Consider the following 55,942-nt stretch of genomic DNA (forward strand, 5'->3'; position numbering starts at 1 on the left):
GACGCCAACACCAACCAGGCGAAGGCGCTGATCGCCGCGTTCGAGGAGGCGAACCCCGACATCACGGTCAAGCTCGAGACGCAGCCCGGCGGCACCGAGGGCGACAACCTGATGAAGACGAAGCTCTCGACGGATTCGATGAACGACGTCTTCCACTACAACTCGGGTTCGCTCATGCAGGCGCTGAACCCCGACCAGACGATGGTCGACCTGAGCGACGAGGACTGGGTCAGCGATCTGACCGACGACTTCAAGGCGGTCGTCTCGACCGACAACGGCCTGTACGGAGCCCCGTGGGGAACGTCGTTCGCCGGGGCTGTGCTCTACAACAAGAAGGTCTACGAGCAGCTGGGTCTCGAGATCCCGACGACCTGGGATGAGTTCATCGCCAACAGCGAGAAGATCAAGGCGGAGGGCGGCGGTGTCGCCCCGATCCTGCAGTCGTTCGGCGACACGTGGACGAGCCAGCTGTTCGTGCTCGGAGACTTCGCGAACGTCTCGGCGGTCAACCCCGACTGGGCCGAGGAGTACACCGCCAATGACCCGAACGCGAAGTACGTCGAGGAGCCGGCCCTGGCAGGCTTCACGCACGGCGCGGAGGTGTTCGAGAAGGGTCTGCTCAACGAGGACTTCGCGTCGATGACCAACGCGCAGGCGATGGGCGCACTCGCGACCGGTGCCGGCGCGCAGTACCCGATGCTGTCGGCGACGATCTCGGCGGTTCAGCAGGACTACCCCGACAACGTCAACGACATCGGTGTGTTCGCTCTGCCGGCAGCCGACGCGGCCGACACCGCGATCACGATGTGGCAGCCGAACGCGATCTACATCGCGAAGACCACCGAGGGCGACAAGCTCGAGGCCGCCAAGAAGTTCGTGGCGTTCGCCAACTCCGAAGAGGGCTGCCAGGTGCAGAACGAGGGCGGCTCCATCGCCGGCCCGTACGTCACCAGCGCCTGCACGCTGCCCGACGATGTTCCCGACCTGGTCAACGACATCCAGGCGTACTTCGACTCCGGTGCGACCGGATCTGCGCTCGAGTTCCTCTCGCCGATCAAGGGACCGAACCTCGAGAACATCACCGTGGCCGTGGGCTCGGGCATCACCGGCCCCGAGGAGGGCGCGGCCCAGTACGACGAGGACGTGAAGAAGCAGGCCCAGCAGCTGGGTCTCGAGGGCTGGTGATCGAGCAGCCGTTCCACTGAAATCAGAGTTAGATCGGGGCCGGTGGCCACGCCGCCGGCCCCGCTTCACAAAGGAGTGAACATGACGACCGCAGTCGCGCCGACCGGAGCGGCCCCACCCGCCACGGCACGCACCCCGGCGCCGAAGAAGCGCAAGGGAATTCGCAGCCCGTACCCCAGTTGGTTCTACATCCCCGCCGCGGTGCTGTTCATCGTGTTCTTCGCGGTGCCCACATTCGCGTCGTTCTACTTCTCGCTGACGCGCTGGACCCTTTTCGACGTCCAGTTCATCGGCTTCGACAACTTCGTGCAGTTCTTCCAGGAGCCCCAGCTGGTCCAGGGCTTCGTCAATACCTTCATCTACGGGTTCGTCACCTCGGCCGCGAAGGTCGTTCTCGGCCTGGCGCTCGCGCTGCTGCTGACGGGTCCGACCCTCGGTCGCGGCTACCTGCGTGCCGTGGTGTTCTTCCCGGTGCTGGTCTCGACGATCGGCGTCGGCCTCACCTTCAAGGCGCTGCTCGACCCCTTCCACGGCGTGGTGAACAACGTGCTGGGCTTCTTCAACCTGCCCGAGCCCGGCTGGTACACCGACCCGAACCTCGCGCTGCTGACCGTCGCGGGCGTGGACATCTGGAAGGGCGTCGGCATCGCGACCCTGATCTTCATGGCCGGCATCGTCGCGATCCCGCACGAGTACTTCGAGGCGGCGCGCATGGACGGCGCCGGTTCATGGTCGGTGTTCCGCAACATCACCCTGCCGCTTGTCCGCCCGGCGACCGCGACCGTCATCATCCTGTCCCTGATCGGCGGCCTCCGCTCATTCGACCTGATCTGGGCGATGACCAAGGGGGGGCCGGGCTTCACCAGCGACGTGATCGCCTCGGTCATCTACAAGCAGTACCAGGCCGGCTTCTTCGGGCTGTCCACCGCAGGCAACGTGATCCTGTTCCTCGTGGTGATCGCTGTCATGGTTCCGGTGTCCTGGTTCCTGAACAGAAGGGAGGCGGAGCTGTGACCGTCACAGAGACCCTCACGACCGCCGATGCCCGCAAGCTCCGCGGCGGTCGTCGCCCCAAGGAGGATCGCCGTCCGATGACGGTGCGGCGATGGATGCGGAAGTATCTCGTCGGGATCATTGCGATCATCGCCTCCGTCGTGATCTTCCTGCTGCCCTTCGTCTTCGTGTTCCTGCAGTCCGCGAAGAGCCCCCAAGAAGCCGGGCTCGTCGAGTTCAGCCTTCCCAGCGAGTGGCTGTTCTGGCAGAACCTCGTCGAAGTGCTCGAGAAGAACGACTACCAGGTGCTGTGGGCGTTCCTGTGGACGACCGTCATCACCGTTTTCGCGTGCGCGATCATGGTCGTGCTCGCCGCGATGGTCGGCTACGTGCTGCAGCGCAAGCGCACCAAGCTCAACGCGTACATCAACTTCATGGTGCTGGCGGCCCTCATCGTGCCACCGGCCGTCGTGCCGACCATCTGGGTGCTGCAAGGTGTCGGGCTTTTCAAGACCATCCCCGGGATGATCCTGATCCAGGCGACCTTCGGACTCGCGTTCTGCGTCCTGCTGTTCCGCGCGTTCGTGGCCACGATCCCGAAGGAGCTGGACGAGGCCGCCATCATCGACGGCGCCGGACCCATGCGCCTGTTCTTCACGGTCGTCCTGCCGCTGCTCAAGCCCGTCATCGTCACCGTCATCGTGGTCCAGGCCGTCTTCGTCTACGGAGACTTCCAGGGCCCGCTGTACTTCCTGCCCGGCAACGACTACCCGACGGTCCAGCTCGGCCTGTACAACTTCCAGAGCCAGACCGTGAGTCAGTTCAACCTGCTCTTCATGTACGTCCTGCTCACGACGATCCCGCCGCTGATCATGTACATCTTCTTCAACCGGCAGATCGTCGCGGGCATGACCAGCGGAGCGGTCAAGGGGTGATCGGCGGTGGCTTCACCAGAACTCCGCGGGCACGGTCCCGCGGAGCCAGGCGAGTTCGTTGTCGCGGATGAACGTCGACAGCGCCTCGTCAGGGGTGAGGCCGTCCCCGACCCACTCGTCGAGGATGCGCATCAGCTCGCCGGCCGACTCGATGCCGGGTTCATCGACGACCTGACTCCACGCCGCGACGAAGCCGTCGGGCGTCGGAACCGCGTGCACCAGCTTCGAGACGTACTTGGGGCCGGGGAGCATCACGCGATTCGCCGCCAGGGCAGCACGCGCGGCAGCCAGCGCGAGATGGAGTCCGGCGTGGCGGCGGAGGAATCCGTCGCCACGCTCGACCGCCTGGCGCAGGAAGTACCCGCCGTAGAGGTGCGCCTGCGCGACGAACGAGCGCACACGGTCGTCCCACGCCTCGTCCGGACGCTCGACGATGCGAGCGATCGTCTCGTCGAGACCCGCGAGCACGCTCCACGCGACCCGGGCGCCGAGGAAGGAGGCCCGCGTCGGGTCGTCGGCCCTGTCGACGGCCGTGGCGAGGTACGACGGGCTCACGAGCTTGATGTCGATGTACGAGCCGGGGTAGTCCAGGTCCCGTCGTTCGACCCAGGCGAAGCGGCCCTGCGTGGTCTCCGCGGCGAAGCGCTCCTCGTCGACGACGAGATACACGTCGACATCGGAGTCCTCGCGCTCCCTGCCCTGGGCGACCGATCCCACGAGCACCACTCCCAGCACTCCGGGCTGGTCGCGCACCGAATCCACATAGGCGGCGAGCGCCCGCTCCTGATGCTCCATCCGTGCTCCCTCGCGTCGAATCGGCTCTCACGCTATCGACACACCGCCGCCCACGGCGCACCGTTCTACGGAAAGCGTTCTCCCACTTGCGGAAAGCGTATTCGACCTCTATTGTTGAAACGATTCATTATCCGGTGATGTCGTAGCCGACATCACCGCCCACCCGAGAGGCGTCCGACTCATGACCAGCACGACCGCGACGAAGCGCGTCTGCTTCCAGCTGACGGTGAGGCCCGAACTGCTGGACGAGTACATCGCCCGCCACACCCCGGTGTGGCCCGAGATGCTCGCCGAGATCGCCGCCTCCGGCCGGCGCAACTACTCGCTCTTCCTGGGTGACGGCGGGCGCCTCATCGGCTACTACGAGACGGACGACGACGAGGCTGCCCAGACCTACCTCGCGAACTCCGAGGTCGCCGCCCGATGGGAGGCCGAGATGGGCCGATTCTTCGTCGGCCTCGAGGGGCGCCCTGACCAGGCGGCCACCCCCCTCACCGAAGTCTTCAACCTCCACGACCAACTCGCCGCCGCCCGTGGCACGGCGACCGACACCACCGAAGAAGGCAACGCATCATGACGACGCTGTCACCCGACATCCAGTCCGCACTCGAAGGCCAGGGCATCGAGCTGCCCAGCTGGGCGTTCGGCAACTCCGGCACGCGCTTCCGCGTGTTCACCACGCCCGGCACGCCGCGCGACCCGTACGAGAAGATCGCGGATGCCGCGCAGGTCAACGCGTACACGAAGCTCGCGCCGAGCGTCGCCCTGCACATCCCGTGGGACAAGGTCGACGACTACTCCGACCTGCGCCGTCACGCGGAGGACCTCGGGGTGAGCCTGGGCACCATCAACTCGAACACGTTCCAGGACGAGGACTACAAGTTCGGGGCACTCACGCACCACGACGACCGCATCCGCAACAAGGCGATCGACCACCACCTCGAGTGCATCGACATCATGGATGCGACCGGCTCGCGCGACCTCAAGATCTGGCTCGCCGAGGGCTCGAACTACCCGGGCCAGGGCGACATGCGCGCCCGGCAGGACCGCCTGCAGGAGTCGCTCCAGAGGATCTACGACCGCCTGAGCGACGAGCAGCGGCTCGTGCTCGAGTACAAGTTCTTCGAGCCGGCGTTCTACCACACCGACGTTCCGGACTGGGGCACGTCCTACGCCCAGGTCGCGTCGCTCGGCGACAAGGCGATGGTGTGCCTCGACACCGGTCACCACGCCCCGGGCACGAACATCGAGTTCATCGTCATGCAGCTGCTGCGTCTCGGAAAGCTCGGCTCGTTCGACTTCAACTCGCGGTTCTACGCCGACGACGACCTCATCGTGGGCGCGGCCGACCCGTTCCAGCTGTTCCGCATCATCTTCGAGGTCGTGCGCGGCGGCGGCCTGAACAACCCGGACGTGGCGTTCATGCTCGACCAGTGCCACAACGTCGAGGACAAGATCCCGGGCCAGATCCGCTCGGTGCTCAACGTTCAGGAGATGACCGCCCGCGCGCTCCTCGTCGACCGCGACGCCCTCGCCGCCGCGCAGGCCGCGAACGACGTGCTCGGCGCGAACGCGGTCTTCATGGACGCGTTCTACACCGACGTGCGCCCGGCGCTCGCCGAATGGCGCGAGTCGCGCGGACTCGCCGCCGACCCGATGGCCGCGTACGCGGCATCCGGCTACCAGCAGAAGATCGCCGCGGACCGCGTCGGCGGCACGCAGGCCGGCTGGGGCGCGTAAGCCCCCCAGCTCCCTCTGGGGCTTCGCCCCAGACCCCCAGCCGCTGACGCGGACCAGACCCACCGGGGGCGCGGGATGCCGATCCCCGCGCTCCCGGTGCAACACCAGACCGGCAGCTCCGCAGTCAGAGACTGCGAGTAGCACGAAACCGAACCCGCAGAAAGCTACTGCGGAGCATCCACCGAAGGATCCGAATGAGCGAGCCGTACTCCGCAGCCGACGGACTCGTCCGCGTCTATCCGGCACGCGAGCCGAACGGCACCGGACTCGTCTGGGCGCACGGCGGCGCGTTCGCATTCGGCGACCTCGACATGCCCGAGTCCGACTGGGTCGCCTCCCAGCTCGCCGCGCGGGGCACGACGGTCGTGTCGGTCGACTACCGCCTCGCCCCTGTTCCGGCGGGATGGGATGCTGCGGGCCGCCGCTCCGGCGGACACCACTACCCCGCCGCCTCCGACGACATGCTCGCCGCGTGGTCGTGGGTCACAGGCAACGCCGGCCGCCTCCGCATCGACGCCGGCCGCATCGCCATGGGCGGGACGAGTGCCGGAGGCAACCTCGCCGCGGGTGCGACACTGCGCCTGATCGAGCGCCGCGCGACGCTTCCCGCCCTCGTGCTCCTCGCCTATCCGACACTGCTCGCCGTGCAGCCGGCGCCCGATGCCGCCCTGCGGGCCGCGCTCGACGCGCAGCCCGAGGCCGATCGCTTCGGCCCCGACATGGTGCGCGCCATGTACGAGAACTATCTCGGTGGTCCGGTCGATCGTGCCCCGCTCGGCGCGATACCGGGGCTCGCGCGACCCGTCGACCTCGTGGAGTTCCCGCCGACGCTCATGGTGAACGGCGACGTCGACGAGCTCCGCGTCTCCGGCGAGGCGTTCGCCGCGTCTCTCATCGCCGCAGGACGCTCGGTCGAGGTGGTCGCCGAGCTCGGCACCGAGCACGGCCATCTGAACCGCCCACACGAGGCCGCAGCATCCGTCACCATCGACCGCTTCGCAACCCGCCTCGCCGCCCTGTCGTCCTCGCCTCCCAACCCGTCGACCCCCTCCTCCCCTGCTCCCCCGTCAGGACGTGCCGGCGCACCCGGCAGATCGTGACAGGCGAGCCGAAAGCACTCCGCTCCCCTGTCGCAAGGGACCGCCGCGACCGGCACATCGTGACAGGTGAACAAACCGAACGAAGGAACGCAATCATGACCAATCCGGCCGTCACCGACCTGATCACGCGGTCGAACCGCCTCGGCGCCGACCCGAAGAACACCAACTACGCCGGCGGCAACACCTCGGCCAAGGGCACCGAGACCGACCCGGTCACCGGCGAGCCCGTCGAGCTGCTGTGGGTCAAGGGCTCGGGCGGCGACCTGGGCACGCTGACGGAGTCGGGTCTCGCGGTGCTGCGCCTGGACCGCATGCGCGCCCTCGTCGACGTCTACCCGGGCGTCGACCGCGAGGACGAGATGGTCGCCGCGTTCGACTACTGCCTGCACGGCAAGGGCGGCGCGGCGCCGTCGATCGACACCGCGATGCACGGCCTCGTCGACGCGGCGCACGTGGACCACCTGCACCCCGACTCGGGCATCGCGATCGCGACCGCCGCGGACGGCGAGGAGCTGACCGCGAAGATCTTCGGCGACAAGGTCGTGTGGGTGCCGTGGCGTCGTCCCGGCTTCCAGCTGGGCCTCGACATCGCGGCGATCAAGGAGAAGAACCCGCAGGCGTTGGGCACGATCCTCGGCGGGCACGGCATCACGGCCTGGGGCGACACGTCCGAGGAGGCCGAGGAGAACTCGCTCTGGATCATCGAGACCGCCCAGGCCTACATCGACGCCAACGGCAAAGCCGACCCGTTCGGCGGCGTGCGCGCCGGCTTCGAGGCCCTCCCCGAGACCGAGCGCCGCGCCAAGGCCGCCGCACTCGCCGCGACCATCCGCGGTCTCGCGTCGACCGACAAGCCGATGGTGGGCCACTTCACCGACGCCGCGGTCGTCACCGACTTCCTCGCGTCCGAGCGCGCCCCCGAACTGGCTGCGCTCGGCACCAGCTGCCCCGACCACTTCCTGCGCACCAAGGTCAAGCCGCTCATCCTCGACCTCCCCGCCGACGCCTCGGTCGAGGACTCCCTCGCGCGCCTGAAGGAACTGCACGAGGAGTACCGCGCCGGCTACCAGGCGTACTACGACGCGCACGCCACCGCCGAGTCCCCCGCGATCCGCGGCGCCGACCCGCTCATCGTCCTCATCCCCGGCGTCGGCATGTTCTCGTACGGCGCGAACAAGCAGACCGCGCGCGTCGCCGGCGAGTTCTACGTCAACGCGATCAACGTGATGCGCGGCGCCGAGGCGCTGTCGACCTACACGCCGATCTCCGACGCCGAGAAGTTCCGCATCGAGTACTGGGCCCTCGAAGAGGCCAAGCTGCAGCGGATGCCCAAGCCCAAGACGCACCAGGGCCGCATCGCACTCGTCACGGGTGCGGCATCCGGAATCGGCAAGGCCATCGCGACCCGTCTCGCCGCCGAGGGCGCGTGCGTCGTCGTCGCCGACCTCGACCTCGAGAAGGCGCAGGCGGCCGCGGCCGAGCTCGGCAACACCGATGTCGCCATCGGCGTGGCCGCGAACGTCGCCGACGCCGACGCGATCCAGGCCGCGTTCGACGCCGCGGTGCTCGCGTTCGGCGGGGTCGACCTCGTCGTCAACAACGCCGGCCTTTCGCTGTCGAAGCCGCTGCTGGAGACCACAGAGAAGGACTGGGACCTGCAGCACGACGTCATGGCCAAGGGCTCGTTCCTCGTCTCGAAGGCCGCCGCGAAGATCCTCATCGACCAGAAGCTCGGCGGCGACGTCATCTACATCTCGTCGAAGAACTCCGTCTTCGCCGGCCCGAACAACATCGCGTACTCGGCGACGAAGGCCGACCAGGCCCACCAGGTGCGTCTGCTCGCGGTCGAGCTCGGCGAGCACGGCGTGCGCGTGAACGGCATCAACCCCGACGGCGTCGTCCGCGGCTCGGGCATCTTCGCCGCCGGCTGGGGCGCCAACCGCGCCGCGACCTACGGTGTCAAGGAAGAGGACCTCGGCCAGTTCTACGCCAACCGCACCATCCTCAAGCGCGAGGTCGTGCCCGAAAACGTCGCCGACGCGGTCTACGTCCTGACCGGCCCCGAGCTCTCGCGCACCACGGGCCTGCACATCCCCGTCGACTCCGGCGTCGCCGCCGCGTTCCTGCGATGACAGACGCTTCGACAGGCTCAGCGACCGGGGCGGCGAACGCCCCGTCGCGGAGCGGCGGCGTCGTCGCGGCGGTCGACCTCGGCGCGACCAGCGGGCGCGTCATGCTCGGCTACGTGGACGACGGGATGCTGCGCCTCGAGCAGGTGTCGCGATTCCCGAACGGTCCCGTACCCGGCGCCGACGGCGAGCTGCACTGGGATTTCACCGCGCTGTACCGGCACATCGTGGAAGGCCTCACCGAGGCGCTCCGGCGGGAGCCGGGCATCGCGAGCATCGGGATCGACTCGTGGGCGGTCGACTACGGCCTGGTGAACGGCGAGGAGCTGCTCGGCGAGCCGTTCCACTACCGCGACGAGCGCACCGCCCGCGGCGTCGAGATGGTGCACGGTCGCGTGCCGTTCGACGAGCTCTACCGTCGCAACGGACTGCAGTTCCTGCCGTTCAACACGCTCTACCAGTACGTCGTGGAGGCGGCGCTGCAGGACGCGAGCTCCGCGCTGCTCGTCCCCGATCTCGTCGCGTTCCTGCTGACCGGCGCACGGGTCGCCGAGCGCACCAACGCGTCGACGACGGGCCTGGTCGACGTGACCACCGGCGAGTGGGACCTCGACCTCGCGGCGAGGCTGGGGATCCCGGCATCCGTCCTCCCTGTCCTCGTCGACGCGGGTGCCCGCCTCGGCACACTGCGCGGCGAGGCGCGCGAACGCGTGGGCGCTGCGCTCGAGGTGATCGCGGTCGGCTCGCACGACACGGCGTCGGCCGTCGTCGCGGTGCCGCTCAGCACGCCCGACGCGGCGTACATCTCGTGCGGCACATGGGGTCTCGTCGGTGTCGAGCTCGACGAGCCCATCGTCAGCGACGCGGCCCGCGAGGCGAACTTCACGAACGAGGGCGGCGTCGACGGGCGTGTGCGCTTCCTCCACAACGTCACGGGCCTGTGGCTGCTCAGCGAGGCCGTGCGCACGTGGGAGGCCGAGGACGGCGCGGCGATCGACCTTCCGGGATTGCTGGATGCTGCCGCCTCCGTCGACGACGACATCCCGCTGTTCGACGCGAACGACGCACGCCTGTCGGCTCCCGGCGACATGCCCGCCCGCATCGCGGCGGTGCTCGGCGAGTCCGGCGCCCCGGTGCCCGCCAGCCGCGCAGCGTTCGCGCGGACGATCGTCGAGAGCATCGCGCAAGCCTTCGCCGACGCCGTCGCGACCGCCGGACGGCTCACCGACCGCGACATCGACGTGATCCACATCGTCGGCGGCGGCGCTCTCAACCGGCTGCTGTGCCAGGCGACCGCCGACCGCTCGGGCCTCCCCGTGCTCGCCGGACCCGTCGAGGCGACCGCGCTCGGCAACGTGCTCGTGCAGGCCCGTGCCCACGGCTGGTTCGGCCCCGACGCGACCCTGGAGGATCTGCGGCGCGTGGTGGCGGCATCCGTCTCTCCCGAGCGCTACGAGCCGCGATCGTGACCGGCTACGCGGCCGCGTTCGACTGGGCCCGGGGCCACGTCGAGGCGGGGCGCCTGCCCAGCGCGGTGCTGGGCATCGCGACCGCCGACGGCGTGGCCGCGCTCGACGCGTTCGGCAGGACCGACGGGCGCGCGGCGCGGGTCGAGGATCCGTACTGGCTGTTCTCGATCACGAAGGTGCTCACCGGCCTCACCGCCGCGCGCGCGATCGAGCGCGGACTCCTGACGACCGAGACGCCGCTGAGCGCGGCGCTGCCCGAGTTCGGAGCCGGCAGGGACGATGTCGTGCGCCTGCGCCATCTCGTGAGCCACACGGCGGGCATCCCCGAGCCGACGCTCGATCCGGCGGGCGGGCTGCGCACCGCGCTCCTCGCTCCAGGCCGCGACTTCGCCGCCGGCACCGCCTCGCGCTACTCCACGGTGGCGTTCGACGGCATCGCCGAGCTCGTCGGGCACACCACGGGACGGGGATGGGATGCCGACGTCTCGGCGTGGGCTCCCGCGCTCGGCGCATCCGGCTTCACGCTCGACCCGGCCGTGGATCCGCACACCGTCGTCGACGCGGAGCGCCTGGGCCTCGACATGGTCGGGTTCGCGAGCCACCGTAATCCCGGCGCCGGCATGATCGGCACGGCCGGCGATCTGCTCGCGCTCGGCTCGGCGCTGCTGCGCATCGGGCAGGGCGAAGCCGGCGGCGTCGTGCAGCCGGCGACACTGGACATGATGCGACGCCCGCTCACCGGCGACATCCCGCGGCTCGAGCCATACCCGGCCGAACGCGGCCAGGACTGGGGCTTCACGTTCAACCTGCGCACGCGCGCGCCGGGTCTGATCGACCGCGACGTCTACGGCCACGCCGGCTGGGCGGGCACGGAGTTCTGGGTGCACCCGACCGCCGGCGTCGCATGGGTGCTGCTGACGAACCAGGCCGAGCGTCCCGGCGTCGACGCGGACGAGCTCGACAACGCGGTGGTCGCGGGGCGCTGACGGTGGTCAGCCTGCGGGCGCCGGCGCGGAGGTGCGCACCCTGAGCTCGGCCGCGAAGACCTCGCGCACCGCCTCCGCGCGGCCCGCGAAGCGCTCGAACAGCATCTCGACTGCGCGGGCTCCCATCGCTTCGCCGGGCTGGTGCACAGTGGTCAGCCCGAGGGCGGGATGCGAGGCCATCGGCACGTCGTCGTAGCCGACCACCGCGAGCGGAACACCGGCGTCGTGCGCTGCGCTCATCGCCCCGAAGGCCAGCTCGTCATGGGCGGCGAACACCGCGGTGACCGGTGTCGCAGACTCCATGGCACGGCGCACGACGGCGTATGAGGGAACCCCGCCCTCGTCACAGCGCCAGACCACTCGGTCGTCGGCGCGCCCTGCCTCCGCCATGGCCGCCTCGTACTCCCGCAGGCGCACGCCGTGCGGGTAGGGATCGGTGTCGTCGGATTCCTCCAGTGTCAGGTGCGCGATGCGCCGGTGCCCGAGGTCGAACAGGTGCCGCATCGCGATCCGCGTGCCCGCCGCGTCGTCGCCGGCCACCACGTCGTAGCGTTCAGAGATATCGTGCCGCCCGAACATCACCACGGGCACCGATGCGGCGATGCGTTCGAGTCCGGCCGGATCGACGCGCGGTGACACCGCGATGACGCCGTCGACCTGACGGTCGACCAGTGCTTCGAGCGCGCGCAGCCCCTCCCGGGACCCGGCCTCTGCGGGCGCGATGATGAGCTGGTACGACGTGCCCTCGATCGCGGTCGTCGCGCCCTGGACGATGCGGGTGAAGAACTGGTTCCCGAGACCAGGCAGCTCGATCCCGATCGTGAACGTGCGCCCGCGCATCGCGCGGGCGGCGATCTTCGGGCGGTAGTTGAGCTCGGTCATCGCCGCGGTGACCCGCTCGCGCATCGCGTCGCTCACCCCGTACGCGTTTCGCAGCACCTTCGACACCGCGGCACGCGACACGCCGGCCGCGACCGCGACATCTTCGATCGTCGCGGGGCGTTGTGGTCTGGCCCCGGTCATTCCGCTCCTCGGGAAGGTCCTGCAGGGCCAACGTACCTTCCCGGACCGGGAAAGCGTCGTCCACCCGCGGACGAGCGCACCTGCCGGCTCCGTCAAGCCCCGGGACGCAGCATCCGTCCGCCGCTACCGTGACCGGTATGGACGAACGGCGAACCGAAGACGAGACTCCCGAGGGCGACAGCCCGATCGGCGGCGACGAGACCACCGAGGAGCAGCTCGAGGCCGACAACCCCGTCGAAGAGGACACCCTCGAGACGCTCGACCCCGACAATCCCCCGGCCTGAGCCCGGGCCGGGGGCCTACGCCTCGCGGGTGATCGTCACCTTGACGTGGAGGTTGCTCTTGAACGGGCCGGCGTACACGCCGCGCAGCGGCGGGACGTCGCCGTAGTCGCGACCGCGGCCGACGAGCACGTGGCGGTCGCCGATCTCGATGTTGTTCGTGGGGTCGAAGCCCTGCCACTCGCCCGCGAACCACTCGATCCACGCGTGGGACTCGCCCGTCACCGCGACTCCGACCTCGGCCGACGGGCGCGGGTGCAGGTACCCCGACACGTAGCGTGCCGGGATGCCGACCTCGCGCAGCGCGCCGAGCGCGATGTGCGCCATGTCCTGGCAGACGCCCTTGCGCGCCTCCCACGCCTCGGCCGCGGTCGAGTGCACACCGGTGATGCCGTGCATGTACTCGACGGCGTCGCCGATCGCGACGGCGATCGCGTGGGCGGCCCGGCCGGGGTGGTCGTGCTGCGCGGCGATCGACCGGGCGAGCTCGACGACCTCCTCGTGGGGCACCGTGCGCCGCGTCTGCGACATCTGCTCGACGGTCTCGAGCGAGCGGCTCGCTTCACGGGCGAGACCTTCCCAGGTGACGTCGACGTGCTCGAGCGGCCGCGGACGCACCTCGACGAGCGAACGCGCGGTGATCGTGAGCGAGGAGTGGGGCGACAGTACGTCGAACGCGGCGACCCGCGTGCCGAAGTAGTCGACGTACTGGTTGACGGAGGTCGACGGCTCGATGTCGAGCGACGCGTTGAGCACGAACTGGCTGTCGGTGGAGCCCGGCAGCATGCGCGCCTCGTTGTACGACGCGGTCACGTCGCCCTGGTAGCTGAAGCCGGTCTGGTGCTCGATCCGGAGGCGCTTCATGAGATCTCTCCGATCCAGCTGGGCTCGGCCTGGGTCGGGAAGAACCGCCCGCGGATGGCTTCGGATGCCTCGCGCGTGACGGTCTGGACGCGGTCCATGTGCGTCGGCAGCTCGCCGAGGATCTCGGAGATCGGCCGGTACTCGAGGTCGTTGCGGATCTGGCCGAGGGCCCGCAGCACCGTGTTGGAGTGGCCCACGCGGTCGGCGCGGGGGTCGATGGCGCTCATGCACTCCTCGGCGCGCTGGATCGAGTAGATGATCGAGCGGGGGAAGAGCCGGTCGAGGAGCAGGAACTCGGCGGCGTTGCGGGCGCTGGGCATGCCGCGGTACGTGCGAAGGTACGCCTCGTAGGCGCCGCACGAGCGCAGGATCGTGGTCCACGACGGACCGGACGCCTCGGTCAGCGAACGCGTCGCCAGCAGGCGAGCGGTCATGTCTGTGCGCTCGATGCTGCGCCCCAGGGTGAAGAACTGCCAGGCCTCGTCGCGGCTCGTCGACGAGTCGACGATGCCGACGGCGAGCGCCGCGCGCTCGCGCACCCACTGGAAGAACTCGTGTACGCGGTCGTTCTGCAGGCGGCGCGGCATCCGGGCGCTCGTGGTGTTGAGCGTCTCCCACAGCTCCGTCGACACGATCTCGCGGGCGCGGCGGGCGTTCTCGCGCGCGGCGGTGAGGGCGTACGCGATGCTCGACGGGTTCATCCGGTCGACGGCGAGACGCGCGAGCACGTCTTCGCGGCGCACCTGGTCGACGCCGTCGGGCGGCACCGAGCCCATGACGCTCAGCAGCGACCGGCAGGCGGTGTCTTCGTCGATCCACGGGTCCTCGAGGAGCAGCTGCAGGTGCACGTCCAGGATGCGGGCGGTGCCGTCGCTGCGTTCGATGTAACGCCCGATCCAGAACAGGCTTTCAGCGATGCGACTCAGCATGAGGTGCTCCCGTCGATACCCCGAACGCGAGTCGATGCACTGCGATCGAGTCGAGGCGATTCGGGTGCGCGGAACGCATCGAGCCGGACGGAAGGCATCGACTCGCGGGCGGGGATGACGGATGCTGCGGCCTCGGCAAGCTCGGGGGCCTGCTGCTGCTGCTCCTGCTGCTCGACGCGCGAGCGCGGGCGGTCCTGCGGCGAGTGCGCGGGCTCGGTCTGGGCGTCGTAGATGATCGGGATCGCCGCCGTCACCGTGGCGGCCTGGTCGGCGACGAGGCCCGCGACGCTCTGTCCCTGGCCGTACTCGACCTGACCGGGTGCGGCGCCGCCGACGATCCAGGTGTCCTTCGACCCGCCGCCCTGGCTGGAGTTCACCACGAGCTGCCCCTCGGGCAGGGCCACACGGGTGAGGCCGCCGGGGAGCACCCACACGTCCTCTCCGTCGTTCACCGCGAAGGGGCGGAGGTCGGCGTGGCGCGGGCGCATCCCGTCCTCGACGAGGGTGGGGATGGTCGAGAGCATGACCACGGGCTGCGCGATCCAGCCGCGGGGATCGGCGAGCAGGTTCTTGCGGAGCTTCTCGAGCTCGGCGGGTGACGCATCCGGCCCCACGACGAGGCCCTTGCCGCCCGAGCCGTCGACGGGCTTCACGACGAGCTCGTCGAGCCGGTCGAGCACCTCCTCGAGGGCGTTCGGCTCTTCGAGGCGCCACGTGTCGACGTTCTTGAGGATCGGCTCCTCCGCGAGGTAGTACCGGATGAGGTCGGGCACGTAGGTGTAGAGCAGCTTGTCGTCGGCGACGCCGTTGCCCACCGCGTTCGCGATCGTCACGTTGCCGAGGCGCGCGGCGAGCATGAGGCCGGGAGCCCCGAGCATCGAGTCGGCGCGGAACTGCAGCGGGTCGAGGAACTCGTCGTCGACGCGGCGGTAGATGACGTCGACGCGCTTCGGGCCGCGGGTCGTGCGCATGAAGACCTTGCCGCCGATGCAGAGCAGGTCGCGGCCCTCGACGAGTTCGACGCCCATCAGCCGCGCGAGCAGCGTGTGCTCGAAGTACGCCGAGTTGTAGACACCCGGCGTCAGCACCACGACGTTCGGGTCCTCGACGCCGGGCGGGGCGGAGGCGCGGAGGGCCGCGAGGAGCTTGTTCGGATAGTCGCCGACGGGGCGCACCCGCATCGAGACGAACAGTTCGGGCAGCGTCTGCGCCATGACCCGGCGGTTCGAGATGACGTAGCTGACGCCGGACGGCACGCGCACGTTGTCTTCGAGAACGCGCATCTCGCCGTGCTCGTCGCGGATCAGGTCGATGCCCGACACCTGGATGCGCACGCCGTTGGCCGAGTGGATACCGGCGGCCTGGCGGTAGAAGTACTGCGAGCTCGCGATGAGTCCGGCGGGCAGCACCTCGTCGCGCACGCAGAACTGATGCCCGTACGCGTCGTCGAGGAAGGCCTCGAGCGCCCGCACGCGCTGCTTGACGCCCGCCTCGATGCGCGACCACTCGTCGTAGGTGATCACGCGGGGCACCGCATCCAGCGGGAAGGGCCGTTCCTCGCCCGCGAAGTCGAACGTCACGCCCTGCGCGAGGTACGAGCTCGCGAGCGAATCGGTGCGCCCGCGCAGCTCCTCCTGGGTCATCTGCGCGAGCGCCTGGTAGAGCTCTCGATAGGCCTCGCGCGACTCGGCCGGCGCACCCGGGTGAGCCGGGCTCCCGAACATCTCGTCGAACGCGGGTACCCCCGAGGGCGTCTTGCGCGGCGCCAGCGTGGAGCCGTAGCCGTCGAACAGATCACCCATGCGAAGAGCCTAATGGGGCCTTCGTTGCGGTCGTGTTTCCGAGCCGTTCTCCCGGCCACGCGATGCCGGATCGGACGTATGCTCCCGCTATGACTCGTGTGGCGAGCGACGCGACGCGCGCCGCCCCGAAGGCCTCGGCACTCTTCGGCGCGGCGGCGGGTGTCGCATCCGTCGTGCTCGGCGCCGGCATCGGCGAGCTGGTCGCCGCGGTGGTCGCACCGTCGTCGAGCCCGTTCTCCGTCGTCGGCGGCGTGCTCATCGACCTCGCGCCGTCATGGGCGAAGGATGCCGCGATCTCGCTGTTCGGCACGGCCGACAAGCTCGCGCTGCTCATCGGGATCGCCGTGGTGCTGCTGGTCGCAGCGGCGGGCGTCGGTGTGCTGGAGCTGCGCCGACCCTGGTTCGGCGCCACCGTGTTCGCGGCACTCGGCGTCATCGTCGCCGTGCTCGCGATGACCCGCGCCGGGGCGACCGGACTCGCGTGGCTGCCCTCGCTCGCGGCAGGGCTCGTCGCCGCGGCAGGGCTCCGGCTGCTCGCCCGGCTCGCGAGACGGACCGCGGATGCCTCGTCCCCCGCCTCTGCGGCGAGGGCCGGCGACAGCGACGTACCCGGCGACGAACACCCCTCGCGCCGCCGTTTCCTCGTGTGGGCCGGTGCGGCGACCGCGGTCGGAGTGCTCGCCGCGATCGCGGGGACGGCGCTGCAGGCAGGGTCACGCAGCATCGACGCCGTGCGCCGCGCGCTGCGTCTGCCCGCGCCCGCCGTCGCGGCCCCGCCGGTGCCGGCGGGGGCTCAGCTCGACGTCGTCGGGATGACGCCCGTCGTCACCCCGAACGCGAGCTTCTACCGGATCGACACGGCGCTCGTGGTGCCGCAGATCGACCCGGGCGACTGGAGCCTGCGCATCCACGGACTGGTCGAACGGGAGGTCGAGATCGGGTGGGACGAGCTGCTCGCCCTCCCCCTGGAGGAGAGCTGGACCACGCTCGCGTGCGTGTCCAACCCCGTCGGCGGCGATCTCATCGGCAATGCGAAGTGGCTCGGCTATCCGATCCGGCTGCTCCTCGAACGGGCGCGACCGACGGCGGAGGCCGACATGGTGCTGTCGCGCTCGATCGACGGCTTCACCGCGAGCACGCCGCTCGAGGTGCTGCAGGAGGAGACGCGCGACGCGATCCTCGCGATCGGCATGAACGACGAGCCGCTGCCACCCGAGCACGGCTTCCCGGTGCGCATGGTGGTGCCGGGACTATACGGCTACGTCTCGGCGACCAAGTGGGTCACCGAGCTCGAGGTCACACGGTTCGATCGGGCGGACGCCTACTGGACGACGCGCGGCTGGTCGGCGAGGGGCCCGATCAAGCTGCAGTCGCGCATCGACCTCCCGCGCCGCGGCCACGGCATGGCGCCCGGCGAGACCACGATCGCCGGGGTCGCGTGGCACCAGCACGTCGGCATCGCGAAGGTCGAGGTGCAGATCGACGGCGGTCCATGGCGCGAGGCCACGCTCGCGACAGCGATCTCGGACGACACCTGGGTGCAGTGGTCGATCCCCTGGAAGGCGGAGGCCGGCTCCCACGCGATCCGCTGCCGCGCCACGAACACGAAGGGCGAGCTGCAGATCGAGACCGACGCGTGGCCGGCGCCGGACGGCGCCACGGGCTGGCAGCAGCTCAACGTCGACGTGGCCTGATTCCGCACCGCAGGCGCACACCCTGCCGGGCCTGCGCTCCGTCAGCCCGCGAGCACGAAGCGCAGCTGCTCGACCGCCCAGTCCAGCTCGGTCGCGCGCACGACGAGCGGCGGCGCGATGCGGATGGTCTGGCCGTGCGTGTCCTTCACGAGCACTCCGCGTGCGATGAGCCGTTCGGCGATCTCGCGGCCGGTGCCCACCTCGGGGTCGATGTCGACGCCGGCCCAGAGGCCCGCGACGCGCACCGCCGTCACCCCGTGCCCCACGAGCTCCTGCAGCTTCGCCTCGAGGTGCTCGCCGAGGAGCTTCGCGCGGCTCTGGAACTCGCCGGTCTCCAGCATCTCGACGACCCGCAGCCCGACGGCGGCCGCCAGCGGGTTGCCGCCGAACGTCGAACCGTGCTCGCCCGGCCGGATGACCCCGAGCACGTCGCGGTCGGCGACGACGGCCGAGAGCGGAAGGATGCCGCCGCCCAGCGCCTTGCCGAGGAGGTAGACGTCGGGCACGACACCCTCGCGATCGCACGCGAACGTCTCGCCGACGCGGCCGAGGCCGGACTGGATCTCGTCGGCGATGAACAGCACGCCGCGACGGGTGCAGATCTCGCGCACCCTCTTCAGGTACCCCTCGGGCGGGAGGACGACGCCCGCTTCGCCCTGGATCGGCTCGATGAGCACCGCGACGGTGTCGGCCGTGATCGCGGCGTCGATGACCGCGGCGTCGCCGAACGGCACGGAGATGAAACCGGGCGTGAACGGACCGAAGTCGGCGCGCGCCTGCGGGTCGTCGCTGAAGCCGACGATCGTGGTCGTGCGGCCGTGGAAGTTGCCGTGGGCGACGACGATCTTCGCGGCGTCCGGGGCCACGCCTTTGACACGGTAGCCCCACGCGCGCGCGACCTTGATGCCGGTCTCGACGGCCTCGGCGCCGGTGTTCATCGGCAGCACGAGCTCCTTGCCGCACAGCTCTGCGAGCGCGGCGGCGAAGGGGCCGAGGCGGTCGTTGTGATACGCACGGCTGGTGAGGGTCAGGCGGTTCAGCTGCTCCTGCGCGGCAGCGAGGATCGCGGGGTGCCCGTGCCCGAAGTTGAGGGCGGAGTAGGCCGAGAGCAGATCGAGGTAGCGCTTGCCCTCGACATCGGTCACCCACGCGCCCTCGCCACGCGAGATCACGACCGGGAGCGGGTGGTAGTTGTGGGCGACGTGCTCTTCCTCGGCGGCGATGATCTGGCTCATCGCGGCATCGAGGGAGGCGGAGGCGGTGGTCATGAGGTCTCCTCTTGCGCTCAGCGCCGCAGCTCGAGCGTGCAGCACTTGATGCCGCCGCCGCCGAGCAGGAGCTCCGACAGGTCGACGAGCACCGGGTTGTAGCCGCGCTCGCGCAGCTGCGCCTCGAAGCCGGTCGCGCGCGGCGAGATGATCACGTTGAGCCCGTCGCTCGCCGAGTTGAGGCCGAACACGGCGCCGTCGGCGTCGGCGACGCGGATCGCATCGGGGTAGCGCTCGGCGAGGATCGCCTGGCTGCGCGCGTCGAACGCGTGCTCGAGGTACGCGATGTTGGCCCTCTCGACGCCGCCGGGACCCTCTACCGGATCGAGCACCGAGATGGCGGTGTCGAGGTGGTAGAACCGCGGGTCGATGAGGTTGAGGCTCACGACCTGCTTGCCGAAGACGTCCCCGAGCTCGCGGTGGCTGTCGCCGGTCGAGCGGAAGCCGGTGCCGGCGAGGATCGTGTCGCCGACGAGCAGGAAGTCGCCCTCGCCCTCGTTGACCTCGACGGGCTCGGCGACCTCGAAGCCGTTGTCGCGGAACCACTCCATGAACGCGGGGCCCTCGGGCACGCGCTCCTGGAATCGGAACTTCGCGCCGTAGGCGACGTTGTCGATGACGAAGCCGCCGTTGGCGGTGTAGACCATGTCGGGCAGGCCCTCGATCGGGTCGATCAGGTGCACCTCGTGGCCGAGCGCGAGGTAGGTGTCGTAGAGCGTCTGCCACTGACGCACCGCGAGCGCGGTGTCGGTGGGGTTGGCCGGCTCCATCCAGGGGTTGATGGTGTAGCTGACCGTGAAGTGCTCGGGGCGGCACATCAGGTAGCGGCGGATCTGCTGGATCCGGCCGGAGGCGGACCCGGTGACCCGGGCGGTGGCGGGCGCGGTGTTCTGCGTGGACATCTTGCTCCTGTAGAGGCGCGGCGGACGCTGTCCAGAGGCCCGGCGGAGCTGAGGAAGCCGTCAACCGGGCACGCCTCGTCCATTGTCTCACGGACGCCGCACACGACCGGGAAATGCAGACACCGGATGCTGCCGCCCGATCAGTCCGCGAGCACGACCACCTTGCCCGCCACATGGCCGTCGGCGACGCGCGCCAGCGCGGTGCCCGCCTCCGCGAACGGGTACCGGCGCTCGAGGACCGGGCGGAGGCTCCCCGCCGCGGCGAGCGCGACCAGCTGGTTCAGCACGTCCTGCTTCGGGACCGCGGCGAGCGGACGCAACGGTCGTCTCGAGCCGATCGATCGGACGGATGCCCCGGCGATGCGCCCGATCGGACCGAGGACGCGCCCGCCCTCCCCCGACACCAGCACCACGCGTCCGCCGTCCCGCACAAGCCGCTGCAGCTCCCGCAGGGGCGCGGTGCCGGCGATGTCGAGGACGGTGTCGAAGCGCCCCTCCCCGATCTCGGGCGATCCCGGCTGCACCGCGCGGTAGTCGAAGGTTCGCGACGCCCCGAGCCCCTCGACGAGCGCGCGGTTGCGGTCCCCGCACAGCGCCCACACCTCGGCGCCGCGCCCCGCCGCCAGCTGCACCGCGAACGTGCCGACACCTCCCGACGCCCCGATCACGAGCACCCGCTGCGGCGCCGCACCCGGCACCGCAGCATCCGTGACTCCTCCGAGCTCCAGTGCCTGCCACGCTGTCCCTGCCGCGACCGGCAGGGTCGCGGCGATCACCGGATCGAGCGCAGCGGGCCGAGCCACGAGCCGCGATGCCGGGCAGACCGCATACCTCGCCAGCCCGCCGCCCGCCGGCAGCTCGCCGACGACCTCGTCGCCGACCGCGAGCCCGCTGACACCTTCACCCAGCGCGACGACGGTGGCCGCAGCATCCATCCCCCGCACCGACTGGCGGGGGCGTCGCAGGCCGAACGCGAAGCGCACGAGGAGAGGCTCACCGCGCATGACGCGGATGTCGCCGTTGTTCAGGCCGGTCGCGCGCAGGCGCAGGAGCACCTGGCCGCGGCGTGGCGCCGGCACCTCGATGTTCTCGAGCGAGACCGTGTCGGCCTCGCCGTAGCGATGCTGCGTCCAGGCGGGCATCGAATCGGTGCGCAGGGCCGCGGGCCCGGGAAGCGTCTCGGACATGTCATTCCTCCGGGTAGTCGAAGAGGTCGTCGAGCCCGACGCCGAAGGCGCGGGCGAGCTGGAAGGCGAGTTCGAGGGTCGGCGAGTACCGGCCCTGCTCGATGGCGATGAGGGTCTGCCGGGTGACTCCCACCTGGCGCGCGAGCTCGGCCTGCGTGATGCCCGCCGCCTCGCGCACGGCGCGGATGGAGTTCTGGACTTTGGTGGGCTTGACCATCAGACGAGCCCGCGACGGTACGCGACGACGCTCGCGATGCCGCCGACGATCGACGACAGCGCGAAACCGAAGAACATGGTGTTGGCGATCCAGAACCAGTCGGCCTCGAACGCGCACAGGATGATCACGCCCAGCCCGGCGATCACGAGGAACGCCTGGCCCACGCGCGTCGACATGTGCGCGATGTCGCGGTCGCGCTGGTCGCTCTTGCCCACGCCGTCGGGGTCGCGCATGCCCGCGAGAATGCCCCACACGATGCTCACCAGGATCACGACGACGATGCTGCCGCCGATGACCCACAGCATGATCGGCACCCAGTCGACGTCGGTCAGCGGCCCGCCGGCGGCCTGCTGCAGCACGATCACCACATAGACGATCATCGCGATCACGCTGACGATGAGGCCCGCCCAGATGTTGCGCTCTTCGTAGACCATGGCACCTCCCGGGGTGTGTAAAAGATTCTTGACACTGAACATAGGCGGGTCTACCGTGCGTGTCAAGAATCTTTTACACACACGTCGAAGGGATCCGACATGTCCACGCTCCTCCGCACCGCCCGCTGGACCGGCGGCGCCTACCTCGCCCTCGCCGTCCTCGGCGGCCTCGGCTTCCTGCTCGTGCGCCCTCTCGCGAGCGAGTCCTTCGGCACAGCGCAGCTCGGGATTGCGTTCGAAGTCGGCGTGGTGCTCGCGCAGTCGCTCGCCGCGGTCGGGTTCTTCGCCCTCTACCGGGAGGACCGGCCCGTCGCCGCTTTCGCGGTCGCGACGTTCGGCATGGGCAACGCCCTCGCGGTGCTGGGCAGCGCCGCGATGCTCACCGCAGCACTCGCGGTCTCGCTCGATCCTGCGATCGCGACGGGAACGGATGCTGCGCCCCTGCTGCGCGTCGTCGCCGATGCGTTCTGGACGGTCGGCGCCGTGTTCTTCGGCCTGTGGCTCGTGCCGATGGGCTGGTTCGCGGTCTCCACGAGGCGTATGCCCCGCGTCCTCGGCTGGATCCTCGTGGTCGGCGGCGTCGGCTACGTCGTGAACGCGGTGCTCTCGGCCGCCCTCCCCGGCACCGCCGACGTGGCGGCGGACCTGATCGTCATCCCGGCCACCGTCGGCGAGCTCTGGATGGTCGGCTACCTGCTGGTCCGCGGCATCCGTCCAGCGCTGCTGCCGGAGACCGGCTCGAAGCTCAGCGAGCCGATCGGACGGCCCCGGCCATGAGCCTCGCGGCGTCGCGTGCGGCGCGCACGCTGACGACGGTCGCCGAGAAGATCACCGTCAACCTGGGGTGCTGGCAGTAGCGCCCCGCCGGCGACCGTCGTCTCGGGTTTCGGCTCGCCGCCCCTCAGGCGGATTGCGCGGGAGCGGCTGTCGAGTCCCGGACGACGAGCGACGTCGCGAGTTCCACTCGCGTCACCTTCGGCTGCGGGTTCTCCAGCGACTCGAGCACCAGGCGGGTCGCGTGCTCCGCCATCTCACGCAGCGGCTGGCGGATGGTCGTCAGCCGCGGGCTGGCCAGTTGCGCGATCGGCAGATCGTCGAATCCGACGACCGACAGCTCGCGAGGCACCGCGACCCCCGCTGCGGCGGCCGCGTGCAGCACGCCGAGGGCCTGGAGGTCGTTCCCGGCGAAGATCGCCGTCGGAGGGTCCGTCAGGCGCAGCAGCGCCGCAGCGTGCCGCTCCCCGCCGTCGCGCTGGAAGTCGCCGAAGCGGATCCACTCCGGCTCGACGGCCACTCCGGCCGACATCATGGCCGCGCGGTAGCCGTCCAGCCGGGCAAGCGAGCACATCACCTGCTCCGGACCCGTGATCGCAGCGATGCGCCGATGTCCCAGCTCCAGCAGGTGTCTGGTGGCCGCGACGCCCCCCGACCAATTCGCGGAGCCGACGGCGGGGATCCCGGGCGCGGGGTCGCCGGCCGGGTCGATGATGACGAACGGGATGCCTCGCGCCTTCAGTGCCTCGCGCCCTTCTGCGGGGACATCGGCGAAGAGCAGGATGATCCCCGTCGGTCGGCGCCGGATGACGGCGTCCAGCCATTCACGACCGGGGGAATGCCGGTCGCCGCTCACCGAGAGCGAGACCGCCATGCCCACGCGCGCCGCGCTCTCGCGGACCCCCTCGATGACCGCGAGCGCCCAGTCCCCGCCGAGCGCGTGGAGAACGACCTCGATGTACTCCCGGCGCTGCGTGCTGCGCCTGCGCCGATATCCGCTCGTGCGGAGGTGATCCTCGACGAGCTCACGCGTCGCGGACGACACGTCGGCCGCCCCGTTGAGCACCTTCGAGATCGTCGTCACCGAGACACCGGTCTGGGCGGCGATCTCGTTGAGGGTCACCCGCTTGGTCTGCGCCATCCCGCTGCCCGTTGTTCAGTGCGCTGCGTGTCGCAAGATCGTCGCGAGCCCCTCCCGGACCCGGCAGTTCCGGAAAGAGAACGCGTCTGCGAGCTGTTCGGCCTCGTCGGCCCCGACGCCGGTGAACGCGCGGGCGAAGTCGTCGACCATGGCCTCGGCGAGCATGACGTGGCGCACATGCCCGTGGATCCAGCGACGCGCGCCCCAGGGATACGGCTGGAAGTCCGGGAACTCGTCCGCGAACAGACGCTCGATCGGATCCAGGATGTCGCGTACGCCGGCATCCGTCGATCCCCAGGAGTCGACCCCGAGACGCGCCTTCTTCTCGAGGAAGGGCGCGAGGCGGCGAAGATACGCGGACTCCGGGTCGGCGGTGACGACGCCCTGCAGTCCGATGTCCTTGTACGTCCACAGCGCCCAGCTCGCGTCGTAGCGGGCGAAGACCTCGAGCTGATCCTGCAGCAGCCGGTACCGCTCCACGTCCTTCGCCGGGTCCCCGGTGTAGACGGGACCGAACTCCCCCACCCAGATCGGCGTTCCCGTCTCGCGCATGTAGGCGGTCCGCTCCAGGAAGGTCTGCTCGACGCGGTCCCGATCGATGTACTGGCCTCGTGACACGCCCGGGTAGGGGCCACCGTCCACGAACCCCGGCAGCGCGTAGTCGTGCGCGGTGTAGACGCAGTTGGGAAGAGGGTCGCCGAGCTGGTCGAACTGCGTCGAGTACCGGTTGCCGTCGAGGAACAGGATGTGGTCGGGGTCGACGGCACGGATGGCGGACTCCAGGCGTCGATAGAAGGGGCCGATCGCCGATCCGTGCGCATCCGCGGGCTCGTTCACGGGGTTGTAGCCGGCGACCCACGGATTGCCGCGGTAATGCTCGGCGATCGCCTCCCACAGGTTCACCACGCGGTCCTGGAACTGACGCTGCGACCAGAAGGACGCCCACTGGGTGGGGTTGTCGCTGTGCCAGTGCTGGTTCTGCGCACCGGGCAGAGCGTGCAGGTCGAGGATCGTGTAGATCCCGTGGCGTGCGCACGCGTCGACGACGCGGTCGAGGAGGGCGAAGCCCTCCTGCTTGATGACGAAGGGCTCGCCGTCGTCCTCGAAGTGCCGGTAGTTGAAGGGGATCCGCAGCGAGTTCAGGCCGAGCGACTGGAGGAACGCGGCATCCTCGTCGGTGAAGAACTCGGCCAGGAACCTCGCGAAGAAGCGCTCATATCCGTCGTCGCCCAGCACGCGCCGCAGCGCCCGCCGCTGCTGCGCCTCCGACCCGGCGTAGCCGGTGATGAAGTTCTCCATGTTCATCCACCCTCCGAGGCCGAAGCCTCGGAGGGTGACGGGAGTGTCCCCCGCGACGATGCGCGTGCCGTCGACGCGAAGGGGGCCCGGGTGTGTCATGTGGTCCTCTCGAGGGTGCGCCGCAGCGCATCGGGTGTGCGGCGGTTCAGGCCAGGGTGAGAACGGTCCACGACACCGGTGGCAGGGTGATCGTCACGGTCGCCTCCCCGACCTCGACGGAGGCGTTCGCCTTCGGTGTCACGCGGTCCTGGTGCTCCAGCGTGTTCGCGGCGTGGATGTCGTCGTCGAAGAGCGAGATCGCTTCAGCCCCCCTGACGCCGCCGAGTGCGCGGGTGTCGATCTCGAGGGTCACCTCGTCGGTCAGGCTGCGGTTGACGGCGAAGATCGTCGTCCCACCGCCTGCGTCGTGCGTCGCGACGGCGTCGACGACGCTCACCTCGCCGTACTGCTCGGTCTGATATGTGGGGCTGTCCAGACGCAGCTCGAGCGCGGTGCCGCGGGCGAGCTTCGACGTGAGCGAGAAGGGGTAGAACGTGGTCTGTCGCCAAGCCGGCCCGCCCGGCTCGGTCATGATGGGCGCGATGACGTTCACCAGCTGCGCGAGGCTCGCCGAGGTCACGCGGTCCGCGTGACGGATGAGCGAGATCATGAGGCTGCCGAACACGACCGCGTCGAGCACCGAGTACGAGTCCTCGAGCAGGCGCGGCGCGACTGGCCACGTCTGCACGTCCGTGATCCGGTCGACGTCGTTATAGCGGGACTGGTACCACACGTTCCACTCGTCGAACGAGATGTTGATGTTCTTGTCGCTGCGAACGACCGCCTTGACCGAGTCGGCCGTCGCGACGACCGCTTCGATGAAGCGGTCCATGTTGACGCCCGACGCGAGGAAGGTGGCGTAGTCGCCGCCGACCGGTTCGTAGTAGGCATGACAGGAGATGAAGTCGACGTCGTCATACGTCTTCTCCAGCACGACGCGCTCCCACTCGCCGAACGTCGGCATCTGGGCGCCCGAGCTGCCGCATACGACTAGTTCGAGGTCGGGATCGACCTGCCGCATGGCCGCCGCGGTCGTCGCGGCGAGCTGCGCATACTCGGCAGCGCTGCTGTGACCGAGCTGCCACGGGCCGTCCATCTCGTTGCCCAGGCACCACATACGGATGTCATGCGGTTCCCGGCGTCCGTTCGCGACGCGCTTGTCGGCCCAGAACGTCCCCGACCGCAGGTTTGCATATTCCAGGACGTCGAGCGCCTCGAGGACTCCCCGGGTGCCGAGGTTGATGGCGTACATCAGCTCGCCATCGACCTTCTCCAGCCACGTCGCGAACTCGTCCAGCCCGATCTCGTTGGTCTCGGTGGAGTGCCAGGCGAGGTCCAGTCGTCGTGGACGCTCCTCGCGCGGGCCGGTGGCATCCTCCCAGCGGTATCCGGAGACGAAGTTGCCACCGGGATAGCGGACCGTCGAGACGCCGAGCTCACGCACCAGCTCGATCACGTCGTACCGGAACCCATCCTCGTCGGCCGTCGCGTGCGAGGGTTCGTAGATCCCGTCGTACACGCATCGGCCCAAGTGCTCGACGAACGAGCCGAAGAGACGTCGGTTGATCGGTCCGACCACGAAGTGAGGGTCGACAGTGAGGTGTGCGTGGATCATTCTTCTCTTTCAGGGCAGGGGCGAACCGGGTGCGGCGACGCAGGCTCGTCAGATCACTTGAGGCTTCCGATGGCGAGACCGCCCCGCCAGTACTTCTGCAGCGCGAGGAAGGCGATGATCAGCGGGATGACCGACACCAGCGAGCCGAGGATGATGATGCTCCACAGCGTCTGCCCGCCCGCCGCGCCGTACGTGGACGCGGTCGACTGCCAGACGCCGATGCCGACGGTGACGGGGAACAGCCGGTTGTCGGAGAGCATCACGAGCGGAAGGAAGTAGTTGTTCCACACGGCCACGACCGACAGCAGCAGCACGGTCACGATCGCGGGCCGCAGCATCGGCAGTGCGACCCGGAAGAACGTGCGGAACTCCCCCGCGCCATCCACGCGGGCGGCGTCGAGGAGCTCGTCGGGCACGGCATCGCGCGCGTACACGTTCATGAGGTAGACACCGAAGGGATTGAGCAGCGAGGGGAAGATCACGGCCCAGATCGTGTTCGTCCAGCCCACCTGCGCGAACAGGACGAAGGTGGGGATCACGAGCGCGGTCGTCGGCACCATGACGGCGCCGAGCAGGATCGCGAAGGCGGCCCGGCGCCCCGCGAACCGGTACTTCGCAAAGCCGTACCCCGCGAGGACCGCGAGCACCGTGGCGCCCATCCCGCCCAGGACGGCATAGAGGGCGGTGTTCGCCAGCCATCGCGCGTAGATCCCGCCGCCGTAGGTGAACAGGTCGACGAGGTTGCCGAGGTAGTTGATGTCGTCCGCGAACCACAGGGCATTGTCGCCCCCGAAGAGGCCGGCCGCGGTCTTGGAGCTGTTGACGATCAGCCACCAGAACGGCACCAGGAAGTAGACCACGAGCAGCGCCAGCACGATGTTCAGCGACGCACGCCCGCGGGTGCGCGGGGCCGACCGTCGCTCGACGAGCTTGCGCGGCTTGCCGCGGGTCTCGGTGATCTCGATAGGCGTGGCACTCATTCGAAGAAGCTCCCTCGCTTGCGGGTTGCGAACAGGAAGATGTAGACGCAGACGAAGACGACGGCACCGAGGGCGAACGAGATCGCCGCGCCGTAGTTGTAGTTCGCCAGTGAGAACGCCTGATAGAAGGCGTAGATGTTGGGCGTGAAGTCGTTCGGGATGGACCCTGCCGCCAGCTCCTGGAGGATCTTCGGCTCATTGAAGAATTGCAGGGTTCCGATGAGAGCGAAGACGAGAATGAGCAGGAGTGCCGGCGAGAGGAGCGGGATCTTGATCCGCAGGATGATCTGCCACTGCGAGGCGCCATCGATGCGTGCCGCCTCGTACAGGGTCGGGTCGATCCCCTGCAGCGCTGCATAGAGGATGATCATGTAATAGCCGGCCCATTGCCACGTGACGATGTTGAGGAGGCCGTAGAAGATCAGGCTCTTGCTCAGGAAATCAGGAGCCTCAGCTCCGAAAATTCCGAAGATGTCCGCGAGCGGGCCGAAGTTCTCGCTGTAGAGGAACCCCCACATCAGCGCGCCGATCACCGTCGGGATCGCATACGGCATGAAGATCATGAGCCGCGAGAACCGGGCGAACCGGGTCACGATGATGTCGAGCATCAGGGCGATGGCCAGCGAGATCGCCATCTGCAGCGGAATGAGCACCAGCGAGAACCGGATGACGAACCAGACGCCGTCGAGGAAGTTCGGGTCTGTGAACGCCTTGGCGTAGTTGCCGAAGAGGACGAACCGGGTGCCGCCGATGAGCGACTTCTGGAAGAGGCTCAAGTAGAGCGCGTAGCCGATCGGCACGACGAGCAGAGCCAGGAAGACGATCCCGAACGGTCCGACGAAGAGCCATCCGAAGAGGTTCTGACGAGCGGCGGTCGAGCGACGACCGCCCTTCTTCGTGAAAGGGCTCGACCCCTTCTTCGTTGGGGGACTTGCGGTTGAGGTGGTCATGATTTCTCCGGGTCAGAAGGGAACGACCAGGGGGCCGATCCGCGCGAGCACGGACCGGCCCCCCGTGCCATGTCACTCGACAGTGAAGCCCTGCTCCTCCGCGTAGGCCACGACAGCCTCCTGGAGCGCGTCCGCGGCTTCAGAACCCGTAGCGGATCCGTCGTTGATGTTCTGGATCTGCTCGGTGAGGGTCGAGTAGTAGAACTGCTGGAGCGGCGTGTAGACCATGCCCTTGTAGGCATTCGCCGCCGGGACGTACACCTCCTTGTTGGCCTGCTGGCCGCTGAAGAAAGGCACCTCGTAGTCCTGGAACGCCGGGTCCTCCAGCACGTCCACGTTGAGCGGGAAGATGATCTGCTCCTGCCAGCCCTGATCGAGCGACGCCTGGTCGGCGTAGACCCCGAAGGCCACCTTCGCCGCCAGCTCCGGGTCGTCCGCCTGGCTGCTCACCGAGAACGCCGAGCCGCCCCAGTTGATCGCGACGGGGTTGGCCGGATCCCACTGCGGCAGCGGAGCGGTCGCCCACACGCCTTCGTCCGCACCCTCGCCGACGCCCGCACCCTGGAGGTAGCCGGGAGCCCAGGCCGCCGAGAGGTACGTGGCGTAATCGCCGCCGATGACACCGGCGATGTACTCGGGAGTGAACTGGTCCTCCGTGCCCACGAGGCCCTTCTCGACGAGGCCCGCCCAGTAGTCGAGGACTTCCTTGATCTCCGGGCTGTTGAGGTTGATCCCGATCTGACCCTCGTTGGCGGGGTCGTACGTGAACGGCTCGGCGCCGGTCTGGTACATGTACGCCGTCACCGCTGCGGGCTGGTTCGCAGCGAAGCTCGCGAAGACCGGACCTCCGGCGTCCTTGACCTGCTGCGCGGTCGCCTCGAACTCCTCCCACGTGGTGGGCGGCGTGATGCCGTACTGCTCGAAGATATCGGTGCGGTAGATCATGCCCATCGGGCCGCCGTCGATCGGAGCGCCGTAGACGCCGTCGCCGACGGAGACGTCCTTCCACGCGCCTTCGCTGAAGTTGTCCTTGACGTCCTCATAGCCGAGGTCGCTCAGGTCGACGAGGGCGTCCTGGGCCTGGAAGACCGCGATGCGGTCGGCCTCGACCATCATGACGTCAGGAGCACCGCTGCCGCCCGAGATCGCCGTCTGGAACTTGTCGTAGGCGTCGCCACCGGCGCCCGCGTTCGTCCAGCAGACCTGGACGTCGTCGTTCTCCTCGTTGAAGTTGTCGACGACGGCCTCGGAGTTGGGGTACCACGCCCACAAGGTGACGACGGGAGCGTCGGGGTTCTTGATCTCGTTGGTGCAGTTGGATGCGTCGGCGCCGCCTCCGCCGTCGCCACCGTCACCGCCGGCGGTGCAGGCCGCGAGGGCACCGGCTACTGCGAGCATCGTGATCGCAGCAAGGACAGGCTTCGTCTTCACTGGAGTTCCTTTCGGTTTGCGGGACTTCTTCGTCGGTGCGCGACCGTTGCGGGTGCTCAGGGTCACTCGGGAGCAACTCGTTCTCCGCGTGGTCTACAACGTTGTAGAGCAACGTTGTAGACACTTTCCCATCGCGGCATCTGTGTGTCAAGAGAGCGGCGGGAATTTCTCCGCCGCGGGCGAAACTTGCGCCTCAGTAGTCGACGGGAGCGCGTCCCAGCTCGCGGAGGAGAGCCGACAGCGCGGCGTAGGCCTCGTCCCGGTAGGCGGCGAGCTCGGGGGCGCGATCTGGCGGGGTGGCGAGGAACCCGCGGCCGGACTTCACACCCTTCTCGCCGCGCTCGACGCGCTCGTTGAGGATCCCGGGTGAGGTGAACCGATCCGGATACGCCTCGTGGAGCGACCGATAGCAGAACTCGTAGACGTCCAGCCCCGCGATGTCCGCGATCGCGAACGGGCCGAAGAAGGGCAGCCGGAACCCGAAGGTCGTCCGGGCGATCAGATCCACGGCCTCCGGTGTCGCGACCCCTTCGTCGACGAGGCGCGCCGCCTCACTGAACAGGGCGTACTGCAGGCGGTTCAGCACGAAACCCGTCACGTCGGCGATGGGCACGCCCACCTTCCCGCATTCGCCCAGGAGCTCGACGATCCTCTCGACGGCGCTCGGGTCGGTCTCCGCGTGCGGGATGACCTCGACTCCGGGGATGAAGGTGGCGGGGTTGCTGAAGTGCACGCCGAGGAATCGCGTCGGATCCTCGACGGCCTGCGCGAGCGTGCCGATCGAGATCGTGGAGGTGTTGCTCCCGATGATCGTGTCGGCGCGACAGCTCCCGCTGATGCGCCGCAGCGTCTCGTGCTTGAGTTCGAGGATCTCGGGCACGGCCTCTTCGACGAGGTCGACGTCGGCCACCGCCTCCTCGATCGACGTCGACGCCGAGACGCGCTCCGCGACCAGGTCGGCGGCGTCCACGGGGAAGATCCCACGTCGGCCGTAGTCGTCCGCCTCGCGGATGAGGCGCTCTCGGTTGGAGTGGGCGAGCTCGGCGCTGGCATCGGCCAGGACGACCGACCTGCCTGCGAGCGCCAGGACCTGGGCGATCCCGCCGCCCATGTAGCCGGAGCCGACGACGGCCACCGTCGAGATCATCATGCTTCCTCCTCGTATTCGTCGATCAGGCGGACCTTCGCCGCGGATGCGGAGCCGGGGTCGAAGCGATGCTCCAGCCATTCGTCGACGAGCTTCTTGGCGAGCTCCAGGCCGATCACCCGCGCCCCGAGGGTGAGAACCTGGGCGTTGTTGCTCTTGACCGACCGCTCCACCGAGTAGCTGTCGTGGGCGGTCACGGCGCGGATCCCGCGCACTTTGTTCGCGGTGATCGCGACTCCGAGCCCCGTGCCGCAGATGAGGAGCGCGCGGTCGGCGTCACCTCTCGCCACGATCGACGCCGCTTCCACCGCGACCCTCGGGTACGGCGTCGCCTCGGCGCTCGCCACCCCGACATCCACGACGCTGTCCACCCGCGAGTCGGCGGCGAGCAGCTCTCGCAGCGTCTCCTTGTATGCGAAGCCGGCGTCGTCGGCGCCGATCACGATTCTCCAGCCCATTGATCACTCCGATCCGTTGAAGTCCGCGACCCACCCCGCGAGATCGGCGGCGATGATCGAGAACGAGACGGCACCCGGATCGGGGTGCCCGATGCTGCGCTCGGCGAGTGGACGCGCCCGACCACGTCGGGGGGTCATGGCCGATGTCGCGTCAGCGCCTGAGCGGGCCGCGGCCGCCGCGGCGGCGAGTGTCGCCGCGAGGCCGGTCCCTGCCTGCACCCGTTCCGTGAGCGTCTGGTCGAAAGGTGCCATCGCATCGAGCATCGTCTTGTCGCCCGGCGCCGCCCCGCCGAGCGCCGCCACTCTGGCGTGCGCCGATGCGACCGCCGCCGCGACATCCGCCGCGGTGAATGCTTCGGGCGACCCGAGCGAGCGCCCGACCTCCGCGAGCGCAGCGCCCCAGAGGGCCCCCGATGTCCCGCCCGCCGTCTCCGACCATGCGTCGCCTGCGCGCTCGAGCAGCTCTTCCACTCCGATCGACTCGTCCGCGGACTCCGCCGCCTCCACCGCAGCGGTGAGGCCTCGTGTCATGCCGATGCCGTGATCGCCGTCGCCGGCGATCGCGTCGAGCTCGCCCAGGCGATCCGCTTCCGCCGCGATCGCTTCCCGCGCGCTGATCAGCATGCGCCGCGCGAGCACGGCAGCCCGCTGCGCGGCGGGGGTCGCCGGTGCCGAGGTCGCCGGTGCCGGGGCCTGCCCGACGCCGGGCCCGGACTCGACTTCGGCGGGTCGGCCGGCGGCGGTCGCTCTCACGGACGGCGTATCCGCAGACCAGCCCCCCTTGCGGAGGGCGGGCGAGGAGGCCGGAGCCCGCCACAGCTCTTCGAGTTCGTCGTCGAGCCAGAGCAGCGTGAGCGAGACGCCCGCCATGTCGAGGCTGGTGACGAACTCCCCGCACAGCGGCTCCACGATCTCGACGCCCTGCGCCTCGAGATGTTCGACGACGCATCCGAAGAGCACGAACAGCTCCTCGTACTTCACCGACCCGAGTCCGTTCACGATCACCGCGGCGCGGCGGCCGTCGTGCGGCCGCTCCTCCAGAAGGGGCGCCGCGAGCGTGACGGCCAGCTCTGACGCGGACTGCAGGGGAACATCGCGGACGCCGGGCTCACCGTGGATGCCGAGGCCGATCGACATCTGTCCCGCGGGAACCTCGAACAGGGCGTGATCGGCGCCGGGGAGCGTGCAGCCGGCGAAGGCGACGCCGTGGCTGCGGGTCCGGCTGTTGGCGTGCGCGGCGAGGCGCTCCACCTCGTCGATCGTGTCCCCGCGCTCTGCTGCGGCACCGGCGATATGGAAGACGCAGACGATCCCGGCGATCCCGCGCCGTTCGTCGGCCGCCTCCGGTGGCGCACTCGCGACGTCGTCGGTGATGAGGACCGTGCGCGCATCGATCCCTTCGTCGCGCAGGCGCCGCTCGGCCTCCCCGAAATGGATCACGTCGCCCGCGTACCGGCCGTAGGTGAAGAGGATGCCGCCGCCTGCGTCGGCGGCATGTGCCACGCGGAGCGCCTGAGCGGTCGATGGAGAGGTGAAGACGTTGCCGCACACGGCGCCCGCCGCCAGACCCGTCCCCACGTAGCCGGCGAAGGCCGGGTAGTGCCCCGAGCCGCCGCCGATGAGGACCGCGACCTTTCCGGGCTCGAGCGGGTTCACGCGCACGACCCCTCCGTCGACCAGCGAGACCTCGTCCGCGTGAGCGCGCGCGAAGCCTCGGAGGGCGTCTGCGACGAACGCGTCGGCGTCACCCAGGATGCGGGTCATCGCGACACCGCCGGCACGTGGGTCTGACGCACTCTGCTGACGCCTGCCGCATACTCCCGTCGAGGCAGCACGCGATCGCGCAGGTAGTCCCGGTTCGTGGCGCTCACGCTCAAGCCGTCCCCGCCGTAGTGCTCCACGCAGATGACGCCCTGGAAGCCGTTTCGCACGGCGATCTTCACTGCTTCGCGGTAGTTGATGACGCCCAGCTCGAGCGACGTCGGGACGGTCGAGTACAGGCCGGCCGAGGCATCCTCGTCGCGGGTGTAGTTCTTCACGTGCCAGAAGTTGGCGTACGGCATGGTCGCCTCCGCGACCGCGCGCCAGTCTTCCACGGGTTCGTGGAGCCGGATGAGGTTGCCGATGTCGGGGTTGAGACCGACGGCGTCCAGGCCGATGTCCTCGACGAGGCGCACCGAGGACTCCGCGCTGCCCAGGAAGGTGTGCTCGTACATCTCGAGCGAGAGCAGCAGCCCCATCTCATCCGCGTGCCGCCCGAGCTCGCGCAGGCGCCCGACGGCGAGCGCCCATGCGTCGTCGTCTCCGAAGGGGTCGCGGTGGCCGTCGGCCGTCCAGAACCAGAGCTGCTCCCGCTGGGCGGGAGTGAGTGCGCGGTGAAGCCCCACCGAGACGACCGGGATGCCGAGCTCGGCGGCGAAGTCGATCGTGCGGTGAGCGTAGGCGAGGTGCTCCTGGCCGTACTGCTCGTCGATCACGCTGCGGCGGATGGCCGAGAGGGAGGCGGCGGTCAGCCCCGCCGACGTGAGGCACTCACGCAGGACCGCGACCTGGTCGCCGTCGAGGTCGCCGTACCGGGTCCAGGAGTCGGTGAGATCGACCTCCGAGAAGCCCTCGTCGCTCACCTCGATGAGATCCGACAGCCAGCGCTCTGCGGACGACTCCGGTCCATCGATGGGGTGGGCATCCCCGAGCGGGAGCATCGCCGCCGCGATCGGCCAGTCCTTCGAACTCAGCATTCTTTCGTCCTCGATGACGTCATACCGGCAAGGTACACTAGTTTACAACGTTGCATTTCTCCGTGAGACGCACGGAAGGGCAACTGCGCGGACATCCGTGCTCGGGGGTCGGCGGGCAGTAGAGTACAGAGGTTCGGACGGCAGGCGGGAGCATCGATGGGACCGACGATGCATGACGTCGCACGGGTGGCCGGCGTCTCGATAAAGACCGTGTCCAACGTCATCAACGACTACCCTCACGTGCGCCCGGGCACGCGGGATCGCGTCAACGAGGCGATCGAGCAGCTCGACTATCGCCCGAACCTCTCGGCGCGGGGACTCCGCTCCGGCCGCACCGGCGTGATCGGCCTCGCCGTGCCGTCATTGCGTGAGAACTACTTCGCCGAGCTCGCCGATGCCGTCATCCGCGCCGCTGAGAAGCGCGGCCTCGGCGTCATGGTCGAACAGACGAGCGGCCAGCGCGAGGGGGAGCTGCTCGCGGTGTCGACGAGCCGCCCGCGCTTTCTCGACGGACTCCTCTTCAGCCCCGTCAGCCTGGGGCAGGAGGATGCCGCCGCCCTCGCGGTGGAGGGGCCCCTCGTTCTGCTGGGCGAGCGCATCTTCGGCGGGCCGACCGATCACGTCACGATGCACAACACCTCCTCCGCTGAGGCCGCCGTGGAGCATCTCCTCGAGATCGGCCGCCGTCGGATCGCCCTGATCGGCGCCGACCTTCACGGCCGCGACGAGGCGAGCTCGGCGAATCTGCGCCTCAAGGGCTACGTCCGCGCGCTCGAGCGCGCAGGCATCGACCTGGACCCTGCGCTCGTGCGTCCAACCGAGATGTCGCGATGGAACCGGCCCGGGGGCGCGGCCGCCGCACATCTGCTGGTTCGCGAAGGCGTGGAGTTCGATGCGGTCTTCGCGTTGAGCGACACCCTCGGACTCGGAGTGCTGCGCGCGCTCGGCGAAGAAGGTCTGCGCGTCCCCGACGACGTCGCGGTGATCGGCTTCGACAACATCGACGAGAGCAAGTGGTCGGTGCCCTCCATGACGACCGTCGATCCGGGCCGCGACGAGATCGCCGCGATCGCGGTCGACCGGCTCATCGAGCGCATCAACGAGAAGGGCGAGCGCCGGCCGCCCGAGACCTTCAAACCCGACTTCCGCATCGTCAAGCGCGAGTCGACCGGTTTCATCAGCGCTGACGACTGAGAAGCACCCAGCGTCAGCCCTCCGCAACGCCCGGAGGTCGGCTCTCGCGTGCCGACGGAGTGACACCGTCGCCGAGATCGACGACGGTGTCACTCCGTTGGAGTGCCGGCTGAGGCGTCAGCCCTTGAAGAGACGCGGCAGCAGATCGATCAACGCCTTCTGCCAGACGTCCCAGCTGTGCGGGCCGGGGATGATCGGAGCGAACTCGTGCTCGATCCCGCGGTTGTTCAGCGCGCTGATGAGGCTCAGCGTGTTCTGGTAGGTGAAGTCCTGCATGTCACCCGAGTAGATGCGCAGGAGCTTCGTCCCCTCGTTGATCGCTGCGACGTTCGCGCCCGCCGGGGGGTTGGTGAACGCCGACATTGCCCCGATGTAGGCGAACTGGCCCGGGTACGTATACAGCGTGCTCAGCGCCGCAGCAGATCCCATCGACAGGCCGGCCAGCGCGCGGTCCTCAGGGGCGCTGCTGACGTTGTACTGCGCCTCGGCGGCAACGCTGATGCGCTGCGTGATCTCGTTGGGGAAGTTCACGCCGTTGCCGTTGGCCATCACGACCACCATGGGGACGATGTCGCCCTTGGCGAGGTGGTTGTCCAGGATCTGGGCGGCGAAGCCGACCTCGATCCAGTCCGTCCACGTCTGTCCGCCACCGTGCTGGAGGTAGAACACCGGGTAGGGCTCAGCGCGATCGGGGTCGTAGCCCGGGGGCGTCCACACGTAGGCCGAGCGAGTGGGATTGCCGCTCGCGCTGCTGGTGTAGCTCATGACCGCGACGGTGCCCCGCGCCCCGGGTGCGACCGGCGTCGTGTACTCGCCGCGGAGCGTCTCGTCGCCGGGCACCTGGAAGGTGCTCCAGTTGGGCTCCGACGTCACCTTCGTGGGGTTGGTCTGGTCCTTGCGGTCCGCGCCCTCGACGACGAACTTGTAGTAGTACGAACCCGCCTCGACCGGCATCGTCAGGCGCCAGCGCCCGTCCTCCTGCTTCGTCATCGGCGTACGCGGCCAGCTGCCTCCCGGCCCGAAGTTGCCCCAGACCGTCACGTTGTTCGCCCCGGCGAACTCCGTCCCGGTCTCGAAGGTGACCACACCGTTCTCGTCGATCCACGGCGTCGGAGTCGTACCCGGTGCGGGCAGCGAGTGCGGCTCGAGTGGGAGATGCCCCTCACTCGGTCCGGTGTCACCCGGTGACTGGAAGACGCGCTGCGCGAAGTCGTGCAGGTTCTTCTGCCAGGTGTCCCACGTGCCGCCGGTCTCGGGGTCGGAGCCGTCCGACTGGAACTCGACGCCGGCGGCGCCGAGCTTGTCGGCGAGGTTCGCCGTCGCGTTGTAGCTCGGGTCGGTGACGTTACCGACGTAGAGGCGGATGAGGTCGGTCGCGTCGTTGATCTGGCGCGCTTTGCCCTTGCCGATGTTCTGCTCGAGGTGCCCCGAGAACGAGCCGACATCCGAGAACTCGCCCGTCGCGCTGACCTGAAGGCTGAGGGCCTGCGCGGCACCGCGACCGATTCCGGCGATTGCGCGATCCGTACCGTCGCTCGACACGTTGAACGCTCCTTCCGCCGCCGGAAGGAGGTTCTTCACGACCTCGCCGCGGATCTCGCTCGACTCGCCGTCACCCATCACGACCACCATCGGCTCGGCGTCGCCCGAGACGGTGAGGTTGTCAAGGATCTGCTTCAGTCGCCCGAGCTCCACCCACTCGCGATAGCTCTGGCCCTCGTCCTGCAGAAGGTAGAGCACGGGGTAGGGCTCGGCACGGTTCTCGTCGTAGCCCGGCGGGGTCCACACCAGCGCCGAGCGCTCCGCACCTGTGACGGAGCTCTGGTAGGTGAGGTCCTCCAGCACCCCTCCGTCGGGAACGTCCGCCAGCCATTCGGCACCCGGACCGTCGACGAACAGCGTGTTCCACGCCGGCTTCGAGGTCACCTCCTGCGGAGTGGCGGGGTTGCGGAACGGGATCGCATCCTGGTTCCAGGCCGGGCGGGCGGAGTACTGGTAGTAGTACAGGCCGGGCTCGAGGGGTCCGATCGTCGACGTCCAGTTGCCGCCGCTCAACCCCATGTTCAGGGTGGTCCACGTCTTACCGGGGGCGAAGTTGCCCTCGACCGCGACGACGGCCCCGTCGATGCCTGTCGCCGGCTGGATGGCCGCGTTGGGCACCGTGAAGCGGTAGACGTCTTCGACGCCGGGGGCGTTGGGCGGCAACGACACCCACTGGTCGCTTCCGGCGCCGGCCGCGGGCGTCGCCGCGACCAGAGTTCCTCCGACCACCACCGCCGCGGCGAGCACCGCGGGCAACGCCCGGCGACTCCGTCGGCGGCCCCGTCGCCGCTGTTCCTTCACACTCATTCGATTGGTTCCTCACTGCGTCGTGCACATTGACATGCGCGGTGGACTCGCCTTGCAGAGGGTCTCCCCTCATCACTGTGGACGGTCACGACGTGTGCGATTCGCACGGTGTGGCTGCGATTTACAACGTCGTAAATTCTTCCGAGAACCATCGTGGCCAACGGGCGGGACGCATGTCAAGAAGAATATTTAACGTTGTAATTGGGATGCGGACTCACGGTCGAGAAGTCGCGCCCCCACGTCAGACGACGTGCGGGGATCGCCCGCCGCGGGTTCGCATGCGGCGCATGCGAACCCGCATCCGTCTGTCAGATCACTTCCTCCGACCAGGGGTCGGGGTTGCCGAAGCGGTGCGCGGTGATCGTCACGGACTGCTCGTGCAGGAACGGAAGCAGCTCGAGCCGGCCCGCGGTGGTCACCTCGTTGTCGTAGACCGCGAGGTCGGGGTCGCCGCCCACTGCCTGCGCGACGAGGCTGTGCAGCGCGGCGACCGAGTCGGCCTGGCCGATGAGCCGCACGCGCGCGGGCCGGGGCTCGGGGTCGGCGTCGGCGTCGGCGGCCGCTGCGACGATGTCGACGGCGGTGAAGCGCTCGAGCCACTGCTCGTCGGTCTCGACGAAGACGGCGACGTCCTCCTCCGCGAGCACGCGGCGCACGGCGGCGGGGAGGCCCACGGGCGCGCTGAGCGTCAGTCGCGATCCGGCGCGGAGGCCCGCGATCACGACACGCAGCACGGCCTGCCACGAGGCGTCCGCGGTGGCGCGCAGCGCAACCGACGGGATCGGGCGATAGCGGAACAGGTTGCGTTCGACGCCGAGGCCCGAGACGTCCTTCACCTGGCCGAACTCACGGTCCCACGCGATCGCGTCCGACAGGGCGCCGCGGCGGAGCCACTCGAAGGCTTCGTAGTCCAGCGACGGCTGGGCGGCCTCGATGAGTGCCGCGATGCGGGTGTCGAGACCTCGCAGGTGCAGCGTCGCCGACGCCGGGGCGCCGGAGGTCGCGCGCCAGCGGCCGAGGCCCACGAGGTAGTTGGGTCCGCCCGCCTTGGCGCCGGCGCCGACCGACGAGCGCTTCCAGCCGCCGAACGGCTGGCGCTGCACGATCGCGCCGGTGATGCCGCGGTTGACGTACAGGTTGCCCGCCTCCACACGGTCGAGCCACAGCGCGAGATCATCGGGGTTCTGGGTGTAGAGACCGGCGGTGAGTCCGTAGGCGACGGCGTTCTGGAGCTCGATCGCATGCGCGAGCGATGACGCGTGCATGATGCCGAGCACGGGTCCGAAGAACTCCTCGCGGTGGAAGCGCGAGCCGGGCTGCACACCGGTGCGGATACCGGGGGCCCAGAGCCGTCCATCGTACTCGGGCGCCGCGTCCACGCGCTTCGGCTCGACGAGCCAGGACTCCCCCTCGTCCAGAGTGGTGAGCGCCCATTCGAGCTTGCCGCGAGGCACCTCGACGACCGGGCCCACCTCGCTGAGCGGGTTCGATGGCGGTCCGACGCGCAGGGAGGTCGCAGCATCCACCAGCTGACGCGCGAAGCGCTGCGAGTGGCCGACCGGACCCACCAGGATCGCGAGCGATGCCGCGGAGCACTTCTGGCCGGCGTGGCCGAACGCGCTCTTGATGAGATCGGATGCCGCGAGGTCGAGGTCCGCGGTCGGCATGACGATCATCGCGTTCTTGCCGCTGGTCTCGGCGAGGAGCGGCAGATCGGGACGCCACGAGCGGAACAGAGCCGCCGTCTCCCACGCGCCGGTGAGAATCACCCGGTCGACATCGGGGTGCGACAGAAGGGTCTGCCCGAGTCCGCCCTCGTCGATGTCGACGAGCACGAAGACGTCGCGCGGCACGCCCGCCTCCCACAGCGCTTCGGCGACGACCGCGGCGCAGCGCCGTGCCTGCGGCGCCGGCTTGAAGACGACGCCCGAGCCCGCGGCGAGCGCCGCCAGCACGCCGCCCGCGGGGATCGCGATCGGGAAGTTCCACGGCGGGGTGACCACGGTGAGCCGGGCCGGCTCGAACACGGCGCCGCTCACGCGGTCGAGCTCGCGCGCGGTGGCGGCGTAGTAGTTCGCGAAGTCCACGGCCTCGCTCACCTCGACGTCGGCCTCGGCGAAGACCTTTCCGGTCTCAGAGGCGGCCACCTCGATGAGCTCGCCGCGGCGCGCCTCGAGCGCCCGGGCTGCGGCGGTCAGCACGGCGCTGCGCTCGGCCGCGGGGAGGGCGCCCCACGCCGGGGCGGCGTCGCGCACGCGCGCCACGATGCGCTGCAGCGTGGGCTCGTCGGTGACGCGCGCAGCCTCGACCGTGGCATCGCCGGTGCGCGAGGTCTCGATGCGGGACAGGATGCCGCGGGCCCACGCCCGGTTCGCCGGGAGGGCCGGATCGCTGTCGGCGGTGTTGCGGAATCCGGGCGCGCCCGCGACGTGAACGCCGGACTCGCGCGGCGCGAAGACCGCCGTCTCGACGAACGCCTCGGCGCCGAACACCTGCTCGGGGACGGAGCGCGCGACCGGCGCGGTGTCGCCGGGCACGGCCGAGCGCGCGATGCCGATCACGGCCTGGGTGAGACCGGCCTCGTCGGACGCCGCGGAGGCGCGGCGCAGGCGCGCCTGGGCCCGCGGGGCCTCGGCACCGGCGGCTTCTGTGCTCGCGGCCGCCTCGGCGGCGCGGTCCTGGTGCCGGTTCGGGCCGGTCGCGAGAGCAGGGTCGGCGGCGCGGGCGAGCGATGCGAGGAACCGGTCGCGCTCGCGGTCGAACATCGCGGGGTCGTCGGCGAGGTCGAAGGCGGCCGAGAGGAAGTTGTCGCTCGAGGCGTTCTCTTCGAGGCGTCGCACCAGGTAGCTGATGGCCACGTCGAACTCGTCGGGGCGCACCACCGGCACGTACAGCAGCACGTGGCCGACCTCGCGCGTGACCGCCTCGACCTGGCCCTGCGCCATGCCGAGCAGCATCTCGAACTCGACATCGGGGGACGCGCCAGCGGCGCCCGATGTCGCCTGCACTGATTCTGTCGAAGTGTCGCCCCGGACCCCGGCCTCGCCGGCGAGCAGCCACGCGTACGCGATGTCGAAGAGGTTGTGCCCGGCGACGCCGACCCGCACCGCTCGGGTGTGCGCCGGATCGAGCGCGAAGCGCAGGCAACGCACGTAGTTGGCGTCGGAGTCGACCTTCTCGCCGTAGGTCGCAAGGCTCCAGTCGTGCATGACGGCGTCGACACGCTCCATCGCGAGGTTGGCGCCCTTGACGAGGCGCACCTTGACGCGCGCGCCGCCGCCGTCGACGCGCTGCTGCGCCCACGCGGTGAGGCGCTCGAGCGCGGGCAGGGCGTCGGGGAGGTAGGCCTGCAGCACGATGCCGGCTTCGAGCTGCCGAAGGCGCGGGTCCTCGAGGAGGCGCGTGAACACCGCGATCGTGAGATCGAGGTCGCGGTACTCCTCCATGTCGAGGTTGATGAACGTCGGCGAGCTCTGCGAGCCGGCCTGCCCTGAGCTTGTCGAAGGGTCCGAGGCCGCGGTCAGGTACAGCGGCCGCAGGCGGTCCACGACCTTGTCGACCACCTCGTCGAACGCCCACATCGAGATGTGGCTGGCGATCGCCGAGACCTTCACCGAGACGTAGTCGACGTCGGGCCGGCGGATGAGATCGTGGATGCCCTCCAGCCGCCGCAGCGCCTCCTGCTCGCCCAGCACCGCCTCGCCCAGCAGGTTGAGGTTGAGTCGCGCGCCGCTCTCACGGAGCGCGGCGATCGCGGGACCGAGCTTGTCGGGCCGGGCGTCGACGACGAGGTGCCCGACCATCTCGCGCAGCACGCGGCGCGCGATCGGCACGACCGGCGAGGGCAGCACCGGCGCGACCGCGCCGCCCACGCGCACGGCGCCGCGCAGGTACCAGGGCAGGAACTCGGGTACGAGGGGGGCGACGCGATGGAGATGGGATGCCGCTGCCGACAAGCTCTCCGGACGCATCACGCCGTCGACGAACCCGATGGTGAAAGGCAGGCCGTTCGGGTCCTTGAGCACACCGGCCAGTCGTTGGGCGGCCGGATCGACCTCGACCTCTGCGCTCTCGGCGATCCATCGCTGCGCCAGGGCGACGGCCTGGCCGGCCAGGCGCTCGTCGGATCGGTCTTCCATTCGCACTCCAGCCGTCACGTCGTCGGACTCCGTGCTTCCAGCCTGCACCTCATCGTGCGCAATCGGCTCCACATGCTGCATGAGGTCAAGGGTGCGGCATCCATTCATTCGTGAAAAGCGATCATCTACGATTGATATTGTTCGAGATTCTCGATGGGATGACGATGTTCGAACTGCGACGCCTGCGACTGCTCCACGAACTCGCGCTGCGCGGCACGCTGGCGGCGGTCGCGGAGGCGCTCTCGTACAGCCCGTCGACGATCTCGCAGCAGCTCGCTCAGCTCGAGAAGGAGGCCGGGGTCGCGCTGCTGGCACCGGAAGGACGACGCGTTCGACTCACCGAGCATGGCCGCATCCTCGCGGCGCACGCGGCGCGGGCGCTCGATATCGACGAGCAGGCGCGTGGGGAGCTCGAGTCGCTGCATCCCGGTCTCGCGCCCGTCCGGGTCGCGGTCATGCAGACCGCGGCGCTCGCGATCGTGCCCGTCGCCCTCGCCCTGCTCGCCGAACGCGCACCCGCGCTGCGCGTGGAGCTCGTCGAGATGCCGCCGGAGCTCGGTCTGTTCGAGCTCACCGCCCGGGGCGTCGACCTCGTGATCGCCGAGCAGTATCCCGGACACACACGTGCCCACGCCGAGGGCCTCGAGCGCGACACGCTCGGCACCGATCCGATCCATCTGGCCGTGGCCTCCGTCGATCCGGCCCGTTCGCTCGACGACCTGCGGGAGCGTCCGTGGGTGATGGAGCCCGCCGGCACCGCCGCGCGCCTGTGGGCGGTGCAGCAGTGCCGGGCTGCCGGCTTCGAGCCCGATGTGCGGTACGAGCTGGCCGATCTCTCGGCCCATGCACGTCTGGTCGCGGCGGGACAGGCGGTCGCGGTGCTGCCCGACCTGCTGTGGGAGGGCTCGGCGATCCCGGTGTCGCTGCTCGATCTGCCCGGTCGCCCTGTGCGCGAGATCTTCACGGCCCAGCGCACAGCCTCCGGGGCGCGCGCGGGCATCCTCGAGGTGCGGCGCGCTCTGCACGACGCGTTTCCGCTGGGTCGGACGGATGCTGCGACCCCGCGCACCTGACGGGCAGGGCCGTCGTGCGGCGACGGGGTCGCAGCATCCGTGTCCCGTTCAGGCGCGTTCGGTGCGCTCGCGGCGTTCCGGCGGAGCGGGCGGCCGGGTGATCTCGTCGCTCGCGACCTCGTCGCGCGTGTCGGCGTGGCCGTGATGCCGGGCATCGGCGACGACATCGCGGGCGTCGGCCGACGGGGTCGCGGCGCTGGGGCCACGGGTGCTGTCGACGTAGGGGTCGACGTCGTCGGCCTTGCGCATCGCCTCCGCGTGCTGCCGGCGTAGGTCTTCGGCTTCGGCACGGTGGTCGTCGACGCGTCCCGCGCGGCGCTCGGCGTCCATCGACGCTTCGGCAGCACGGGCCTTCGCATCTTCCGCGGCCGCCGCTGCCGCCGCGGCGTCGGCGCGAGCGCGTGCCGCCTCGGCCTCGTGCTGACGTGCCTGCAGCTCGGTGTCGCGCGCCTCTTCGCGCATCTTCTCCGCGCGATCGTGCTGGTGCTCGCGACGACGTTCGCGACGCCCGCGCGCGGTCAGCAGCAGCGCGACGACGACGATCGCGAGTGCGATGACGACGCCGACGATGATCCAGATCAGGGTGGTCGTATCCACGGCTCCTCCTTCTCCCTCCGGCGCCGACGGGGTCGGCCGACGCCACCACTGTCAGGCAACCTGCGTCCTCCGCCTGCGGCAAACCCGTTGCGTGCGCACGCCGGTTGCGCTAGTGCCGGCGCTGCGCCCGCGGAGCAATAGGTTCCCGGCGCTCGCCCGCATAGGATGAGTCCTCTCGCCAACGCAGTTCCCCCCACCCGCCACGCCCCCCGAAGGACTCGCGTTGACAGATTCACCTGCCCTCCTCTTCGACCCGGACCGTCCCCGCGATGACGCCGAGACGCTCCGCCTGCAGGAGTGCTCGCAGGAGCAGCTCCGCACGATCGGACGCATACAGGCGCACGGCGCGCTGTTCGGAGTCGACGAGGCGACCGGTGTCGTGGTCGTCGCCAGCGAGAACATCGAGCACTGGCTCGGACGCGATCTGCGCGAGGCCGGCAGCGAGACCCTCTCGTGGGCGATCGGCCAGGGCCTGGCCGTCGATCCGGTGCGTGCGGAGTTCGAGGGCTCGCTCTACGACGTCATCGCGCATCGCGGCACGTCGCCCCTCATCGTCGAGCTCGAACCCGTCGTCCCCGAGCTCGACTACGTCCGCACAGGGGTCGTGGGCGCGATCCAGCGACTGGCGGGGATCACCGACCCCGACGATCTGCGGCAGCAGGCCGCCCGCGAGATCAAGGCCATCACGGGCTACGACCGGGTCCTGTGCTACGAGTTCCACGACGACGGGCACGGACAGGTCGTCGCCGACGAGCGCGAGCCCGACATGGAGCCGTACTTCGGGCTGCACTTCCCCTCGTCCGACATCCCCGCGCAGGCGCGCGCGCTGTACATCGAGAAGCGCTCACGCCTGATCGCCGACACGGAGGACCCGGGGCTCGCCCTCCACACGCTCCTGCCTGAGGACGCACCGCTCGACCTCGGGACCACCGAGCTGCGCGCCGTGTCGCCGCACCATCTCCAGTTCATGCGCAACATGGGGCAGGCGTCGACGGTGTCGTTCGGCCTCGTCAACGAGGACCGCCTCGTGGGGATGTTCACGTGTGCGCACCGCACGCCGCGACGCATTCCGGTGCTGCTCCGCCGGGCCCTCGAGGTGCTGGCGACCCAGGTCGTCACCCAGCTCGCCGCCGCCGAGCAGATCCGGCGTCTGCGCCGGCAGCTCGAGGCGCGGGAGCGGCGGATCGCCGTCATCGCACCGCTCTACGGCCGCGGGGATGTCGGCGCCGTGCTGATGAGCGGCGAGCGGACGGTGCTCGATGTGATCCCCGCCGGCGGCGCCGTGCTGCGGCTGGGCGACTCCTTCCACACCGTGGGTGTCGTTCCGCCCCCGGCGCGTCTGTTCGCGGTGGTCGACGAGCTCGGCCCGGGAAGGCTGCTGTGGGAGGCGCTGCCGATCGAACGGCCGGAGCTCGCGGTCGAGGTGCCGGGCGTCACCGGACTCCTCGTCGTCCCGCTCGGCGCCGACGGTGACGCACTCGTGTTCGTTCGCAGCGAGGTCTCGCGCACCGTCGACTGGCTCGGCGACCAGCGGCCGGAGAACCGCGACACGCCGCTCTCCCCTCGCCGGTCCTTTTCCGCCTGGCGCGAGAGCGTCACCGGTCGCAGCCTCCCGTGGGGCGAGCACGCGCAGGACGCGTTCGATCTCGGCGAGGAGATCCGGTCGGCCATGGTCGCCCGTGCCCAGGCGGAGCTCGCCGAGCTCGCGCTGCGAGACGCCCTCACCGGGCTGCACAACCGCCGGTTCCTGGACGACCGCCTGGACGAGCTGCTGCACGGCTCAGAGACCGCCGTGGCCGTCGTGTTCCTCGACCTCGACGACTTCAAGCTCATCAACGACACCCACGGTCACGAGATGGGCGACGCCGTCCTGGCGGCGATCGGTCGCCGGCTGAGCGGAGTGGCCCGCAGCTCCGACATCGTCGTGCGGCTGGGTGGGGACGAGTTCGTGATCGTGTGCGTCGATGCCGGACCGGAAGAGGCCGCCGCGATCGCGGGGAGGGCGCTGGCCGCGATCACCGAGCCGATCACCGTGCGGGGCGTCGAGGTCGGCGTGAACGCCTCCGCGGGCGTCGTGGCGGCCGAGCGCGGGATCTCTCCCGGAGGACTGCTGGATGCCGCGGATGCGGCGATGTACCGCGCGAAGCGCGACGGCGGCGGCCGCGTCTCAGCGTGACGGGAGGTCGGGCTCGGGGAGGACCCGCAGCCCGGCGGACGAGTTGGCGGCGTCGATCAGCTCCTGCAACCACAGCCTGTTGATCTCCGGCATCGGCCCCTCGTACTCGAACCGCAGCGGGGTCACCGACGAGATCCAGACGGCCTGACGCAGCGACGTGTCCTCGTCGACGTGGGCGAACGAGAGGTTCTCGCGACGCCGCAGCTTCGCCATGATGACCAGCTCGAGGTGAGCGAGGGTGCGATCGTCGATCGTGAAGGACGCCGGGGGTGCGCCGTAGTGAAGTATGCCCACGTATCGATCCTACGGGCGGGCGGGCCCAGGTACGCTGGGGCGATGGCGATCGTGAACCGGCTCACCGTCGATGGACGCGACTACTTCCTGCCCGACCCCGTGTCGGAGTTGAAGACCAAGATCCTCGAGGCGATCAAGGCGGGAGGCGGCTACGTGAACATCCCGCCGTTGCGCGGCGGCCCGGGCGTCGACATCCTGTTCTCCCCCGGCATGCCGGTGACGTGGTCGCAGTTCGAAGTCGGCGAGGCGCCCGCTCCGATCGACGAGCCCGCCGACGAGCTCGCCGACTACGAACTCTGACGCGCCGCTGCTCGCCGGTCAGACCGCGGCGAGCAGCGCGTCCATCTCCTCGGACGGCATGGGGAGCCCCCACAGGTAGCCTTGTCCGCGCTCACAGCCTCTCTCGCGGGAGCGCTCGAGGTCGGCGATGGTCTCGATGCCCTCCGCGAGCACGCGCCAGCCGTTCGCGGCGCTGCTCTCCACCACGGCGGCGATCGCGTCGTGGGCTTCGGCGTCCGTCCTCTGTGTGAGCGACCGGTCGATCTTGATCTCGTCGATCGGCAGGGCTTCCAGCATCGCCACGGTCGTGTCGCCGCCGGCGTAGTCGTCGACCGAGATCGAGACCCCCACGGACTGCAGCGTCTGCATCGCCGTGATCATCTCCGGGCGCAGCTGAGGCGTCGGCGCCTCGGTGATCTCGATCGTGAGCCCGGCGGGGTCGATGTCGAGCCCGTCCAGTCGCGCGACGACCGTGTCGGCGTAGCGTCTCGAGAAGTGCGCGGGAGAGGCGTTCACCGCGAGACCGAGCGGGTGTCCTGAATGGCGCCACAGCCTCACCTGCTCTGCCGAACGGTCGAAGACCTGCAGGTCCACCTCGTCGAGGAAATGCCCCTGCTCCGCAAGGCGGATGAAGGTGTCGGGCGGGACGGCGCCGAGGACGGCGTGGTTCCAGCGGCAGAGTGCCTCGACGGCGACCGGCGCGGTCGGCGCCGGAGCGTCGGACGGTCCTGCCGGAACGAGGTCGTACTGCGGCTGGAATGCGATCCACAGCTCGCCGGCCGAGAGTGCAGCGCGCAAGTCACGAGTGAGCTGGGGAGTACGGGGCATGCCACAAGAGTCGAGCAGATTCGCATCGAGGCGCAACACCGGACAAATGCCGAGAATCGGCGTATGATTCGCGTCGCCGCGGTCGCGGCCTCGATCGCACACGTCGCGGATCCCGAGGACTAAGGTGGGGGCGATGGGCACGCTCACCTACGACACCCGCGTCACGACGTCGATCGACGATCGGATCCTCGCGCATCTGCAGGCGGTCATCTGGGCCAAGCTGCGGCGCGGCGAGTCCTTCCCCTTCACGTGGAGCGACCCGACCCGCGCCGGCCTCGGACGCACGTCCGTATGGCTGAGTCCGAACGTGTCGCTGGCGTTCGAGTACTTCGGCGGCCGCCAGCCGCGTCTCAACCCCGCATGGGTGGAGGCCCTCACCAAGGCGGCGAATTCGCCCGCCGGCCTCACGATCGTGCCCGAACCCGACAATCCCGCAGCGCCGCAATAGTTCTGCTGACGCGTCAGCTCCAGACGCTGGGGGCCTCTGCTCGCGTGGGAGGGAGAGCGGATGCTGCCGCCCAGTCGTGCACCCATGCATCCACCTCCGGCACACCCTCGGGGCGGCCGACCGCCGCGAACAGCTCCTCGTGCGACAGGGTGCCGCCCGACCGCTTCATCATGCGGGCGCGGATGATCGCGCGGGCGTAGACCTCGCCGTCGACCACGGCGCGATGCTCGAGGTAGACCGCCTTGTCGTCGTGCCCGATCATGCGCGACTCGACGTCGAACTTCTGCCAGAGGTTCAGCGACTTGCGGAACGTCACGGTCTCGCTCGAGACGACGGCGTACCAGCCGTAGGTCTTCATGACGTCCCAGAGGCCCGTCCGCACGAGCAGGTCCCACCGGCCGAGGTCGAACAGCGACAGGTAGCGCCCATTGTTCATGTGACGCAGCAGGTCGATGTCGGTGAGCAGCGTGGTGAGCCGGATGCGGCTGATCTCGTTCGGGCCGAGGCGCCCACCGCGCCGCAGTCGCCGCCGCGCGCTCACCATCACGATCAGGGTCCGCCACATCACGTTCACGAGGTGCGATCGTAGCGATCCTCGACGGGCATGCCGATTCGGTTGTCGGATCCCGACAGTCGCCCCGCACAGAGTTCGCAGACGCTCGCTGACTGCGCAGGGTATCGGCGGATCGCTGCGAGGTTCGCGCGATTCTGCGAAGTCTGGGAGTGGACGGATGCCTCGCGCCGCGGCATCTGTCCGCGCAAGACGTACGTTCGCCACTGCGCGTTCACCGGGCGTTCGCCCGATTTCGGGTCTCGCGCCGACGCGCGTAGAGTCTGGCCATGGAAGCCGAAACCCAGACCGACATCGTCGTCCGTCCGGTGCGCGACGTTGACGCGGAGGCCCTCGGTCGCGTCCACGCGACCGCCTGGCACGAGACGTACGACCACCTCATCAGCAAGGCCGCCCTCGAGGCCGTCTCGCCCAAGCGCCTTGCCGAACTCTGGACGCACTGGGCCGTCCAGGGCCCCGAGTTCAAGATGTTCGCCGCCCTCGTGAACGGCGAGATCGTCGGATTCGCCGGCTCCGGTCCCGCGCGCGACAAGGACGCCCCGCGTTTCCGCGAGCTGTACTTCATCTACCTGCTCGACGCCCACCACGGCACCGGCATCGGCCAGAAGCTCTTCGACGCGGTCGTCGAGCCGGCAGAGGGCCTGTACCTGTGGGTCGCCGACGACAACCCGCGCGCGCACCGCTTCTACACGCGCAACGGCTTCGCGCTCGACGGCGCCACGCACACCGAGCCCTTCCTCGGCGAGACCCTCACCGAGGTGCGCTTCGTCCGCTGATCGACAGCTGTTCCGAGGGGCGTGTCCGGTTCGCCGGGCACGCCCCTCGGCCTTTCGCCAGGCGGCGCCGACGCGCCCGCGTATCCGGAAGACTGGAGCCATGCCGCCTCGCACCGCGCTCACCGTCTGGCCCCTCGAGGGCATCCCCGAGATCGAGGCGGGCGCCGACCTCGTCGAGGTCATCGCCCGCGCGGCGGACGACGAGCTGGCAGACGGCGACATCCTCGTCGTGACCTCGAAGATCGTCTCGAAGGCCGAGGGGCGCTTCGTCGTCGCCGACGACCGCGAAGACGCGATCACCTCCGAGACGGTGCGAGTCGTGGCATCCCGCAGCACCCCCAACGGCTCGACCACGCGCATCGTCCAGAATCGCCTCGGCATGGTCTCCGCAGCCGCCGGCGTCGACGCGTCGAACACCCCCGAGGGCACGGTGCTGCTGCTGCCGGTCGACCCCGACGCCTCCGCTCGCGCGATCGCGACCGGCCTGCGCGAGCGCCTCGGGGTCGAGGTCGGCGTCATCGTGTCGGACACGCTCGGGCGCGCCTGGCGCGAGGGCCAGACAGACCACGCGATCGGCGCCGGCGGCGTGCACGTCTTCGAGGATCTCCGCGGCGGCACGGATGCTGAGGGCCGCCCGCTCGTCGTCACCATGCCGTGCGTCGGCGACGAACTCGCAGCCACCGCGGACCTCGTCAAGGGCAAGGCCGCCCGGCGCCCCGTCGCCGTGGTGCGCGGGCGTGCCGACCTCGTCGGCGCCCTGGACCTGCCCGGCGCCCGCTCGATCGTGCGGCCTCTCGAGAAGGACATGTTCCGCCTCGGTGCCGACGAGGCCTACGCCGAGGGGTACGCGGCCGGTCATGCCGCGGGCCGCGATGCCGAGGCAGAGGCGTTCAGCTCCGGCCCCTGATCGCGGCCCGGGGCGGCAGCATCCGTCCCCCCTCCCGGCGCGCGAGGAACCGCGAACGCGCGAAGAAGCCACGGGAGGGGGGTTTCTCACCCCGCGCGTGCTTTCTCGAGGACCGACCCGCCGTCGCGGAGCGCGACGACGGGTCGGAGACGGATGCTGCGGCTCAGCGCCCGGACTTCAGCACGGCCTGACCGGCCGAGACTTGAACGGTGATGGTGCTCGAGGCATCGGGCGTCGAGCCGATGCCGTTGTCGAACTCACCGGCGGAGACCTCGGAGCGCACGTCGTACTCACCCTCGGGCACGGTGAGCCGCAGCGAACCGGCGCTGACGTCGAGGTCGACCGCATCCGGCTGCGTCCCCGTGAGCGTTGCGTCGAGGGAGCCTGCGCTCACCGTGAGGTCGGCCTCGCTCACGCCCTCGAGCTCGAGCGTGCCGCGTCCGGCGCTCACATCGGCGCTGAGCGACTCCGCCGAACCCGAGACGTCGAACGACCCGGCCGCGAGCGAGAGGTCGAGCTCACCGAACTCGCCGTCGGTGACGAACTCGCCGGCCGCGAGCGACACGCTCGCGTCGAGGCCGTCGAGCGACGACGGCAGCCGCAGCACGGCGTCCGCTCCCCCGTCGCCGAACCAGCCGCGCCAGCCGAACCAGCCGAAGCGATCGGGCGACGAGACCTGCAGCGTGTCGCCGTCGCGCTCGAGGCGCCACGCGTCGGCGTCCCACGAGCTGGTCACCTCGAGCTCCGCCTCCGGCACGTCGGTGAACTCGACGCGCAGCGTGCCGGCGGCGGCATCGACGTTCAGCTCTTCGACGCCGGCGATGTCGACCGCGCGGGTGGAGGTGTGGACGGATGCCGAGGCGATCGTGCTGACGGCGGCGGAGATCGTCGCGCCCAGGAGCACGATGCCGCCCAGCACGATCACGACGATCGCGACGGCACGCGATCCACCGGAGGAGGGGCGCGGCGGTTCGACGGGGGTGTCGGGCACCACGGGAGGAGGCGTCAGGGTCGTGCTCATCGGTTCGTTCCTGTCTGCGGCCCGCGGCCGCTGGGTGCGGTGGGAGCCGGCGGCGTCGGGCCGCCGTGCTCGAGGTGGGCGATCGCGGCGAGCACGCGCCGGTTGCCCGATTCGTCGGGTTCGAGGTCCAGCTTCTGGAAGACCGCGGTGATGTGCTTCTCGACACTGCCCTCGGTGACGTGGAGGGTCTTGGCGATGGCCTGGTTGGAGCGTCCCTCCGCGATCAGGGCGAGCACCGAGGCCTCGCGTTCGGTGAGGCGCAGCATCCGTTCATCCCTCGTCCTGCGGCTGAGCAGCTGTGCCACGACCTCCGGGTCGAGCACCGTGGCACCGGCCGCGATGCGCTCGATCGCCTCGAGGAAGTCGGTGACGTCGGCGACGCGGTCCTTGAGGAGGTAGCCGAGGGCGCCGCCGCTGGACGAGATGAGGTCGGCGGCGTAGCGCTCCTCGACGTACTGCGAGAGCACGAGCACCGCGAGCCGGGGCAGCCGGGCCCGCAGCGACAGCGCGGCGCGGATGCCCTCGTCCACCCACGTCGGCGGCAGCCGCACGTCGAGGATGCACAGGTCGGGCGCCGTCTCGTCGACGGTCTCGTCGAGCGCCGAGGCGTCGGGCAGGGCCGCGACCACCTCGTGGCCGGCGTCTTCGAGCACCCGTACCAGGCCGGCGCGCAGCAGCGCCGAGTCCTCGCAGATCAGGATGCGCACGGGATGCTCACCTCCACGCTCGTGGGCCCGCCGGCGGGGCTGTCGATGCGGGCCTCGCCGCCGGCCGCGAGCACGCGGTTGACGATGCCGTCGAGGCCCCCGCCGGGGATCACCCGTGCGCCGCCCACGCCGTTGTCTTCGACGCGGGCCCAGAGCGTTCCGGGCTCGCGCATTCGTGCGACGACGCGCACCTCGGTCGCCCGCGAGTGCTTGGCGGCGTTGGTGAGGGCTTCGGCGATCACGAAGTACGCGGCGGCCTCGGTGTCGCGACTGCAGCGGCCGTCGAGACGGACGTCGGTGTGCACCGGCACGACCGACCGGGCGACGAGCGCCGAGATGGCGGCGTCGAGACCGCGATCGTCGAGGACGGAGGTGTGGATGCCGCGTGCCAGTTGCCGCAGCTCGGTGATGGCCGCCTTCGTCGAGGTGTGCGCCTCGGTGATGAGGGCCTTCGCCGCTTCGGGGTCGGCGTCGATCTTCTGCTGCGCGAGGCCGAGGGTCATGCCGACCGAGACCAGGCGGGGCTGCACGCCGTCGTGGAGGTCGCGCTCGATGCGCGTGCGCTCGACGTCGGCGGCACGGACCGCACCGGCGTGCTGCTGGCTCGACACGCGGGCCGCGGCGGCGAGCTGCGCCTCGCGCGAGGGGACCATGATCGCCCGCGCGATGATGCCGTGGAGCACCCCGAGTCCGATGAGGGCCGCGGCCGAGAAGAGCGCGGCGAAGATGCCCACCGGAACCGCCCAGGCGAGCGGCACCTCGATCCCGGTGCGCGCGAGGCGCACGGCGCTGGCGTCGGCGAAGAGCGGCGCGAACGCGAGCACCGCGCCCGACACGAGGATTCCGGCGAGGGCCACGACGACCCAGCCGAGGATCGTCGCGATCGCCAGGTTCGCGATGGCGCGCCACGTGCCGGGGTCGATCGTCTGCATCCAGAGGGTGCGGAGGAAGCCGCCGAATCCGGGGCGGCCGCTCGAGCGCGGTCGCAGTCGCGGAAGCCCGAACCGGTACAGGCCGTCGACCCGCTCGGTCTCGAGCCAGGCGAGGGCGAAGAGCACGTAGACGAGCCCGACCAGCACCACGAGGCCGATGCCGAGCACGAACACGAGTCCGATGCCGACGCCGAGGAGCGTGAAGAGGAGGGAGAACGCCGCGGCGCCGATCACGCCGAGGGCCGCGAGCTGCGCGATGGCGCCCGCCACCTGGGCGGGCCGCGTCACCGGGCGGACGGGAGGAGAGTCCGAGGAGGTCATGTCACCAAAGTTAGGCGCGTGCGCCGCGCCGCGCGCCCGAGGCATCCGGAGACTTCTCTTCGGGTTATCCCCCTCCCCGGCTCCGTCGTTCCCGGGCCTCAGTCGGGTTCGGGGCGCATTTCCTCCGTTGGGGCGCACATTCTCCGCCCCAAGGGAGAGATCACGCCCCAAACCCGGGAGGGCCGGGGGCAGAGCGTCGGAGGCACGGGCTAGGGTTGCGACGATGCCAGCCGCCAGATCCCGCAAGACCCAGGGCACGCAGCCGCCCTCCTTCGATTTCGACGCATCGGCGCTCGGCGCGCTCGACGCCGGCGATGACGACATGCTCGACACCGGCCGCCTCGACGGCGTCGCGTACGCGGGCATCACCCGCGACACCTGGCAGCTCGAATCGGGCGCCACCGTCGAGGCCTGCCGGTTCGACGGCCTCGACCTCGGCACCTGGTCGGCGCGCGGTGCCCATCTCGTCGAGTCCGTGTTCACCGGCGCGAACGTGCCCGCCGTCTCCGCGGCGCGCGGCGGCTGGCGCGACGTGGAGTTCCAGGGCAGCAGGCTCGGCTCGCTCGAGGCGTTCGACGCGGCGTGGCGCGGCATCCGCTTCACCCGCTGCAAGCTCGGGTACGTGAACCTCCGCGGCGCCGAGCTGCTCGACGTCGCCTTCGTCGACTGCACCATCGACGAGATGGACCTGCTGGATGCTGCGGCCCGCCGCGTCGCGTTCGACGGCGTCCGCATCGGCACGCTGAACGCGAGCGGCGCCCGGCTCACCGACGTCGATCTGCGCGGCGCCGACCTCGGCCAGGTGATCGGGATGGACGGGCTTCGCGGCGCGACCATCTCACCCGATCAGCTGCAGCGCATGGCACCGGCCCTCGCGGGCCTCGCCGGGATCGTCGTCGAGTAGGCCGGTCGCGTCAGCGGCCGGTCACCTTGCCGAACAGGCGGGCGATCGGTGCCAGCACGAGCGGCCGGGCGGCCACCCAGGCGGCAGCGATGACGACGAGCGAGGCGACGAAGAACCAGAAGCCGGTCCAGTTGTCGGCGTACGCGTCCGGGTCGACCGAGCCCTGCGCGGCGTACATGTGGTTGAGGTTGCGCAGCGCCCCGGTGGCGAACACCAGGAACACGTGCACGGCGATGAAGGCGACGAAGTACAGCATCACCGGGAAGTGCACGGCGCGCGCCCACTCCACCGGATAGGCCTTGTTCAGCCGGGCCGCGTTCTTCGGCCACACGTGGCTCATCCGCACGCCGGTCGCGATCGCCAGCGGCGCGGCCAGGAACACGGTCGCGAAGTACGCGAGCTGCTGCAGCGAGTTGTAGTTCACCCAGCCGTTCTCGGTCGGCCAGTCCAGCGACACGTACTGCAGCCCCGCCGAGACCGCGTTCGGGAACACCTCCCACGACGTGGGCACGATCTTCATCCACTGCCCCGTCACGAACAGCAGCACCACGAAGATCACGCCGTTGACGATCCACAGCAGATCCAGCGACTGGTGGAACCACAGGCTCAGGCTCATCTTGCGCCGGCCGTTGCTGCGCGGCGACCAGAACACGCTCGGCCGCTTGTCGTTGCGGACCTGCAGACCGGTGCGGATGATCAGCACCATCAGGAACACGTTGAAGAAGTGCTGCCACCCGAGCCACGCGGGGACGCCGACGGGCGCTCCCTCGGGAAGGTGGTACTCGCCCGGGTAGGAGGCGAGGAAGTCCACACCCCACTGCGTCGAGAGCAGCCAGCGGACCGCGAACACCGCCATGCCCGCCGCGTACAGCAGTCCGGCGCCGCCGACGATGACCGCGCCGGCCCACTGGCCACGGGTGAACGGGCCGATGCGCTTGGGCTCCACCGTGGCCGCCGGTCGGGTGCGCGCGGCTCTGCCCGCCCACACGGTGCGGCGGAACGGCAGCGGCTGAGACAGCGGGACGCCGGTGGCTGTGCGAGGTCCTGCGGGCGCCGCGGTTTCGATGGGGACGGATGCTGCCACCTCGACGGGTGCTGCCACCTCGACGGGTGCTGCCGCCGGCGCTTCCGCAGCCGGCGGGGGCGCAGCATCCGTCACCGCTGCAACGGTCACGGTCGGCGCGAAGCCTGCCGGCGGCCACGGCTCGCCGCCGGCCACGCGGGGAAGCCCGCGGCGCAGCGCCTTCGCACCCTCACCCGCGGCCGAAGGTGTCACCTCTTGCGCGGCCTCCGCGCCCGCGGCGACCACAGGTGCCACCTCCTCCTCGGTCGCACCCTCGGAAGGTGTCACTTCTGGTCGCGTGGCAGCCGCGGTGGCGGCGACAGCTGCCACTTCCGCGGTGGCACGTGCCGCAGCGGCCGGGACAACGCCCGCCGGCGGCCACGGCTCGCCGCCGGGTACGCGCGGCAGGCCGCGACGCACAGCGCGCGCCCCGGGCGCCGACGCCACGGGGGTCGCGACGCGCGGCGTCGCCGCATCCGCTCCCGGGTGTTGCGTCACCTGAGTCTCGGGGACCGTGGCCGCGGCGACCTCGGGAGTCAGGCCGCGCGGGGTCGAGTCCGATTCCACGTGCTGCGCCGCCTCGACGAGCGGCGCCCCCGCGGGCGCGACGCCGTTGCCGTTCGTGCCGGGCGCGGCGCCGGCGGGGGGCCAGGGCTCGCCGCCGGGCACGCGCGGCAGACCGCGCCGCACCGAGGAACCGAACGTCGCCATGCCGGGTTACGCCTTCTTCGCCTCGAGCGCCGCGATCAGCTGCGGCACGACCGTGAACAGATCGCCGACGACGCCGAAGTCGGCGATCTCGAAGATCGGGGCGTCCGGGTCCTTGTTGATCGCGACGATGGTCTTGGCGGTCTGCAT

The 55,942-nt window shown here is 70.1% G+C and carries 51 protein-coding genes (2 of these 51 only partly in view); 20 read left to right on the plus strand and 31 right to left on the minus strand.

Going from position 1 to position 55,942, the window contains the following annotated elements:
• The 3 genes from ACEYYH_RS18955 to ACEYYH_RS18965 form a co-directional block, all read left to right on the plus strand.
• Positions 1–1,185, plus strand: partial view of an ABC transporter substrate-binding protein gene (locus ACEYYH_RS18955; protein ID WP_374975849.1) — the 3' portion only. 138 nt of this gene lie to the left of the window's left edge; 1,185 of the gene's 1,323 nt are visible here — the last part of the coding sequence; its start codon lies off the left edge, out of view; it ends in the stop codon at positions 1,183–1,185.
• An 81-nt stretch (positions 1,186–1,266) separates the two neighbouring features.
• Complete coding sequence (locus tag ACEYYH_RS18960) at positions 1,267–2,199, plus strand: carbohydrate ABC transporter permease (RefSeq protein ID WP_374975850.1); 933 nt, start codon at positions 1,267–1,269, stop codon at positions 2,197–2,199.
• Positions 2,196–3,113: a carbohydrate ABC transporter permease gene (locus tag ACEYYH_RS18965; protein ID WP_374975851.1), complete on the plus strand. Its 918-nt coding sequence runs from the start codon at positions 2,196–2,198 to the stop codon at positions 3,111–3,113. The genes ACEYYH_RS18960 and ACEYYH_RS18965 overlap by 4 nt, the downstream gene beginning before the upstream one ends.
• 12 nt (positions 3,114–3,125) lie before the next feature.
• On the opposite strand, the gene ACEYYH_RS18970 is transcribed toward ACEYYH_RS18965, so the two are convergent.
• Positions 3,126–3,908, minus strand: coding sequence for a nucleotidyltransferase domain-containing protein (locus tag ACEYYH_RS18970; RefSeq protein WP_374975852.1), 783 nt, complete (start codon positions 3,906–3,908; stop codon positions 3,126–3,128).
• A 181-nt stretch (positions 3,909–4,089) separates the two neighbouring features.
• Here ACEYYH_RS18970 and ACEYYH_RS18975 point away from each other — a divergent pair, with 181 nt between their 5' ends.
• The 6 genes from ACEYYH_RS18975 (at position 4,090) to ACEYYH_RS19000 (ending at position 11,332) form a co-directional block, all read left to right on the plus strand.
• On the plus strand, positions 4,090–4,485 hold the full coding sequence (locus ACEYYH_RS18975; RefSeq protein WP_374975853.1) for an L-rhamnose mutarotase: 396 nt from the start codon (positions 4,090–4,092) through the stop codon (positions 4,483–4,485).
• Positions 4,482–5,648, plus strand: coding sequence for an L-rhamnose isomerase (gene rhaI / locus ACEYYH_RS18980; RefSeq protein WP_374975854.1), 1,167 nt, complete (start codon positions 4,482–4,484; stop codon positions 5,646–5,648). The genes ACEYYH_RS18975 and rhaI overlap by 4 nt, the downstream gene beginning before the upstream one ends.
• Before the next feature lie 194 nt (positions 5,649–5,842).
• Entirely contained in the window at positions 5,843–6,748 is a 906-nt protein-coding gene (locus tag ACEYYH_RS18985; RefSeq protein WP_374975855.1) for an alpha/beta hydrolase fold domain-containing protein, read from the plus strand.
• 95 nt (positions 6,749–6,843) lie between these two features.
• Positions 6,844–8,880 carry a bifunctional aldolase/short-chain dehydrogenase gene (locus ACEYYH_RS18990; protein WP_374975856.1) on the plus strand — a complete coding sequence of 679 codons (2,037 nt, stop codon included), beginning with the start codon at positions 6,844–6,846 and terminating at the stop codon, positions 8,878–8,880.
• Positions 8,877–10,346 carry a rhamnulokinase family protein gene (locus tag ACEYYH_RS18995; RefSeq protein ID WP_374975857.1) on the plus strand — a complete coding sequence of 490 codons (1,470 nt, stop codon included), beginning with the start codon at positions 8,877–8,879 and terminating at the stop codon, positions 10,344–10,346. Before ACEYYH_RS18990 ends, ACEYYH_RS18995 begins: the two co-directional genes overlap by 4 nt.
• A complete protein-coding gene (locus tag ACEYYH_RS19000; protein ID WP_374975858.1) occupies positions 10,343–11,332 on the plus strand; it encodes a serine hydrolase domain-containing protein in 990 nt (329 codons plus the stop codon). Before ACEYYH_RS18995 ends, ACEYYH_RS19000 begins: the two co-directional genes overlap by 4 nt.
• Before the next feature lie 6 nt (positions 11,333–11,338).
• Here the strand turns inward: ACEYYH_RS19000 and ACEYYH_RS19005 are convergent, their stop codons facing one another.
• Entirely contained in the window at positions 11,339–12,355 is a 1,017-nt protein-coding gene (locus tag ACEYYH_RS19005) for a LacI family DNA-binding transcriptional regulator (RefSeq protein WP_374975859.1), read from the minus strand.
• 137 nt (positions 12,356–12,492) lie between these two features.
• On the opposite strand from ACEYYH_RS19005, the gene ACEYYH_RS19010 reads away from it, so the two are divergent.
• Complete coding sequence (locus ACEYYH_RS19010) at positions 12,493–12,639, plus strand: hypothetical protein (protein WP_374975860.1); 147 nt, start codon at positions 12,493–12,495, stop codon at positions 12,637–12,639.
• A 15-nt stretch (positions 12,640–12,654) separates the two neighbouring features.
• Here ACEYYH_RS19010 and ACEYYH_RS19015 read toward each other — a convergent pair whose 3' ends face one another.
• From ACEYYH_RS19015 to ACEYYH_RS19025, 3 genes are read right to left on the minus strand one after another with little or no spacing between them, the layout of a single operon-like run.
• Complete coding sequence (locus tag ACEYYH_RS19015; RefSeq protein WP_374975861.1) at positions 12,655–13,500, minus strand: transglutaminase N-terminal domain-containing protein; 846 nt, start codon at positions 13,498–13,500, stop codon at positions 12,655–12,657.
• On the minus strand, positions 13,497–14,429 hold the full coding sequence (locus ACEYYH_RS19020; protein ID WP_374975862.1) for an alpha-E domain-containing protein: 933 nt from the start codon (positions 14,427–14,429) through the stop codon (positions 13,497–13,499). The genes ACEYYH_RS19015 and ACEYYH_RS19020 overlap by 4 nt, the downstream gene beginning before the upstream one ends.
• Positions 14,423–16,231 (minus strand): circularly permuted type 2 ATP-grasp protein, encoded by a 1,809-nt coding sequence (locus tag ACEYYH_RS19025; protein WP_374975863.1) that lies wholly within the window; start codon positions 16,229–16,231, stop codon positions 14,423–14,425. Before ACEYYH_RS19025 ends, ACEYYH_RS19020 begins: the two co-directional genes overlap by 7 nt.
• A gap of 89 nt (positions 16,232–16,320) precedes the next feature.
• On the opposite strand from ACEYYH_RS19025, the gene ACEYYH_RS19030 reads away from it, so the two are divergent.
• Complete coding sequence (locus ACEYYH_RS19030; protein ID WP_374975864.1) at positions 16,321–17,925, plus strand: molybdopterin-dependent oxidoreductase; 1,605 nt, start codon at positions 16,321–16,323, stop codon at positions 17,923–17,925.
• Between the two features lie 41 nt (positions 17,926–17,966).
• Here ACEYYH_RS19030 and rocD read toward each other — a convergent pair whose 3' ends face one another.
• The 5 genes from rocD to ACEYYH_RS19055 form a co-directional block, all read right to left on the minus strand.
• Positions 17,967–19,193 (minus strand): ornithine--oxo-acid transaminase, encoded by a 1,227-nt coding sequence (gene rocD / locus ACEYYH_RS19035; RefSeq protein ID WP_374975865.1) that lies wholly within the window; start codon positions 19,191–19,193, stop codon positions 17,967–17,969.
• A 17-nt stretch (positions 19,194–19,210) separates the two neighbouring features.
• Entirely contained in the window at positions 19,211–20,095 is an 885-nt protein-coding gene (ddaH, locus tag ACEYYH_RS19040) for a dimethylargininase (RefSeq protein ID WP_374975866.1), read from the minus strand.
• Between the two features lie 140 nt (positions 20,096–20,235).
• A complete protein-coding gene (locus ACEYYH_RS19045; protein ID WP_374975867.1) occupies positions 20,236–21,282 on the minus strand; it encodes an NAD(P)-dependent alcohol dehydrogenase in 1,047 nt (348 codons plus the stop codon).
• A 1-nt stretch (position 21,283) separates the two neighbouring features.
• On the minus strand, positions 21,284–21,499 hold the full coding sequence (locus ACEYYH_RS19050; protein ID WP_374975868.1) for a helix-turn-helix transcriptional regulator: 216 nt from the start codon (positions 21,497–21,499) through the stop codon (positions 21,284–21,286).
• Positions 21,499–21,933 carry a hypothetical protein gene (locus ACEYYH_RS19055; RefSeq protein ID WP_374975869.1) on the minus strand — a complete coding sequence of 145 codons (435 nt, stop codon included), beginning with the start codon at positions 21,931–21,933 and terminating at the stop codon, positions 21,499–21,501. Before ACEYYH_RS19055 ends, ACEYYH_RS19050 begins: the two co-directional genes overlap by 1 nt.
• 99 nt (positions 21,934–22,032) lie before the next feature.
• On the opposite strand from ACEYYH_RS19055, the gene ACEYYH_RS19060 reads away from it, so the two are divergent.
• A complete protein-coding gene (locus ACEYYH_RS19060; protein WP_374975870.1) occupies positions 22,033–22,710 on the plus strand; it encodes a DUF4386 domain-containing protein in 678 nt (225 codons plus the stop codon).
• A 124-nt stretch (positions 22,711–22,834) separates the two neighbouring features.
• On the opposite strand, the gene ACEYYH_RS19065 is transcribed toward ACEYYH_RS19060, so the two are convergent.
• From ACEYYH_RS19065 to ACEYYH_RS19110, 10 genes are all read right to left on the minus strand, one after another.
• Positions 22,835–23,848 carry a substrate-binding domain-containing protein gene (locus ACEYYH_RS19065; protein ID WP_374975871.1) on the minus strand — a complete coding sequence of 338 codons (1,014 nt, stop codon included), beginning with the start codon at positions 23,846–23,848 and terminating at the stop codon, positions 22,835–22,837.
• Positions 23,849–23,863: 15 nt separating this feature from the next.
• Positions 23,864–25,246, minus strand: coding sequence for a glycoside hydrolase family 5 protein (locus ACEYYH_RS19070; RefSeq protein ID WP_374975872.1), 1,383 nt, complete (start codon positions 25,244–25,246; stop codon positions 23,864–23,866).
• A 46-nt stretch (positions 25,247–25,292) separates the two neighbouring features.
• Positions 25,293–26,801 (minus strand): alpha-N-arabinofuranosidase, encoded by a 1,509-nt coding sequence (locus ACEYYH_RS19075; protein ID WP_374975873.1) that lies wholly within the window; start codon positions 26,799–26,801, stop codon positions 25,293–25,295.
• A 53-nt stretch (positions 26,802–26,854) separates the two neighbouring features.
• Positions 26,855–27,781 (minus strand): carbohydrate ABC transporter permease, encoded by a 927-nt coding sequence (locus tag ACEYYH_RS19080; RefSeq protein WP_374975874.1) that lies wholly within the window; start codon positions 27,779–27,781, stop codon positions 26,855–26,857.
• On the minus strand, positions 27,778–28,731 hold the full coding sequence (locus ACEYYH_RS19085) for a carbohydrate ABC transporter permease (protein WP_374975875.1): 954 nt from the start codon (positions 28,729–28,731) through the stop codon (positions 27,778–27,780). Before ACEYYH_RS19085 ends, ACEYYH_RS19080 begins: the two co-directional genes overlap by 4 nt.
• A 72-nt stretch (positions 28,732–28,803) precedes the next feature.
• Positions 28,804–30,162, minus strand: coding sequence for an ABC transporter substrate-binding protein (locus ACEYYH_RS19090; RefSeq protein ID WP_374975876.1), 1,359 nt, complete (start codon positions 30,160–30,162; stop codon positions 28,804–28,806).
• Positions 30,163–30,355: 193 nt separating this feature from the next.
• Complete coding sequence (locus ACEYYH_RS19095) at positions 30,356–31,312, minus strand: 3-hydroxyacyl-CoA dehydrogenase family protein (protein ID WP_374975877.1); 957 nt, start codon at positions 31,310–31,312, stop codon at positions 30,356–30,358.
• On the minus strand, positions 31,309–31,767 hold the full coding sequence (locus ACEYYH_RS19100) for a ribose-5-phosphate isomerase (protein ID WP_374975878.1): 459 nt from the start codon (positions 31,765–31,767) through the stop codon (positions 31,309–31,311). Before ACEYYH_RS19100 ends, ACEYYH_RS19095 begins: the two co-directional genes overlap by 4 nt.
• Positions 31,768–31,770: 3 nt before the next feature.
• Positions 31,771–33,531, minus strand: a complete 1,761-nt coding sequence (locus ACEYYH_RS19105) for a dihydroxyacetone kinase family protein (RefSeq protein WP_374975879.1) — start codon at positions 33,529–33,531, stop codon at positions 31,771–31,773.
• The gene (locus ACEYYH_RS19110; protein WP_374975880.1) at positions 33,528–34,505 is read right to left on the minus strand and encodes a sugar phosphate isomerase/epimerase family protein; all 978 of its coding nucleotides are present in this window, start codon (positions 34,503–34,505) and stop codon (positions 33,528–33,530) included. The genes ACEYYH_RS19105 and ACEYYH_RS19110 overlap by 4 nt, the downstream gene beginning before the upstream one ends.
• A 168-nt stretch (positions 34,506–34,673) precedes the next feature.
• Between ACEYYH_RS19110 and ACEYYH_RS19115 the strand changes: the two genes are divergently transcribed.
• Positions 34,674–35,699, plus strand: a complete 1,026-nt coding sequence (locus ACEYYH_RS19115; protein ID WP_374975881.1) for a LacI family DNA-binding transcriptional regulator — start codon at positions 34,674–34,676, stop codon at positions 35,697–35,699.
• A 117-nt stretch (positions 35,700–35,816) separates the two neighbouring features.
• Here the strand turns inward: ACEYYH_RS19115 and ACEYYH_RS19120 are convergent, their stop codons facing one another.
• Complete coding sequence (locus ACEYYH_RS19120; RefSeq protein ID WP_374975882.1) at positions 35,817–38,048, minus strand: alpha/beta hydrolase-fold protein; 2,232 nt, start codon at positions 38,046–38,048, stop codon at positions 35,817–35,819.
• Positions 38,049–38,356: 308 nt separating this feature from the next.
• Positions 38,357–42,187, minus strand: a complete 3,831-nt coding sequence (locus ACEYYH_RS19125; protein ID WP_374975883.1) for a proline dehydrogenase family protein — start codon at positions 42,185–42,187, stop codon at positions 38,357–38,359.
• A 164-nt stretch (positions 42,188–42,351) separates the two neighbouring features.
• Here ACEYYH_RS19125 and ACEYYH_RS19130 point away from each other — a divergent pair, with 164 nt between their 5' ends.
• Positions 42,352–43,260 (plus strand): LysR family transcriptional regulator, encoded by a 909-nt coding sequence (locus ACEYYH_RS19130; RefSeq protein ID WP_374978262.1) that lies wholly within the window; start codon positions 42,352–42,354, stop codon positions 43,258–43,260.
• 48 nt (positions 43,261–43,308) lie between these two features.
• Here ACEYYH_RS19130 and ACEYYH_RS19135 read toward each other — a convergent pair whose 3' ends face one another.
• Entirely contained in the window at positions 43,309–43,857 is a 549-nt protein-coding gene (locus tag ACEYYH_RS19135) for a hypothetical protein (RefSeq protein WP_374975884.1), read from the minus strand.
• Positions 43,858–44,080: 223 nt separating this feature from the next.
• On the opposite strand from ACEYYH_RS19135, the gene ACEYYH_RS19140 reads away from it, so the two are divergent.
• The gene (locus ACEYYH_RS19140; RefSeq protein WP_374975885.1) at positions 44,081–46,033 is read left to right on the plus strand and encodes a diguanylate cyclase domain-containing protein; all 1,953 of its coding nucleotides are present in this window, start codon (positions 44,081–44,083) and stop codon (positions 46,031–46,033) included.
• Here ACEYYH_RS19140 and ACEYYH_RS19145 read toward each other — a convergent pair.
• The gene (locus ACEYYH_RS19145) at positions 46,025–46,327 is read right to left on the minus strand and encodes a hypothetical protein (RefSeq protein WP_374975886.1); all 303 of its coding nucleotides are present in this window, start codon (positions 46,325–46,327) and stop codon (positions 46,025–46,027) included. The two genes, ACEYYH_RS19140 and ACEYYH_RS19145, sit on opposite strands and share 9 nt — an antisense overlap.
• A gap of 42 nt (positions 46,328–46,369) precedes the next feature.
• On the opposite strand from ACEYYH_RS19145, the gene ACEYYH_RS19150 reads away from it, so the two are divergent.
• Positions 46,370–46,627 carry a hypothetical protein gene (locus ACEYYH_RS19150; protein ID WP_116195566.1) on the plus strand — a complete coding sequence of 86 codons (258 nt, stop codon included), beginning with the start codon at positions 46,370–46,372 and terminating at the stop codon, positions 46,625–46,627.
• Positions 46,628–46,645: 18 nt separating this feature from the next.
• Here ACEYYH_RS19150 and ACEYYH_RS19155 read toward each other — a convergent pair whose 3' ends face one another.
• Positions 46,646–47,434: an EAL domain-containing protein gene (locus ACEYYH_RS19155; protein ID WP_374975887.1), complete on the minus strand. Its 789-nt coding sequence runs from the start codon at positions 47,432–47,434 to the stop codon at positions 46,646–46,648.
• Positions 47,435–47,567: 133 nt separating this feature from the next.
• On the opposite strand from ACEYYH_RS19155, the gene ACEYYH_RS19160 reads away from it, so the two are divergent.
• Positions 47,568–47,882: a hypothetical protein gene (locus tag ACEYYH_RS19160; RefSeq protein ID WP_045299714.1), complete on the plus strand. Its 315-nt coding sequence runs from the start codon at positions 47,568–47,570 to the stop codon at positions 47,880–47,882.
• A 13-nt stretch (positions 47,883–47,895) separates the two neighbouring features.
• Here the strand turns inward: ACEYYH_RS19160 and ACEYYH_RS19165 are convergent, their stop codons facing one another.
• Positions 47,896–48,456 carry a thioesterase family protein gene (locus tag ACEYYH_RS19165; protein WP_374975888.1) on the minus strand — a complete coding sequence of 187 codons (561 nt, stop codon included), beginning with the start codon at positions 48,454–48,456 and terminating at the stop codon, positions 47,896–47,898.
• Between the two features lie 266 nt (positions 48,457–48,722).
• Here ACEYYH_RS19165 and ACEYYH_RS19170 point away from each other — a divergent pair, with 266 nt between their 5' ends.
• Together ACEYYH_RS19170 and cofE are read left to right on the plus strand one after the other, a co-directional pair.
• Positions 48,723–49,229 (plus strand): GNAT family N-acetyltransferase, encoded by a 507-nt coding sequence (locus ACEYYH_RS19170; protein ID WP_045299709.1) that lies wholly within the window; start codon positions 48,723–48,725, stop codon positions 49,227–49,229.
• Between the two features lie 100 nt (positions 49,230–49,329).
• Positions 49,330–50,136: a coenzyme F420-0:L-glutamate ligase gene (gene cofE / locus ACEYYH_RS19175; protein WP_374975889.1), complete on the plus strand. Its 807-nt coding sequence runs from the start codon at positions 49,330–49,332 to the stop codon at positions 50,134–50,136.
• 163 nt (positions 50,137–50,299) lie between these two features.
• Here the strand turns inward: cofE and ACEYYH_RS19180 are convergent, their stop codons facing one another.
• The 3 genes from ACEYYH_RS19180 to ACEYYH_RS19190 are packed head-to-tail and all read right to left on the minus strand — an operon-like array spanning position 50,300 to position 53,117.
• Positions 50,300–51,157 (minus strand): DUF4097 family beta strand repeat-containing protein, encoded by an 858-nt coding sequence (locus ACEYYH_RS19180; protein ID WP_374975890.1) that lies wholly within the window; start codon positions 51,155–51,157, stop codon positions 50,300–50,302.
• Positions 51,154–51,864 carry a response regulator transcription factor gene (locus ACEYYH_RS19185; RefSeq protein ID WP_116195560.1) on the minus strand — a complete coding sequence of 237 codons (711 nt, stop codon included), beginning with the start codon at positions 51,862–51,864 and terminating at the stop codon, positions 51,154–51,156. The genes ACEYYH_RS19180 and ACEYYH_RS19185 overlap by 4 nt, the downstream gene beginning before the upstream one ends.
• Positions 51,852–53,117 (minus strand): sensor histidine kinase, encoded by a 1,266-nt coding sequence (locus ACEYYH_RS19190; RefSeq protein ID WP_374975891.1) that lies wholly within the window; start codon positions 53,115–53,117, stop codon positions 51,852–51,854. The genes ACEYYH_RS19185 and ACEYYH_RS19190 overlap by 13 nt, the downstream gene beginning before the upstream one ends.
• 223 nt (positions 53,118–53,340) lie before the next feature.
• On the opposite strand from ACEYYH_RS19190, the gene ACEYYH_RS19195 reads away from it, so the two are divergent.
• On the plus strand, positions 53,341–54,021 hold the full coding sequence (locus ACEYYH_RS19195; RefSeq protein WP_374975892.1) for a pentapeptide repeat-containing protein: 681 nt from the start codon (positions 53,341–53,343) through the stop codon (positions 54,019–54,021).
• 10 nt (positions 54,022–54,031) lie between these two features.
• Here ACEYYH_RS19195 and ACEYYH_RS19200 read toward each other — a convergent pair whose 3' ends face one another.
• Complete coding sequence (locus ACEYYH_RS19200) at positions 54,032–55,795, minus strand: cytochrome b/b6 domain-containing protein (protein ID WP_374975893.1); 1,764 nt, start codon at positions 55,793–55,795, stop codon at positions 54,032–54,034.
• A gap of 6 nt (positions 55,796–55,801) precedes the next feature.
• A protein-coding gene (locus ACEYYH_RS19205; RefSeq protein ID WP_374975894.1) for an electron transfer flavoprotein subunit alpha/FixB family protein crosses the window boundary here: on the minus strand, positions 55,802–55,942 show its end. Its footprint extends 825 nt past the window's final position; the window shows 141 of its 966 coding nt (coding positions 826–966); its start codon lies beyond the right edge, outside the window; the stop codon is at positions 55,802–55,804.

It is taken from the genome of Microbacterium trichothecenolyticum, assembly GCF_041938625.1.
Classification (GTDB): Bacteria; Actinomycetota; Actinomycetes; order Actinomycetales; family Microbacteriaceae; genus Microbacterium; species Microbacterium trichothecenolyticum_D.

Excerpts from the sequence above, each read along its gene's own strand:
- ACEYYH_RS19160 (WP_045299714.1), top strand. The coding sequence starts at position 47,568 with ATGGGCACGCTCACCTACGACACCCGCGTCACGACGTCGATCGACGAT.
- ACEYYH_RS19065 (WP_374975871.1), bottom strand. The coding sequence starts at position 23,848 with ATGGCGCAGACCAAGCGGGTGACCCTCAACGAGATCGCCGCCCAGACC.
- ACEYYH_RS19195 (WP_374975892.1), top strand. The coding sequence starts at position 53,341 with ATGCCAGCCGCCAGATCCCGCAAGACCCAGGGCACGCAGCCGCCCTCC.
- ACEYYH_RS19030 (WP_374975864.1), top strand. The coding sequence starts at position 16,321 with ATGACTCGTGTGGCGAGCGACGCGACGCGCGCCGCCCCGAAGGCCTCG.
- ACEYYH_RS19095 (WP_374975877.1), bottom strand. The coding sequence starts at position 31,312 with ATGATGATCTCGACGGTGGCCGTCGTCGGCTCCGGCTACATGGGCGGC.
- ACEYYH_RS19045 (WP_374975867.1), bottom strand. The coding sequence starts at position 21,282 with ATGTCCGAGACGCTTCCCGGGCCCGCGGCCCTGCGCACCGATTCGATG.
- ACEYYH_RS19025 (WP_374975863.1), bottom strand. The coding sequence starts at position 16,231 with ATGGGTGATCTGTTCGACGGCTACGGCTCCACGCTGGCGCCGCGCAAG.
- ACEYYH_RS19150 (WP_116195566.1), top strand. The coding sequence starts at position 46,370 with ATGGCGATCGTGAACCGGCTCACCGTCGATGGACGCGACTACTTCCTG.
- ACEYYH_RS19115 (WP_374975881.1), top strand. The coding sequence starts at position 34,674 with ATGCATGACGTCGCACGGGTGGCCGGCGTCTCGATAAAGACCGTGTCC.
- ACEYYH_RS18975 (WP_374975853.1), top strand. The coding sequence starts at position 4,090 with ATGACCAGCACGACCGCGACGAAGCGCGTCTGCTTCCAGCTGACGGTG.
- ACEYYH_RS19020 (WP_374975862.1), bottom strand. The coding sequence starts at position 14,429 with ATGCTGAGTCGCATCGCTGAAAGCCTGTTCTGGATCGGGCGTTACATC.
- ACEYYH_RS19170 (WP_045299709.1), top strand. The coding sequence starts at position 48,723 with ATGGAAGCCGAAACCCAGACCGACATCGTCGTCCGTCCGGTGCGCGAC.
- ACEYYH_RS19060 (WP_374975870.1), top strand. The coding sequence starts at position 22,033 with ATGTCCACGCTCCTCCGCACCGCCCGCTGGACCGGCGGCGCCTACCTC.
- ACEYYH_RS19130 (WP_374978262.1), top strand. The coding sequence starts at position 42,352 with ATGTTCGAACTGCGACGCCTGCGACTGCTCCACGAACTCGCGCTGCGC.
- ACEYYH_RS19180 (WP_374975890.1), bottom strand. The coding sequence starts at position 51,157 with ATGAGCACGACCCTGACGCCTCCTCCCGTGGTGCCCGACACCCCCGTC.
- ddaH (WP_374975866.1), bottom strand. The coding sequence starts at position 20,095 with ATGTCCACGCAGAACACCGCGCCCGCCACCGCCCGGGTCACCGGGTCC.
- ACEYYH_RS19190 (WP_374975891.1), bottom strand. The coding sequence starts at position 53,117 with ATGACCTCCTCGGACTCTCCTCCCGTCCGCCCGGTGACGCGGCCCGCC.
- ACEYYH_RS19075 (WP_374975873.1), bottom strand. The coding sequence starts at position 26,801 with ATGATCCACGCACACCTCACTGTCGACCCTCACTTCGTGGTCGGACCG.
- ACEYYH_RS18985 (WP_374975855.1), top strand. The coding sequence starts at position 5,843 with ATGAGCGAGCCGTACTCCGCAGCCGACGGACTCGTCCGCGTCTATCCG.
- ACEYYH_RS19080 (WP_374975874.1), bottom strand. The coding sequence starts at position 27,781 with ATGAGTGCCACGCCTATCGAGATCACCGAGACCCGCGGCAAGCCGCGC.
- ACEYYH_RS19010 (WP_374975860.1), top strand. The coding sequence starts at position 12,493 with ATGGACGAACGGCGAACCGAAGACGAGACTCCCGAGGGCGACAGCCCG.
- ACEYYH_RS19155 (WP_374975887.1), bottom strand. The coding sequence starts at position 47,434 with ATGCCCCGTACTCCCCAGCTCACTCGTGACTTGCGCGCTGCACTCTCG.
- ACEYYH_RS19110 (WP_374975880.1), bottom strand. The coding sequence starts at position 34,505 with ATGCTGAGTTCGAAGGACTGGCCGATCGCGGCGGCGATGCTCCCGCTC.
- ACEYYH_RS18990 (WP_374975856.1), top strand. The coding sequence starts at position 6,844 with ATGACCAATCCGGCCGTCACCGACCTGATCACGCGGTCGAACCGCCTC.
- ACEYYH_RS19120 (WP_374975882.1), bottom strand. The coding sequence starts at position 38,048 with ATGAGTGTGAAGGAACAGCGGCGACGGGGCCGCCGACGGAGTCGCCGG.
- ACEYYH_RS18970 (WP_374975852.1), bottom strand. The coding sequence starts at position 3,908 with ATGGAGCATCAGGAGCGGGCGCTCGCCGCCTATGTGGATTCGGTGCGC.
- ACEYYH_RS19125 (WP_374975883.1), bottom strand. The coding sequence starts at position 42,187 with ATGGAAGACCGATCCGACGAGCGCCTGGCCGGCCAGGCCGTCGCCCTG.
- ACEYYH_RS19070 (WP_374975872.1), bottom strand. The coding sequence starts at position 25,246 with ATGACACACCCGGGCCCCCTTCGCGTCGACGGCACGCGCATCGTCGCG.
- ACEYYH_RS19005 (WP_374975859.1), bottom strand. The coding sequence starts at position 12,355 with ATGACCGGGGCCAGACCACAACGCCCCGCGACGATCGAAGATGTCGCG.
- ACEYYH_RS18995 (WP_374975857.1), top strand. The coding sequence starts at position 8,877 with ATGACAGACGCTTCGACAGGCTCAGCGACCGGGGCGGCGAACGCCCCG.
- cofE (WP_374975889.1), top strand. The coding sequence starts at position 49,330 with ATGCCGCCTCGCACCGCGCTCACCGTCTGGCCCCTCGAGGGCATCCCC.
- ACEYYH_RS19015 (WP_374975861.1), bottom strand. The coding sequence starts at position 13,500 with ATGAAGCGCCTCCGGATCGAGCACCAGACCGGCTTCAGCTACCAGGGC.
- ACEYYH_RS19085 (WP_374975875.1), bottom strand. The coding sequence starts at position 28,731 with ATGACCACCTCAACCGCAAGTCCCCCAACGAAGAAGGGGTCGAGCCCT.
- ACEYYH_RS19050 (WP_374975868.1), bottom strand. The coding sequence starts at position 21,499 with ATGGTCAAGCCCACCAAAGTCCAGAACTCCATCCGCGCCGTGCGCGAG.
- ACEYYH_RS19055 (WP_374975869.1), bottom strand. The coding sequence starts at position 21,933 with ATGGTCTACGAAGAGCGCAACATCTGGGCGGGCCTCATCGTCAGCGTG.
- rhaI (WP_374975854.1), top strand. The coding sequence starts at position 4,482 with ATGACGACGCTGTCACCCGACATCCAGTCCGCACTCGAAGGCCAGGGC.
- rocD (WP_374975865.1), bottom strand. The coding sequence starts at position 19,193 with ATGACCACCGCCTCCGCCTCCCTCGATGCCGCGATGAGCCAGATCATC.
- ACEYYH_RS18960 (WP_374975850.1), top strand. The coding sequence starts at position 1,267 with ATGACGACCGCAGTCGCGCCGACCGGAGCGGCCCCACCCGCCACGGCA.
- ACEYYH_RS19100 (WP_374975878.1), bottom strand. The coding sequence starts at position 31,767 with ATGGGCTGGAGAATCGTGATCGGCGCCGACGACGCCGGCTTCGCATAC.
- ACEYYH_RS19200 (WP_374975893.1), bottom strand. The coding sequence starts at position 55,795 with ATGGCGACGTTCGGTTCCTCGGTGCGGCGCGGTCTGCCGCGCGTGCCC.
- ACEYYH_RS19105 (WP_374975879.1), bottom strand. The coding sequence starts at position 33,531 with ATGACCCGCATCCTGGGTGACGCCGACGCGTTCGTCGCAGACGCCCTC.